The sequence below is a fragment of the Nocardioides sp. genome, from assembly GCF_044226305.1.
Lineage (GTDB): Bacteria > Actinomycetota > Actinomycetes > Propionibacteriales > Nocardioidaceae > Nocardioides.
Window position 1 is genome coordinate 111,906 of the sequence record NZ_JBGAHF010000010.1, and the last position, 55,403, is coordinate 167,308.

The window sequence follows — 55,403 nt, forward strand, 5'->3', positions numbered from 1 at the left end:
GCCGCCGTTGGCGAGCGACTGCATCATCTTCCGTGCCTCGAAGAACCGGTCGACGAGCTGGTTGACGTCGGAGACCTGGCGGCCCGAACCGCGGGCGATCCGAGCCCGCCGGGAGCCGTCGATCACCTTCGGGTTGGCCCGCTCGGCCGGCGTCATGGACTGGATGATCGCCTGGATCCGGTCGATCTCGCGCTCGTCGAAGTTCTCGAGCTGCTCGCGGAACTGCCCCATCCCGGGCAGCATCCCCATGATCTTCGACATCGAGCCGAGCTTGCGGACCTGCTGCATCTGCTCGAGGAAGTCGTCGAGGGTGAAGTCACCGGTCTGCAGCTTGCCGGCCGCCTTCGCCGCCTGCTCGGCGTCGAACGCCTTCTCGGCCTGCTCGATGAGCGTCATCACGTCGCCCATGTCGAGGATGCGCGAGGCCATCCGGTCGGGGTGGAAGAGGTCGAAGTCGGTCAGCTTCTCGCCGTTGGAGGCGAACATGACCGGCTTGCCGGTGATCGAGGCGATCGACAGCGCGGCACCACCGCGGGCGTCGCCGTCGAGCTTGGTGAGGACCACGCCGTCGTACCCGACGCCGTCGAGGAACGCCTGCGCGGTCGTGACCGCGTCCTGGCCGATCATGGCGTCGACGACGAAGAGCACCTCGTCGGGCGACACGGCGTCGCGGATGTCCGCGGCCTGCTGCATCATCTCCGCGTCGACGCCGAGGCGGCCGGCGGTGTCGACGATGACGGTGTCGTGGAGGGTGCGCTTGGCCTCCTCGATCGACTGCCGCGCGACCGCGACCGGGTCGCCGACGCCGTTGCCGGGCTCGGGCGCGAAGACGGTGACGCCGGCACGCTCGCCGTTGACCTGGAGCTGGTTGACCGCGTTGGGGCGCTGGAGGTCGGCGGCGACGAGCATCGGGCTCCGGCCCTGCTCCTTGAGCCACAGCGCGAGCTTCGCGGCCAGCGTCGTCTTGCCGGCGCCCTGGAGGCCCGCGAGCATGATGACCGTGGGGCCGGTCTTGGCGTAGCGCAGCCGGCGGGTCTCGCCGCCGAGGATGGTGACGAGCTCCTCGTTGACGATCTTGACGACCTGCTGGGCGGGGTTCAGCGCCTGGCTGACCTCCTCGCCCCGGGCCCGCTCCTTGACCGCGGCGACGAACTCCTTGACGACGGGCAGCGCGACGTCGGCCTCGAGCAGCGCGATGCGGATCTCGCGTGCGGTGGCGTCGATGTCGGCCTCGGAGAGCCGACCCTTGCCCCGGAGGTTCTTGAAGGTGTCGGCGAGCCGGTCGGAGAGTGTCGCGAACAAAGAGAGTCCCTCAGCAGTCGTACGGTGCGTCACCCCAGCCTAACGGGGCGCCGGTGCCGGACCCGAAAGCGCGGCACGCACCGCGTGCGCCGCGTCGGCGGCCCGGGTCTCGCTGAGCGCCCCGGCCGAGGCCTCCTGGAGGTAGAACACGTCGACCGCCTGCGGCCCGAGGGTGTCGACGTGCGCCGAGCGCACGGCGACGTCCAGGGCCGCCAGCGCCGCGCAGACCTGGTAGACCACGCCCGGGCGGTCGGCGGTCCGCACCTCGAGGACGGTCGCCTGATCCGAGGCCTCCGGGCGTACGGCGACCGCCGGCTCGAGCGCGGCCGGTCCCCCGCCGCCCAGCCGCCGGGCCACGTCGACCCGGCCCTCGACGAGCGCGTCGTACCGCTGCCGCAGCACGCCCGCCTCCAGGTCAGGGGTGGCCACCTCCCACACCGAGACGCCGTACTGGTCCTGCGCCCACACCCGGGCCGCCCGCACCGGGACCCGGACCAGGGCGAACGTCGCGGCGAGGTCGGCGAGCAGGCCGACCCGGTCCGGCGCGACCACGGTCACCCGGGAGCCGTCGACCGCGGGTTCCACCTCGATCGACACCGCGCCGCCACGGACCGCCGCCGGCACCTCGAGGTCCTCGGTGACGATCGGCGGCAGCGAGGCCCCGGAGTCCAGGGCGGCCCGGGTGCGGCGGGCCAGGTCACGGATCAGCCCGGAGCGCCAGGAGGACCAGGCCTTCGGCGCCGTGGCCCGGGCGTCGGCCTCGGTGAGGGCCAGCAGCAGGTCGAGGGCCTCGACGCTGCACAGCCGGGAGACGAGCTGGTCGACCGTGGCCGGGTCGTCGGGGTCGCGGGTGGTCGCGGTCTCGGCCAGCAGGAGGTGCCAGCGCACCAGGCGCGCGACCAGGTCGACGGCGTCGGGCGCGAACCCGAGCCGCTCGGCGATCCGGCGGGCGATCGGCTCCCCCGCCACGCTGTGCTCGGTCAGGCTGCCCTTGCCGATGTCGTGCAGGAGCGCGGCGACCATCAGCACGTCCGGCCGCGCGACCTGGCGGATCAGCGCCGACGCCTCGACGCAGGTCTCGACGACGTGCCGGTCGACGGTGAAGCGGTGGATCGCGGACGCGTGCGGGAGCAGCCGGATCCGCTCCCACTCGGGCAGGATGCCGGGCAGCGCGCCGGTCTCCTCGAGGGTCTCCCAGACCCCGAGCAGGCCCCGGCCCGAGGCGAGCAGCCGCACCAGGAGCTGGCGGGCCTCGGTCGGCCACGGGGTCGGCAGCGGCGCGGTCTCCCGGGCGAGGCGGGCGGCGGTGGGGGGCGCCAGGACGGCGTCGTGCTCGGCCGCGGCGGTCGCCGCTCGCAGCAGCAGCAGCGGGTCCTCGGCCGGGCGCGCGGTCCGGTCGAGGACGACCTCGCCCGCCGACAGCGCCACCCCGGGCGCGAGCGGGGTCATCGGCGGGCGGCGCGGGCCGCGCTTGGAGACCGGCTCGGCGAGCACGGCGTCGACGCGCCGCCAGGTCAGGTGCGAGATGTGGGCGATCCGCCGGCCGAGCTCGCGCACGTGCACCTGCGCGGCACGGGCGTCGGCCAGGTCCAGGCGGCGCGCGACCTCGGTCCACAGCTCGGGGGCCACCCGGTCGGTGGCCCGGCCGGCGGCCTCCTGGACGGCGTCGCGGACGTCGAGCAGCGCGACCCGGCTGCGCTCGAGCTCGACGTGCGGGACGTCGACCAGCCAGGTCGCCACCAGCGCCTTGAGGACGGTCGCGTCACGCACGCCGCCCTCGGCCTCCTTCAGGTCCGGCACCGACAGGTGCGCGAGCTCGCCCACCCGCTCGTGCCGCGCCCGCACCAGGTCGCGCAACGCAGGCAACCGGTCCCGGGAGCTGCGCCGCCAGTGCGCGAGCATCGTGGTCCGCAACCGCAGCGTGAGGTTGGGGTCGCCGGCGAGGTGCCGGACGTCGAGCAGCCCGAGCGCGACCTTGAGGTCGCCGTCGGCGGCCACCAGCATCTCGGGCATCGTGCGCACCGAGTGGTCGATCTTGGTGCCCGAGTCCCACAGCGGGTACCAGACCTGCCGGCCGACCTCGGAGACGTCGACACCCTCGTCCGAGACCAGCACGAGGTCGAGGTCCGAGCACGGTGCGAGCTCGGAGCGGCCGTAGCCGCCCACCGCCACCAGCGCCGCCCCGGCGTCCGGGCCGCCGCTGTCGCCGTAGGCCTGCACGCAGAGCGCGTCGGCCTCGGCGGTACGACGGGCGCGGTCGGACGCGGTCACGAGAGGCTCGTGCGGGGTCCTCGCGGGGTGCTCAGAGCGCGCCCTCGTCCCGCTCGCCGGTCCGCACCCGCACCGCCGACTCGACGGGCGTGACCCAGACCTTGCCGTCACCGATCTGGCCGGTGGCGGCGGACCCGACGATCGCCGCCACGAGGGCGTCGGCCTCGGCGTCGTCGGCCACGACGATCTCCAGGCGCAGCTTCGGCACCAGCGTGACGTCGTACTCCGCTCCGCGGTAGACCTCCTTGTGGCCCTTCTGCCGCCCGTAGCCGCTGACCTCGCTGACGGTCATCCCGGTCACGCCGGCGGCCTCGAGGGCCGCGCGGGCGTCCTCCCACTTGTGCGGCTTGATGACCGCGGTGACGAGCTTCATGCACTTCTCCTCGACTGGTGGCTCACGCTCCCGGAGGCGCGGCTCGGTGTCCGATCATGCCCGACGCGCGCCGTGGCCCGGCCCCTGCGCGAGGAGCCGGGCCACGAGCGGTCCACGGCGGCTGCCTACGGCAGCCCGGTCACAGCGCGGCGTCGTCGCGGTCGCCGGTGCGGACCCGCACGACCGTGTCGACCGGGCTCACCCAGACCTTGCCGTCGCCGATCCGGCCGGTCTGGGCGGTCTTCATGACGATCCCGACCACGTCGTCGGCGTCGTCGTCGCCGACGACGATCTCGATGCGGATCTTCGGCACGAGCGCGATGTCGTACTCCGCGCCCCGGTAGACCTCCGTGTGGCCCTTCTGGCGGCCGTAGCCGCTGACCTCGCTGACCGTCATGCCGGTCACGCCGAAGGTCTCCAGCGCCTCGCGGACGTCCTCCCACTTGTGCGGCTTGATGACCGCGGTCACGAGCTTCATGCGTTGACTCCCTCCGTGACGGTGCTCTTGGCGAGGACCGATGACGACGAGGACGAGCTGCCCAGACCGGTGTGCAGGTCGTAGGCCGTCTCACCGTGCTGGTCGAAGTCGATGCCCTCGACCTCGGCGTCCTCCTTGATGCGCCACCCGAGGGTGTACTTGATCGCCAGCGCGATCAGCAGGGTGAAGGCGCCGGACCACGCGACGGCGATGAGGGCCGCCATGGTCTGGTCGTAGAGCGAGTCGAAGCCGCCTCCGTAGAAGAGGCCGTCGATGCCGCCGGGGGCGCTCGCCGTGGAGAACAGGCCGATCAGGATCGTGCCGAGCAGACCACCGACGAGGTGGACGCCGACGACGTCGAGCGAGTCGTCCATGCCGACCTTGAACTTGAGGCCGACCGCCCAGGCGCAGCCGATGCCGGCGATGGCACCGATCGCGATGGCGCCGGTCAGGTTGACCGCACCGCACGCGGGGGTGATCGCGACCAGGCCGGCGACGACGCCCGACGCGGCGCCCAGCGAGGTGGCCTTGCCGTGCAGGAGCCGCTCCATCAGCAGCCAGCCGAGCATCGCGGCACAGGTGGCGATGGTGGTGTTGAGGAAGGTGACACCGGTCTCCGAACCGAACTGGATGATGTCCGACTTCTCGCTCTCGCCGGTGAGCACGATCGAGCCCACGTTGAAGCCGTACCAGCCGAACCACAGGAGGCCGGCACCGATCATGGTGAGCGTCAGGTTGTGCGGCCGCATCGGCTCCTTGCCGAAGCCGATCCGCTTGCCGATCACCAGGGCCAGCACCAGGCCGGCCATACCGGCGTTGATGTGCACGACCGTTCCACCGGCGTAGTCCTGGGCGTGGAAGTGCTCGGAGATGAAGCCGCCACCCCAGACCATGTGGCCGATCGGGAAGTAGGACAGGGTGACCCAGATGGGCAGGAAGACCACCCAGGCCGACATCTTGACGCGGTCGGCGATCGCACCCGAGATCAGCGCCGCCGTGATGACCGCGAACGTCAGCTGGAAGACGACGAAGATGTAGCTGTCCGACGTGACGTCCTTCAGGCCCCACAACGAGAAGGGGTTCGCGAACACGCCCCCGACGTCGTCGGGACCGAACGTCATCGACCAGCCCCACAACACGTACACGATGCCGACGACGCCCAACGCAAGGTAGGACATCATCATCATGTTCAGCACCGACTTCGAGCGGCTCATGCCGCCGTAGAACAGTGCCAGTGCGGGCGTCGTCATCATCAGGACGAGGGCTGTCGCCACCAACATGAAGGCGTAGTAGCCGTCCACTGAACCTCCAGGGATCACATCTCGGGAGGGCCACGTCGGCGGCGACTGCGCTGTCTACCCCGGGGTCGGCCCCATTGCGGAACAGACTCCGGGTGCGAGGTTTCAAGCCCCGCCGCCACGTGTTGCGGCGGTGCAACGAGTTCCCGGCGAGTGTTACTTCCGTGTTACGGCCGGGGTCCGGCCACGCTCACCGAGCGGCGGCCGGCCGGGGGCTCAGCCCAGGAGCGCGTCGACGAAGGCGCCGGCGTCGAACGGCGCCAGGTCGTCGGCGCCCTCGCCGAGGCCGACCAGCTTCACCGGGACGCCGAGCTCGCGCTGGACCTGGACGACGATGCCACCCTTGGCCGAGCCGTCGAGCTTGGTGAGGACGATGCCGGTGACGTTGACGACCTCGCTGAAGACGCGGGCCTGGATCAGCCCGTTCTGACCGGTGGTGGCGTCGAGGACGAGCAGCACCTCGGTGACCGGCACCTGCTTCTCGATGACGCGCTTGACCTTGCCGAGCTCGTCCATCAGGCCGGCCTTGTTCTGGAGCCGGCCGGCGGTGTCGACGATGACGGTGTCGGCGCCGGTGTCGATGCCCTCCTTCACCGCCTCGAACGCCACGCTCGCCGGGTCGGTGCCCTCGGGGCCGCGGACGACGTCGACGCCGACCCGCTCCCCCCAGGTGGCCAGCTGCTCGACCGCGGCCGCACGGAAGGTGTCGGCCGCACCGAGGACGACCGAGCGGTCCTCGGCGACCAGGATGCGCGAGATCTTGCCGACGGTCGTGGTCTTGCCCGAGCCGTTCACGCCGACCACGAGCACCACGCCCGGGTGCCCGTCGGAGCCGCTCACCTGGAGCCGGCGGTCCATGTCCGGCCCGACCAGCGTCAGGAGCTCCTCGCGCAGCACGGCGCGGGCGTCGACCGGTCCGCCCTCGACCCGCAGCCGGGTGCGCAGCCGCTCGACCAGCTCCTGCGTGGGAGCGACGCCGACGTCGGCGGTGAGCAGCGTGTCCTCGATCGACTCCCAGGTGTCCTCGTCCAGCCGGTCGCGGGAGAGCAGGGCGAGCAGGCCCCGCCCGAGGGCACCCTGCGAGCCGGCGAGCCGCTGGCGCAGGCGCACCAGGCGGGACGCCGTGCCCTCCGGACGCTCGAGGACGGGGGCCTCGGGAGCCGCGGGCTCGACGGTCGCCGGCGGCGCGCCGGCCTCGACCGGCGGCTGCTCGACCTCCTCCGGAGGCCGGGTGATCACTCCGGTGCGGCTCTCCGGCAGCGGTGCCGGCTTGCGCCGGCGGCTCACCAGCAGCCCCGCGACGCTCGCCACCAGGGCGACCGCCACGAGGGCGATGACAAGGATCAGGACGGCCACGGAATCCATGGCCTCATCCAATCATCGAGGTGCTCAGCGGCGTGGCTCGGAGTCGTCGTACTCCAGCTCCATGAGCGGCGCCGCCTCGGCGGCGCGCGTCATCGCCTCCCCCAGCCAGGGCGCGGCCGGGACCTCCTCACCGCGGTGCGGGTAGGCGACGTAGACGACCACCAGGCCGGCGACGACGAGGACGACGAGCATGCTGACGACGATGAAGAGCACTGCACCTCCGGGAGGACGGGACGGGCTGCCACCGTCCCACGTACCCGTTGCCGGGATGTCTCAGCCACGCAGCAGGGGTGTGACTGCGTCGCGGATCACATCGGGCATCGGCGTGACGGCGCGGGCCGGACCGGTGTTGTCGACGTACACGTGCACGAACCGGCCCTCCGCGGCCGCCTCGTCACCCTCACCCTGGAAGAGCCCGACGCGGTAGACGACCGAGGACGTGCCGACCTTGTCGGCGACCACGCCCACGTCGACCGGGTCGGGGTAGCCGACCTCGGCGAAGTAGCGGCAGCCGACCTCCGCGACGACGCCGATCGCGTCCAGGGCCCGGATGTCGACCCCGGTCGCGGCCGCGAGGTGGTTGTTGACCACGGTGTCGATGATCTCGAAGTAGCGGGCGTTGTTCATGTGCCCGTAGACGTCGATGTCGGCCCAGCGGGTGGTGACCCGCTCCCAGTGGACATACTGGTCACGCGTCGGCCGGTCAGCGGGCACTACGCGGACTCCGCATCCCGCAGCCGTTGGCTGATGACCGCGGAGACGCCGTCACCGCGCATGGTCACGCCGTAGAGCGCGTCGCCGACCTCCATGGTCCGCTTCTGGTGGGTGATGACGAGCAGCTGGGAGCTCTCGCGCAGCTCCTCGTAGATCTCCAGCAGCCGCCCGAGGTTGGTGTCGTCGAGCGCCGCCTCGACCTCGTCGAGGATGTAGAACGGCGAGGGACGCGCCTTGAACAGCGCGACGAGGAACGCGACCGCGACCAGCGAGCGCTCGCCGCCGGAGAGCAGCGAGAGCCGCTTGACCTTCTTGCCCGGCGGACGCGCCTCCACCTCCACCCCGGTCGCGAGCATGTCGTCGGGGTCGGTCAGCACCAGCCGGCCCTCACCGCCCGGGAAGAGCCGGGAGAAGGTCGCGTCGAACGCCTTGCTCACGTCGGCGTAGGCCTCGGTGAACACCTCCTCGACGCGCTGGTCGACCTCACGGACGATGTCGAGCAGGTCCTTGCGGGTCTTGCGCAGGTCCTCGAGCTGCTCGGTGAGGAACTTGTGCCGCTCCTCCATCGCCGAGTACTCCTCGAGCGCCAGCGGGTTGACCCGGCCGAGCTCGCGGAGCGCCCGCTCGGCGGTGCGCAGCCGCTTCTGCTGCTCCTCGCGCCGGAACGGGACCGGCTCGGGCACGTCCTCGCCCTCCGGGACCTCCCCGGAGAACGGCACCAGCTGGTCGGGCCCGTAGTCGGTGACGAGGCTGTCGCCGTCGATGCCGAGCTCCTCGAGCGCCCGCTCCTCGAGCTGCTCGATCCGCATCCGCTGCTGGGTGCGGGCCAGCTCGTCGCGGTGCACCGAGCTGACCAGCTCGTCGTGCTCCTGGACGAGCTGTCGCAGCCGGCTGCGGACCTCGCGCAGCTCCTGCTCGCGGCCGCTGCGCGACTGCTCGACCGCGGTCCGCGCCTCGGCGGCGCGGTGGATCGACACCTCGAGCCGGGCGAGCACGAAGGACACCGCGGCGCCCACCGCCTCGGCCGCCTTGCCCTCGCGCAGCAGCCGGGCCCGGCGCTCGGCGGCCCGCGCCCGGGCCTCGCGCTCGGAGGTGGCGGCACGCAGCAGCGCGTCGGCACGCCCGTGCAGCGCGCGGGCCCGCTCCTCGCAGGTCCGCAGCGCCAGGCGGGCGTCGGTCTCGGCCTGCCGGGCGGTCCGTGCCTCGTCGAGGAGGCGCTCGCGCACGCTGGTGTCGGGCTCCTCCTCCGGCGACTCCTCGGCGGCGGCCAGCCGGGCCTCGAGGTCGGCGAGCCCGGCGAGGGCCTGGGCCTGGGCCTCCTCGGCCTGGGCGATCGCCTGGGCGAGCCGCTCGGCCTCGCCGCGGGCCGCCCGGGCCTGCGAGCCGTACTGCCCGAGCTCCTCGGCGACCGCGGCGAGCGTGGCGTCGGACTCGTGCAGGCGGGCCAGCGCGACGTCGACGCGCTGGTGCGCCTCCAGCCGCTCGGCCTCGAGCCGCGACATGTCGAAGCCGAGGCGCTCGGAGGACGCGATCGCCTCGGCCAGGCGCTCCGCGGCCTCGTCGACGGCCGCCTGGACCTCGATCAGGCTCGGCTGGCTGGTGGACCCGCCGGCGGCGTAGTGCAGACCGAGCACGTCGCCCTCGCGGGTGACGGCGGTGACGTCGGGACGGGAGCGGACCAGCGCCTGTGCGTCGTCCATCCCATCGACGACCGCCACCCGGTCGAGCAGCCGGGTCAGCGCCGGGCGCAGCAGGTCGGGGCACTCGACCACGTCGACGGCGTACGTCGCCGAGCCCGGCAGGTCCGGCCAGCCGCGGCCGGGTCCGGACCCGGTGTCCGGAGCACCGCCGAGGACCAGGCCGGCGCGTCCGAGGTCGTCGCCCTTGAGGTGGTCGATGGCGCGGACGGCGGCGTCGGCGTCGGTGACGACGACCGCGTCGGCGGCGGCACCCAGCGCCTGCGCGACCGCGGTCTCGTAGCCGCTGCGCACCGACAGCAGCGCGGCCACCGAGCCGAGCAGGCCGGAGACGGTGTCGGACGCGGCGAGCAGGGCGCCGGCGCCGTCCTTGCGGTTGAGCCCCATCTCGAGGGCGTCCTTGCGGGCCGCCAGGCCCGTGCGGTCGTGGTCGGCTCGCAGGGCCTCGTCGCGGAGCTTGGCCAGCCGCTCCTCGACGTCGTCGAGCGCGGCGGTCGCGGCCTCGTGCTCCGCGTCCAGGCCCTCCTCGCCGGCGTCCAGGCCGGCGACCTTCGTCTCCAGGGCGGTGAAGTCGCGCTGGGCGCGCTCGGCGCGGGCCAGCGCGTCCTCGCGGGCCAGGCGGAGCCGGCCCACCTCGTCGTCGGCGGCGGCCGCCCGCGACTTCAGCGCGTTGACCTGGCCGGTCAGCCGGGCCAGGCCCTCGCGGCGGTCGGCCGCGGCGCGCTGCATCCCGGCGACCCGGCGGTCCTCCTCGGCGGCGGCGTCCTCGGCGGCCCGGCGCGCGGTGACCGCGCCCTCGAGCGCGGCCCGGCTGGCGTCGACCTCGGCGGCGATCCGCTGCTCCTGCTCGCGGACCTGGGCGGCCTCGGCCTCCAGCTGCTCCGGGTCGCGGCCCGAGCGGGCCTCCTCGACGTCGGTGCCGGCGGCGTTGCGGACTCGCTCGGCGGCGAGCGAGGCCGTGCCCCGCAGCCGCTCGCGCAGCCCGGAGAGGGCGTACCAGGTCTCCTGGGCGCGGGCCAGCGCCGGCAGGTCCTCCCGGAGGGCCTCCTCCAGGGTCGCCTCGGCCTGCCGGGCCCGGGCGGTCTCGGCCTCGACCTCCTCGCGCCGGCTCACCAGGACGGACTCGTCGGCCATCTCCTGCTCCAGCGCGGTACGGGCGACGACGAGCTCGTCGGCCATCAGCCGGGCCCGGGCGTCGCGCACGTCGGCCTGGACGGTGGCCGCCCGCCGGGCGACCTCCGCCTGCCGGCCCAGCGGCTTGAGCTGGCGCCGGATCTCGACCAGCAGGTCGTTGAGCCGGGTCAGGTTGCCGTCGGTCGCGTCGAGCTTGCGGAGCGCCTTCTCCTTGCGCTTGCGGTGCTTGAGGACGCCGGCGGCCTCCTCGATGAAGCCGCGCCGGTCCTCGGGCGTGGCGTGCAGGATCGTGTCGAGCTGGCCCTGCCCGACGATCACGTGCATCTCGCGGCCGATGCCGGAGTCGGAGAGCAGCTCCTGGACGTCGAGCAGGCGGCAGGCGCTGCCGTTGATGGCGTACTCCGAGCCGCCGCTGCGGAACATCGTGCGGCTGATCGTCACCTCGGCGTACTCGATCGGGAGCGCGCCGTCGGAGTTGTCGATCGTCAGCACGACCTCGGCGCGACCCAGCGGGGGCCGTCCCGAGGTGCCGGCGAAGATGACGTCCTCCATCTTGCCGCCGCGCAGCGACTTCGCGCCCTGCTCACCCATCACCCAGGCGAGGGCGTCGACGACGTTCGACTTGCCCGACCCGTTGGGACCCACGATGCAGGTGATGCCGGGCTCGAGCTGGAGCGTCGTCGAGGAGGCGAAGGACTTGAACCCCTTGAGCGTCAGGCTCTTCAGGTACAACGTGAGGCTCCCGGCTGGTCGGTACGGCGGTCTCGTTCACCGCTGAGGACGAACGCTGCATCATCGCAGCAGGCCTTGGGGGAAGCTCAGCGAGCCACACGATACCCGGAGGGGCCCCCGGAGCCCGGCATCCCCGGCGCGCCGCGTCGGGTCAGGCGGGAGCGGGGGCGTCGGCCTCGTCGGTGTGGGCGATGTGGCCGAGCTGGCCCCAGATCAGGAGCACGAAGAGCGCCGAGCCCGCGAAGGCGAACCAGAACGGCGCGGTGATCCCCCAGTGCTGGGCGAGCACCCCACCGATCGCGGAGCCGATCACCAGGCCGCCGAACGTCCCCACCAGGTTCACGCTGCCGACCCGCCCCTGCAGCTCGGTCGGCACCGCGCGCTGGCGGACCGTCATCGAGGTGGTGCCCCAGATGAAGGCGTGGGCGCCGAAGACGAAGAAGATGGCCATCGCGACCCACGCGGTGCGCGTCAGCGCGAGGGCGAGGTGGGTGAGGGTCTCGACGATCAGCCCGATCCGCATGATGTCCCCGAGGCTGACCCGCCGGGTGATCCAGCCGTAGGACAGGGTGCCGACCAGCCCGCCGAGCGCCGAGATGGTCGTGAGCAGGCCGAAGCCGACCGCGCCGAGCCCGAGGCGTTGGGTGGCGTAGAGGACGAGCACCGACCAGGCGGCGCCGAAGGTGATGTTGAAGACGAAGATCGTCAGCACCAGCGTGCGTACGGCGGCGTGGTGGAGGACCCAGCGGAAGGCCTCGACGACCTCGTGGCGCAGCCGGGTCCCGGCGACCCGCTCGCGCCGGTGCGGCGGCAGCACCACCCGCGAGACGAGGACCGCGCCGAGGGCGACCAGGCACGCCTGGGCCCCGAACGGCACCGCGTGGCCGAGCGCGAACAGCGCCGCCCCGATCGGCGGGCCGGCGAGCTGGTTGACGGTGATGAACCCGGTGACGAGCCGGGAGTTCGCGAGCGCGAGGTCGTCGCGGTGCACCAGCATCGGCATCAGGGTCGCCGAGGTGTTGTCGGCGAACACCTCGGCCGTGCCGAGCAGGAACATCGCCAGCAGCACCAGCCCGATCGCCGCGAACCCGGTGGCCACCGCGACCGTCAGCAGCACCAGGACGCAGGCCCGGAGCAGGTCGACCGTGACGACGATCCGACGCCGGTCGAGGCGGTCGGAGAGGGCGCCGGCGAGCAGGCCGAAGACCAGCGGCGGGAGCCACTGGAGCAGCGCGCCGAGCGCGACCACGAACGGGTCGTGCGTCATCGAGGCGATCAGCAGCGGGCCGGCCGCGATCGCGATCCCGTCACCGAGGTTGGAGACCCAGGAGGAGGAGACGAGCCAGCGGAACCCGGTGCCGAAGCGTCGCGGCGCGACGATCTCGACCAGGCTGCCGACCGGCCCGGTGGGTGAGCTGCTCACGGGGCGCAGAGCCTAGTTCCCCGGGGCGCCGCGGGCGACCCGGTTTGTCGAGCACCCCGTCAGGCGGGCTGCATCTCCTGCATCGTTGCGGTCTCGAGGTCGAGGAGGGTGGCGGCCTGGGCGGCGGCCAGCTGGTCGTTCTCCTCGGAGAGGCGCAGCACCAGCGCCTCGAGCTCTCCCACGCGCGCGCGCAGCCGGGCGTTCTCGGCTGTGAGTCGGGCGGGGGTCCGCAGGTCGCTGTTCATGTATCCGATCAGCGCCTTGGCCATGGATGGACCTTCCGGGTCGTGAGGGGGTCGAGCGGTGTGTCACCCGCGATGGCGGGCCGTCTTCAAGAGTCCCACCGCGGGGCGTGCGGGTCAATCCGGGACGGGCAAAGCCTGCGCCCTCGGTCGCCGCCGACGGGGCGGCGGCTGGCAGGCCGGGCAGAAGTAGGACGACCGGTTCATGAACGCCACCCGGCGCACCGGCGTCCCGCACCGCTCGCACGGCTCGCCCTCGCGGCCGTAGGCGTGCAGCGACCGGTCGAAGTAGCCCGACTCGCCGTTGACGTTGACGTAGAGCGCGTCGAACGACGTGCCGCCCTCCCCCAGCGCCGCGAGCATCACGTCGCGGGCGTGCCCGAGGAGCTCGCGCACCTGGGCGGCGGTCAACCGGTCCCCGGGCCGCTCGCCGTGGAGGAGGGCCCGCCACAGGGCCTCGTCGGCGTAGATGTTGCCGACGCCCGAGACGAGGTTCTGGTCGAGCAGCTGGCGCTTGATGCCCGAGCTGCGCCGGCGTACCCGGGTGACGAAGGCGTCGTCGTCGAACTCCGGGTCGAGCGGGTCGCGCGCGATGTGGGCGATCTCCGGCGGCAGCTCCGCGCCACCGGCGGAGACCGAGAGCCCGCCGAACATCCGCTGGTCGACGAAGCGCAGCTCGCGCCCCTCGTCGGCGCCGGCGAGCGCCAGGCGGACCCGCAGGTGCCGCTCGTCGGGAGCCTCGGGGGGCTGGACGAGGATCTGGCCGCTCATCCCGAGGTGGCCGAGCAGGGCGTCGCCGTTGTCGAGCGGCAGCCAGAGGTACTTCCCGCGCCGGCGGGCGGCCTCGATCCGCCGCCCGGTCAGCGCGGCGGCGAAGCCCGCCGGTCCGCGGACGTCGCGGCGCACGGGGCGCGGGTGCAGGACGTCGACGCGGGTGATCGTGGCGCCCAGGACGTGCCGCTCCAGGCCGGCCCGGACGACCTCGACCTCGGGCAGCTCGGGCAAGCGGCTAGCCCTGGGAGGCGGACTGGGACGAGGAGTGCGACGAGGAGTGGGTCACGGAGTGCGCGGCGGCGTCGACCGCCGGGTCCTCGACACCGAGGTCGGCGGCGATCTCGCCGTACGCCGTCTCCGCGGCGGCCTGCTCGGCCTCCTTCTTCGACCGGCCCACGCCGTTGCCGTAGAGGCCGTCGCCGACGCGGACCTGGGCGGTGAAGGTCTTCATGTGGTCGGGGCCCTCGTCCTCGATGACGTACTCGGGCACGCCGAGGCCGTGCTCGGCGGAGAGCTCCTGGAGCGAGGTCTTCCAGTCCAGGCCGGCGCCGAGGGCGGACGCGGCCTCGATGAGCGGGTCGAAGAGCCGGTGCACGACGTCCGCGGAGGCCAGGAAGCCGCCGCTGAGGTGGATCGCGCCGATCACGGCCTCGACGGTGTCGGAGAGGATCGACGCCTTGTGCCGGCCGCCGGTGGACTCCTCGCCGCGGCCGAGCTTGACGTGGTCGCCGACCCCGATGCCGCGGCCGACCTCGGCCAGCGCCCGGGCGTTCACGACGGCGGCGCGCAGCTTGGCCAGCCGTCCCTCGGAGAGGTCGGGGTGGGTGCGGTACAGCGTCTCGGTGACGACCACCCCGAGGACGGAGTCGCCGAGGAACTCCAGCCGTTCGTTGGTGGGCAGGCCACCGTTCTCGTAGGCGTAGGAGCGGTGGGTGAGGGCGCGCTCGAGCAGCTCGGGGTCCAAGACGGGGTCCCCGAGCGCCGTGCGCAGCTCCGCGTAGTTGGTCAGCGGACCGGTCCGGTCACAGGACCTGACGACGGTCGGCGCGCGCGCCGTACTGACCGCACTCGCCGCACGCACGGTGCGGGAGGTGCTTGGCACCGCAGGCGGGGTTCGCGCAGGTCACCAGCGTCGGCGCGACGGCCTTCCAGGCCGAGCGACGGTGACGGGTGTTGCTGCGCGACATCTTCCGCTTCGGGACAGCCACTGTGATCTCCTCTACGAGGACCGGGTTACTCCGGCCGGTTGGTGCTTCGGTCTTGGTCCTGCTGGTCCTGCGCGAGGGCCGCGAGGCCCGCCCAGCGGGGGTCGATCGGTTCGGCGTGGGCGTGGTCCGGGTCGTCGCGGAGCCGGGCCCCGCACTCGGGGCACAGTCCGGGACAGTCGTCCTCGCACACGGGCTGGAACGGTAGTGCGAGCACCACCGCGTCCCGCAGCAGCGGCTCGAGGTCGAGCAGGTCGTCCTCGAGCATGCTGACCTCGTCGTCCTCCTCGGAGTCGTGGTCCTGGTCGTCGTACACGAACAGCTCCTGGAGCTCGACCTCGATCTCGTCGGTGATCGGCTCCAGGCACCGCACGCACTCGCCGGTGAGCGCGGCCGAGGCCGCACCGGTGACCAGTACCCCCTCCATGACCGCTTCCAGCCGCAGGTCGAGGTCGACCGGCGAGCCTTCCGGGACGCGGAGGACTTCGATGCCCAGATCTGCGGGTGCCGGTACCGTCCGCGTCACCTGACGCTGGGACCCCGGGCGGCGGCCGAGCTCGCGGGTGTCGAGCACGAGCGGCGCTCTCGGGTCCAGGCTGCTCAGGGTTCTACTTCCGGGTTGAGGCACCAACAGATCGTCGTGAATCGTACCTGCCAGGCGTCCGCTCGGGCAAAACGCTCAGCTGCGGGCCAGTCGCTCCTGCAGGTGGGCGTGCACCAGCGGGGGCACCAGGCCGGACACGTCGCCGCCGAGCGAGGCGACCTCCTTGACCAGGCTGGACGACACGTAGCCGAGCGAGGCGTTGGTCGGCACGAAGACCGTCTCGACCCCCGTCAGGTGCGAGTTCATCTGCGCCATCGGCAGCTCGTACTCGTAGTCGTTGCCGCCGCGGAGGCCCTTGACGATCGCCTGCGCGTCGATCTCGCGGCAGAAGTCGACGATCAGGCCGGTGAACCCCATCACGGTCACGTTGGGCAGGTCCGCGCACAGCGCGCGGAGCATGTCCAGGCGCTCCTCGGGGTCGAACAGCCGCGACTTCGAGGGGTTGGTGCCGGTGGCCACCACCAGCTCGTCGAAGATCGCCGCCGCGCGGCGGATGATGTCGAGATGACCGTTGGTCACCGGGTCGAACGATCCGGGGCACACGGCGCGGGTCATGGCCGGAGGCTACCGCTCCCGTGCGTGTGCTCGGCGTACCAGAGGGTCGTCTCGCCGTAGCGCTTCTCCCGGTCGCGCACGATCCCGGCCGGCCAGGCGGGCTCGGGACTGCGCGAGGAGCGCTCGACGACCACCAGGGCACCGGGCACCAGCCAGCCCTCGGCCGCGAGCAGGGCGACGTCCTCCGCGACCGCGGCGTCGTCCAGGGGGTAGGGCGGGTCGAGGAAGACCACGTCGTACGGCGCGGACGGTGGCCGCGCCAGCGTGCCGGCGACCGACGCGCAGACCACGTCGGCCTTGGCGAACCCGATCGTCCGGGCGTTCTCGGAGATCAGCGCCGCGGTGCGCCGGTCGGACTCGACCAGCGTGACGACGCCGGCCCCGCGCGACCACGCCTCCAGCCCGACCGCCCCCGAGCCGGCGTACAGGTCGAGGAACCGCAGGCCGTGCAGCGACCCGCACCATGACTCGACGGCCGAGAACAGCGCCTCGCGCACCCGGTCGCTCGTCGGCCGGGTGGCCGCCCCGCGGGGCGTGCTGATGCGGCGGCCGCCGGCCGAGCCCCCGATGATCCGCATCACGGGGCGCTCACGACTTCTCCAGGAAGTCGGCCTGGACGGACTCCTCGAGGCGCGCCACCGCGACGGCCAGCTCGGGGACGCGGGCGAGACCGGGGTCGGCGTCCAGGAGCGCGTTGGCGGCCTCCCGGGCCTCGGTGATGGTCTTCTCGTCGCGCAGCACCCGGAGGTTCTGCAGCCCCGAGCGGAAGCCCGACTGGGACTTCCCGAGGACGTCGCCCTCCCGGCGCTGCTCGAGGTCGACGCGGCTCAGCTCGAAGCCGTCCGTGGTCGACGCCACCGCGTCGAGGCGCTCGCGGGCCGGGGTCCCGGCCTCGGCCCGCGAGACCAGGAGGCACAGGCCCGGGAAGCCACCCCGGCCGACCCGCCCGCGGAGCTGGTGGAGCTGGGAGACGCCGAACCGGTCCGCGTCGAGGAGGACCATCGCGGTCGCGTTGGCGACGTCGACGCCCACCTCGATGACGGTCGTCGCGACGAGCACGTCGACGTCGCCCGCGGCGAAGGCCCGCATCACCCGGTCCTTGTCGTCGGGCGCCATCCGCCCGTGCAGGACGTCCACCCGCAGGCCCGCCAGCGGGCCCTCCGACAGCTGGGGGGCGACGTCCTCGACGGCCGCCAGGCCGCCGTCCGGCCGTTCCGCGGGTACGGCGTTGCCGTCCTCGTCCAGGTCGAGCTGGTCGGTCTCGCCCTGCTCGGGCTCGTCGCCGGTGATGCGGGGGCACACGACGTAGACCTGGTGGCCCTTGCCGACCTCCTCGCGGACCCGCTGCCACACCCGCTCGAACCAGCCGGGGTGCTCGGCGAGGGCGACCACGGTCGTCTGGATGGGCGCGCGACCGGCCGGGAGCTCGGTCAGCGTGGACGTCTCGAGGTCGCCGAAGACCGTCATCGCGACGGTCCGCGGGATCGGGGTCGCGGTCATCACGAGCACGTGCGGCGGCGTACCGGCCTTGTCGGTGAGCGCGGCCCGCTGCTCGACGCCGAAGCGGTGCTGCTCGTCCACGACGACCAGGCCGAGGTCGGCGAAGAGGACCTTCTCCTCGAGCAGGGCGTGGGTGCCCACGACGATGCCGGCCTCGCCGGTCGCGATCCGCGACATGGGGGCGGTGCGCTGGGCCTTGGTCATCGACCCGGTGAGCAGCTCGACGCCGGTGGCCTCGGCGGCGCCGCCGAGCATGCCGGCGGCGGCCAGGTCGCCGAGCAGCGCGACGATCGAGCGGTGGTGCTGCTGGGCGAGCACCTCGGTCGGCGCGAGCAGCGCGGCCTGGCCGCCGGAGTCGACCACCCTCAGCATCGCGCGCAGCGCGACGAGGGTCTTGCCGGACCCGACCTCGCCCTGGAGGAGGCGGTTCATCGGGTGCGGCTGGGCGAGGTCGTGCTCGATCTCGGCGCCGACCTCGCGCTGGCCCGCGGTGAGCTCGAAGGGCAGCCGCGCGTCGAACGCCGCCAGCAGCCCGCCGCCCCCGGCGCGGGCCTGCGCCCCCTGGGCCCGCAGCGCCCGGCGCCGCCGGGCGAGGACCAGCTGGGTGACCAGCGCCTCCTCGAACCGGAACCGGCGCTGGGCGCGGGCGATCTGGGACCGGTCGCGCGGCGTGTGGACCCACTCGAGCGCGGTCCGGACGTCCTCGAGGTCGTAGGTGGTGCGCACGTCGTCAGGGACCGGGTCGGGGAACTCGTCGAGCACGGTCAGCGCGAACGCCACGGCCCGCTGGATGTCCCAGCTGTCGACGTCCTTGGTGAGCGGGTAGATCGGGTAGTACTCGTGGATCGCGTCGAGCGAGAGCTGGGCCGCGTCCTCGCCGGGGTCCCCGAAGAGCACCATCTGGGGGTTCGTCAGCTGCCACTGCCCGCGGAACGAGCTGACCTTGCCGACGAAGACCCCGCGCCGGCCTGGCGCCAGGCGCCGGGCGTTCCACTGCGCGACCCGCTCGGCCTTGGCGAAGAAGGTCATCGTCAGCCGCGGCCCGTCGGCCTCCAGCACCGTCTCGACGCGGAACGCCGGCCGGCCGTTGCGCCGGTCGCGGTAGGTCTTGATCTCCGAGCCGACGATCCGGCCCGACAGCGTGAGCACCTGGCCCTCGCGCAGCTCCTCGACCCGGGTCAGCTCCCCGGTCTTGACGTAACGGCGCGGGAAGTGGTGCAGGAGGTCGTCGACGGTACGCAGCCCCAGCCGCTCCTCGATGGCCTTGCGCTTCTTGCTGCTGTCACCGAGGACGGCGACCACGGGCGAGTCGAGCCCGATCACCTGGGTCCCCTCACGGCACGCCCCCTCACTCGACGGACACCAGGAGCGGGTAGCGCTCCTGTCCCCCGTCGTACACCACGACGTCGACAACGGGGTGGTGCTCCCGGACGTACCCCGCGCAGCGGGTCGCCAGTGCCCCCTCCGGGTCGTCGGCCCCGGCGACGACGGTGACCAGCTCGCCGCCGCCCGCGAGCAGCCGGTCGAGGATGTCCGTCGCGACGGCGTACAGGTCCGAGCCGACGAGCACGAAGTCGCCCGCGACGACGCCGAGCACGTCGCCGGGCTCGCACGGTCCGGCCATCGTCATCGCCTGCTTGGCGGCCACCGTGACCGCGCCCTGGCGGGCGTGCCGGGCGGTCGCGGTCATCTCGAGCACGTCCTGGTCGAAGGCCCGGCCGGGCTCGTGCACCGCGACGGCAGCCAGCCCGGTGACCTGGGCCTCGGTCGGGATCACCGCGACCCGCACGGTGCCCTCGGAGTCGGCCTCGGCGGTCCGGGCGGCGATCTGGGCGACCCGCACCGTGTCCTGGTCGTTCGGCAGCACGATCACCTCCGCGGCACCGCAGGCGGTGATCGCCTGCAGCAGCTGGCCGGTCGACGGCCGCTGCCCCGGCCCTCCCGGTACGACGACGGCGCCGGCCTCCTCGAAGAGGCCGGCCAGGCCCGGGCCGGCGGCGACCGCGATGACGCGCCGGCCCGTGCGGGCCGGAGCGCGGTTCCGCACCGCCGCGAGCTGCTCGGCGAAGTGGGTGACGCGGACCCGGTGCGGGCGGCCGGCGGCGATGCCCGCCTCGATGGCCGCGCCGACGTCGTCGACGTGGACGTGGACGTTCCAGAGGCCCTCGCCGCCGACGACGACCAGGGAGTCGCCGAGGTCGGAGAGCGTGTCGCGCAGGCGGGGCACCGCGTCGTCCGCGGCGTCGAGGAGGTACATCACCTCGTAGGCGGGGCCGTCGGGGTCGAGGTCGGCGGCGGCGACCTCCGGCGGGGACGGCACCGGGATCCGGTGCCGGGGGCGCGCGTCGGTCACGGAGATGGGGTGCCGTCCGGTGAGCACGGTGTCGGCGGCGTCGAGGATCACGTTGATCCCCCGGCCGCCGGCGTCGACCACGCCCGCGTGGCGGAGGACGGCGAGCTGGTCGGGGGTGCGGGCCAGCGCCTCACGGGCCGCGGCGGCGGCCGCCGAGAACACGTCGCGGGCCCGCGTGCCGGGGTCCTTCGCCGCCGCACCGGCGGCCTCCGCAGCGGCCCGGGACACGGTGAGCATGGTCCCCTCGACGGGGATCCCGACCGCCGCGTAGCTGGCGTCGGACGCCAGCCGGAGCGCGTCGGCCATCACGTGGGCGTTGCGCTCCTCGGGGTCGGCCTGGGCGATCCGCCGGGCCACGGCGCCGAGCATCTCGCTCAGGATCACCCCCGAGTTGCCCCGGGCGCCGAGCAACGCACCGCGGGAGAACGCCGCGAGGGCCTCCTGGAGGTCGCTGTCGGGGTCGCCGCCGGTGGCCTCGCGCACCGCGTCGCGGGCGGCGGAGACCGTGAGGTACATGTTCGTGCCCGTGTCGCCGTCCGGCACCGGGTAGACGTTGAGGGCGTCGATCTCCTCGCGCGCCTCGGCCAGCGCGTCCACGGCCACGTCGACGAACCGCAGGACGACCGCGAGCGTGATGCGGCCACCGCGAGGAGTTTCCATCGCTGTCCTCGATCGGGGAGACTGGTCGGGGAGATGAGTGCCACAGGCTAGAGCACGTCCGGCGTCCGCGGCGCCTGCTGCTCGGGTCCCGCACGATTTCCGCCCGGCCGGGGTGGTCGGATACGCTGGTGCGGTTGCCCGCGTCCGCGCTGGGCCCACACTCGTCAAGCAAATCCCGATCGTCTTAGGAGTCCACGGTGGCTGCCGTCTGCGACATCTGCGCCAAGAAGCCCGGCTTCGGCAACAACCGGCCGTGGTCGCGCAAGATCACGAAGCGTCGCTTCGACCCCAACATCCAGCGCGTCCGCGCGACCGTCAACGGCACGCCGAAGCGCCTCAACGTCTGCACCGGCTGCATCAAGGCCGGCAAGGTCACCCGCTGACCCGACGTACCTCGCACGTCCGCGAGCCCCGACCGATCCGGTCGGGGCTCGCGCCATTTCGGCGAGTCGCGCTAGAAGTGGGTCCAGCCGGTCGGGCCGTCGTACGCCGCCCCGTCGACGGTGACGCCCTCGCCGGTCCCGACCTCGCCGATGACGGCCCAGCCGGCCGGGACCGAGGCGACGTCCTCGAACGTGGCGAGCAGCGCGTGGTCGTCGCCCCCGCCGAGCACGAACTGCAGCGGGTCGGCGTTGAGGGCGGCCCCGACCGCGTGCAGCGGCTCCGGGACCTCGAACGCCGCCGCGTGCACGTCGATCGCGACGCCGGAGCCGGCGGCGATGTGGCCCGCGTCGGCGAGCAGCCCGTCGGAGACGTCGATCATCGCCGTCGCCCCCGCCTCGGCGGCGACGGGGCCGGCGGCGTACGGCGGCTCGGGCCGGCGGTAGGCCTCGACCAGCACCCGGGGCGACCGGAAGCCGCGGCCCAGCACGGCGAGCCCACCGGCGGCCCAGCCCTGCCGGCCGGTCATGGCCAGCACGTCGCCCGGCCGGGCGCCCGAGCGCAGGACCGGGGCCTCGGTGCAGGCACCGAGCACGGTCACCGCGATCACCACCTGGTCGGCGCGGGTCAGGTCACCGCCGACGACGGACGCCCCGACGAGGTCGCACTCCGCCACGAACCCGCGGGCGAGGTCGAGCGCCCACTGGGCCGGCAGGTCCCCCGGCGCCGCGAGACCGATGGTCAGGAAGGTCGCCCGCCCACCCATGGCGTTGACGTCGGAGAGGTTCTGGGCCGCGGCCCGGTGCCCGACGTCCTCCGCACTCGCCCACTCGCGGCGGAAGTGCCGCCCCTCGACGACCAGGTCGGTCGAGACCACGACGTGGCCGGTCCGGACCCGCAGCACGGCCGCGTCGTCGCCCGGACCCACGAGGACCTCCTCGCCCTGCGGGAACAGGCCGATCAGCTCGGCGATCAGTCCGAACTCGCCGACGTCGGCGAGGGTGGCGTCTGGTGGGATCGGCATGCACCCATCCCACCAGACCGGTGCGTCCCGGTCGCGGGCGACCGGCCTACCGGCGGGCGGTGACCGCACGGTAGGTTGACGCACGGCAAGGCCCCCCGTGGGCCCGTTGACGAGACGAGGAGAGCTCGATGGTCGTCCAGGCGTACATCCTGATCCAGACCGATGTCGGCAAGGCCGCCGAGGTCGCCGCCGCCATCGCCCAGGTCAAGGGCGTGACCCTGGCCGAGGACGTCACCGGCCCCTACGACGTCATCGTCCGCGCCGAGGCACGCAACGTCGACGAGCTCGGCAAGCTGGTGGTGTCGAAGGTGCAGAACCTCGACGGCATCACCCGCACCCTGACCTGCCCGGTCGTGCACATCTGAGGGTGCCCAGCGCTGCACGTCGACGACGCCCCGTGTCCCTCCGGACGCGGGGCGTCGTCGCGTCGGCGCTCGTCCTCCTGGCCACCGGCTGCGGGGGTCCCGACCCGGTGCGGATCGACGCACCCGACCTGTCGTCCGAGGACGCCGCGGCCTGCCGCGACCTGGTCGCCGCCCTGCCCGACTCGCTGGCCGGGCAGGACCGCGTCGACGTCACCGGCGACACGGCGTACGGCGCCGCGTGGGGCGACCCCGCCATCGTGCTGACCTGCGGGGTGGGCGCACCGGCCGGCTTCACCGACAGCTCCACCTGCGTGCAGGTGGGCGGCACCGGCTGGTTCGTCCCCGACGACGTGCTGCTGTCGGACGACGACGGCCTCGACGTCACCACGACGGAGCTGAACCACCGGCCGCGGGTGGAGCTGTTCGTGCCCGGTGGCTACCGCCCCGAGGGGTTCACGAACTCGATCGGCGCGATCGGCCCGCTCGTCGAGCAGCACCTCCGGAGGACCGGACGCTGCCACTGAGCTCCGGTCGAGCGGTCAGCGCAGGCCGGTGTCGCGGCGCAGCGCGAGCTGCAGCAGCCGGTCGACGAGGGCCGGGTAGTCGACACCGGTGGCAGCCCACATGCGGGGGTACATCGAGGTCGGGGTGAAGCCCGGCATCGTGTTGATCTCGTTGACCACGACCCGACCGTCGGGCAGCACGAAGAAGTCGACCCGGGCCAGTCCCTCGCAGTCCACCGCCTCGAACGCCCGCACCGACATGTCCTGGATCTGCGCCGTCACCGCCTCGTCGAGGTCGGCGGGGACGTCGAGCTCGGTGTGCTCCTCGGGCAGGTACTTCGCGGCGAAGTCGTAGAACTCGTGCTCGCCGGAGATCCGGATCTCCGCGGGCAGGCTGGTCTCCGGGGTGCCGTCGAGCGCCTGGAGCACGCCGCACTCGACCTCGCGGGCGTCGGCGGCGTAGGCCTCGAGCAGCACCTTCGGGTCGTAGCGCATCGCCTCCTCGAGCGCCCCGTCGAGCTCGGACGCGTCGTGGACCTTGGAGATGCCGATGCTGGAGCCGCCGCGGGCCGGCTTGGCGAACAAGGGGTAGCCGAGCTCGGCCGCGCGCTCGCGGCAGGCGACCTGGTCCTGGGCCCACTGCCGCGCGGTCACGGTGGTCGAGGGCAGCACCGGGAGCCCGGCGGCGGCCAGCACCACCTTCATGTAGGCCTTGTCCATGCTCACGGCCGACGCGAGCACGCCGGCGCCGACGTAGCGGACCCCGGCCATCTCGAACATGCCCTGGATGGTCCCGTCCTCGCCCCACGGACCGTGGAGCAGCGGGAAGACGACGTCGACCTCGCCGAGGGTGTGGGGCGGCTGCGCGGGCTCGGTGACGACCAGGTCGGTCGAGGACGCCTCCGGCGCCAGCGCGATGCTCGCGCGGTCGCCGTCGACCTCGGGCAGCCGGTCCGGCGCCTCGATGCGCAGCCGGTCCGGATCGCCGGACTCCAGCACCCACCGGCCGTCGGTCGCGATGCCGATCGGCACCACGTCGTAGGCGTCCCGGTCGATGGCGGCCAGCACGCTGCCGGCCGTCACGCAGGAGATCGCGTGCTCGCTGGACTTGCCGCCGAAGACCACGGCGACTCGGGGCTTGCGGTGTCCCTCGCGGGGTCCTGGTGTGGTCGGGCTCATCGCCGCCGACCCTATCGGGAGACGGCCGGTGCCCCCGACCCGGCGCGTCGGCCTAGGGTCGTGCCCATGACCGACGACCCCCGGCCCGACGACTTCCGGACCGACGGCCCCCGGACCGACGGCCCCCGGACCGACGGCTGGCGGCCGGCCACGGTCGCGGTCACCGCCGGCCGGCCCCCGCACGAGCCCGACCGCCCGCTGAGCACGCCGATCACGATGGCGTCGACGTACGTCGCCGGCGGCGAGCTGGAGTACGGCCGCTACGCCAACCCGACGTGGACCGCCTTCGAGGAGGCCCTCGGCGCGCTCGAGGGCGGTCGGGCCCTCGCGTTCTCCTCGGGGATGGCGGCCGTGACCACGGTGCTCGACCTGGTCGGCCAGGACGCCCTCGTCGTGGCTCCTGCGCACTCCTACACCGGGACCCTCCTCCAGCTCGGCGACCTCGAGGGCCGGGGGCGCATCCGGACCCGGCTGGTCGACATCACCGACACGGAGGCCGTCGTCGCCGCGTGCGCCGACGCCGCCCTCGTCTGGTTCGAGTCACCCACGAACCCCGCCCTCGAGGTCGCCGACGTCGAGCGGATCGCCGCCGCCGCCCACGAGGCCGGCGCGTACGTCGTCGTCGACAACACCTTCGCCACTCCCCTGCTCCAGCGGCCGCTGAGCATGGGCGCCGACGTCGTCGTCCACTCGGTCACGAAGTTCCTGGCCGGTCACAGCGACGTGCTGATGGGAGCGGTCGTCACGGCCGACGACCAGCTGCACGGCGTGCTCAAGGGACGCCGGGACCTGCTGGGCGCGACGCCCGGGACGCTCGAGGCCTTCCTCGCCCTCCGGGGCCTGCGCACCCTGCACCTGCGGGTCGAGCGCTCCCAGGCGAACGCCACGGAGCTGGCGTCCCGGCTCGCGGAGCACCCCGCGATCTCCGAGGTCCGCTACCCGGGGTTCGGCGGGGTCGTGTCGGTCGTGCTCGCCCAGGGCGCACTGGCGGCCGACCTGCTGGTCCACAAGACCCGGCTGTGGGTGCACGCGACGTCGCTGGGCGGGGTCGAGTCGACCTTCGAGCGCCGCCGCCGCTGGAAGGCCGAGCCCGCCACCATCCCCGAGGGCCTGGTGCGGCTCTCGGTCGGCATCGAGGACGTCGAGGACCTCTGGGACGACCTCGGACGGGCGCTCGACGACCTGACCTGACGGGCGAAGCCGGGCGCCGGCCTAGTAGATCTCGGCCTTGGTGTCGCGGGCGATGAAGGCGTCCATCATCTCCTGGGCGGTCATCCGACCGGCGACGACGGCGTCGACGTGGTGGGCGATCGGGGCGTCGATGCCGGTGCGCTGCGCGAGGGCGAGCAGGGACGAGCACGACTTCGCGCCCTCGGCCACCTGTCGGGTGGTGGCGACGATCTCCTCGGTGGTCATCCCGTTGCCGAGCTTCTCGCCGAACGTCCGGTTCCGCGACAGCGGCGAGGAGCAGGTCGCGACCAGGTCGCCCAGGCCCGCGAGCCCCATCAGGGTCAGCGGGTTCGCGCCGAGCGCGGTCGCCAGCCGGGCGGTCTCGGCGAGCCCGCGGGTGATGACCGAGGCCGTCGTGTTGTCACCGAAGCCGAGCCCGACGGCCATGCCGACCGACAGCGCCACGACGTTCTTGTAGGCGCCGCCCAGCTCGCAGCCGAGGACGTCCGGACTGGTGTAGGGCCGGAACGCCGGCGAGTGGCAGCGCGCCTGCAGCCGGCGGGCCACCTCCTCCTCGGCGCACGCGACCACGGAGGCCGCCGGCTCGCGGCGGGCGATCTCCTTGGCCAGGTTGGGCCCGCTGACCACCGCGACCCGGTCGGGACCGGCCCCGGTGATCTCGCTGATCACCTGGCTCATCCGCTCGAGGGTGCCGAGCTCGACCCCTTTCATCAGCGAGACGAGCACGGCCGACGGATCGAGGTACGGCGCCCACTCGACCAGGTTCGAGCGCAGCGTCTGCGACGGCGTCGCGAGGACGACGACGTCGGCGTCGTGGGCGGCCTTCTCGACGTCGTGCGTCGCGACGACCGCCGGCGGCAGCTCGATCCCGGGGAGGTACTCGGTGTTCTCGCGCTGCTCGTTGATCGTCGCCGCGACCTCCTCGCGTCGCGCCCAGATCGTCACGTCGTTGCCGGCGTCGGCGAGCACGATGGAGAAGGCGGTCCCCCAGGACCCGGCGCCGAAGACCGCGACCTTGCCGTGCCGGCCGGTCACGCCGTGGCCCCGGGACGGTTCGGGTTGCCGGTCTGGCGGACCCCGGCCTTCTTCATGTCGAACCGTTCCTCCGGCGCGGTGCCGCCCCGCACCTCCTCGACCAGCGCGGTGATCGCCGCCATGATCCGGGCGGTCGCCTCGTTGATGACGGTGGCCGTGCGCGGCTTGCCGATCAGGTCGGCGAGGTCCACGGGGTCCCCGACCCGCATCTGCACCAGCTTGCGCGGGAACAGGTCGGGCTTCTTGGCGTACGGCGCCAGCAGCTCCTGCGCACCCCACTGCCCGACGGGGATCACCGGGCAGCCGGTCTCGAGCGCGATCCGCGCGGCGCCGGACTTGCCGGTCATCGGCCAGCCGCCGGGGTCACGGGTGATCGTGCCCTCGGGGTAGACGACCACGCACTTGCCCTCGCGGACGGCGGCGACCGCGGCGTCGAACGCCCCGGCCGCGTTCTTGCTCAGCCGCTCGACCGGGATCTGGCCCGCCGACCGGAAGAACGCGTTGGCGGCCTTGTTCTTGAACAGCCCCGACTTGGCCAGGTAGTGCGGCAGCCGGCCGTGGTCGTAGACGAGGTGCGCCGCGGTCAGCGGGTCGACGTGGGAGACGTGGTTGAGCACGAGGATGCAGCCACCGGTCGCCGGGATCTTCTCACCACCGACCCACTCGTGACGCGTCGTCGCGAGCAGCGCGGCCCGGACGATCGGCTCCGCGATGATCCACGCCCAGCTCCGCTTCTCCTGCATCTTGCGAACGACCACGTGCGCAGGCTACTCGGTCGGCGACCTGACAGGATCGGGTTCGATGACCGTGTCCCCCGCCCCGTCCCGCTACGTCGTCCTGGTCCCCGTGAAGCCGCCCGCGGTCGGCAAGTCACGGCTGCGCACCCCCGCCGGCGCGGACCGGGCCGCGCTCGCGGAGGCGTTCGCCCTGGACACCGTGGCGGCGTGCCGCGCGGCCGCGTCCGTGGCCGAGGTGCTCGTGCTGACGGACGACGCGTCGTTCTCGGCACGGCTCGTCCGGCTCGGCACCGCCGCCATCCCGGACGGCGTCTCGGGCGACCTCAACGGCACCCTGCGACAGGGGGCGGCCGAGGCGCACCGGCGGTGGCCCGACCTGCGACCGGTCGCCCTCTGCGCCGACCTCCCGGCCCTGCGACCCGAGGACCTCGACGCCGTCCTGGCGCAGACCGGCCCGCACCCGGCGTTCGTGCCGGACGCCGCCGGCATCGGGACCACCCTCTACGTCGGGTCCTACGACGAGTTCGACCCACGTTTCGGTCCGGGGTCCCGCCAGTCCCACCTCGACGCGGGCGCCCGGGAGATCGAGGACGCCCCACCCTCGGTGCGCCGCGACGTCGACGACCTCGACGACCTGCGGGACGCGGTGGCCCTCGGCGTCGGGCCACGCACCGCCGCCCTCACCTGACCCGGGCGGGCACTCCACCGGGCGCACGCGAACGACGACGGGCCGCCACCCGCGAGGGTGGCGGCCCGTCTCCGTGGTCGGTGCTGCTAGGCCTTCTTGGCGGTCTTCTTCGCCGGAGCCTTCTTGGCCGGAGCCTTCTTCGCCGGCGCCTTCTTGGCCGTGGTGGTCTTCTTGGCCGGAGCCTTCTTGGCCGCGGGCGCCTTCTTCGCCGGGGCCTTCTTGGCGGGAGCCTTCTTGGCTGCCGGAGCCTTCTTCGCCGGAGCCTTCTTCGCCGGAGCCTTCTTCGCCGGTGCCTTCTTGGCCGCGGTCTTCGCGGTCGTGGTCTTCTTCGCCGGCGTCGACTTCGCCGCCGTCTTCTTGGCCGGAGCAGCCTTCTTGGCCGGCGCCGCCTTCTTCGCCGCCGCGGCCGCCTTCTTCGCCGGCGCCGTGGCCTTCTTCGCGGCCGCCGTCCCGGAGGCGAGCGTCAGCTTCGGCAGCTTCTTCGCACCGGACACGACGTTCTTCAGCTCGGCGCCGGCCGTGAACTTCGGCACCGCCGTCTTCTTGGCTCGCATGCTCTCGCCGGTACGCGGGTTGCGCACCGTCCGTGCAGGACGGACCCGCTTCTCGAACGCACCGAAGCCCGTGATCGCGACCTTCTCGCCCTTGGCAACCTCGCGAGTGATCGTGTCGAGCACGGACTCGAGGGCGTGCGCGGCAGCCTTCCTGTTCCCCTCGAAGCGCGCCGAGAGCGCATCGATGAACTCTGACTTGTTCACTGTCTTCCCTTCCAATGAACGACCAGTGGTCGAGCCCGTGCTCGACTATCTGCTTGGCACGCTAGGTATTCGTGGCTCAGGTCACAATCACCTGCTCCGCGTTTCTTCGGGTGAATTTCGGGTCATTTCCAGGGTCCGATCGGCCGAGAAGCCGTCAGCAGAGCCGTTTTCGGATGATTTCGGGGATCGGCGGAATCGCTTCCCGGAAATGCGAGAAGGGCGAATCCCCAAGCATGCTTGGAGATTCGCCCTTCCATCGGCGAGGTCTCAGCCGGCGTGGATCGTGACCGGCTTCCAGCTGGGACGGGTCGCCTCGTAGGCCGCGATGTCGTCGGCGTGGCCGAGGGTGATCCCGATGTCGTCCAGACCTTCGAGCAGCCGCCACCGCGTGTAGTCGTCGATGTCGAAGGAGTCCTCGACGGCGTCAGGACCCTCGCCGGCACGCACGGTGCGGGACTCGAGGTCGACGGTGACGGTGACTCCGGGGGTCTCGTCGAGCAGGTCCCACAGCTGCTGCACGACCTTCTCGTCGACCTGTGCCGCCAGCAGTCCGGCCTTGCCGGAGTTGCCCCGGAAGATGTCGCCGAAGCGCGGGGAGATCACGACACGGAACCCGTAGTTCTGCAGGGCCCAGACCGCGTGCTCCCGCGACGACCCGGTGCCGAAGTCCGGGCCGGCGACGAGCACCGAGCCGCCGGCGTACGCCTCGTTGTTGAGGACGAAGGACGGGTCGTTGCGCCAGGCCGCGAACAGGCCGTCCTCGAAGCCCGTGCGGGTGACCCGCTTGAGGTACTCGGCCGGGATGATCTGGTCGGTGTCGACGTTGCTGCGACGCAGCGGCACACCGACACCGGTGTGGGTGCTGAACTTCTCCATGTCAGTTGCTCCCTGCATCGGTGACGGTCGAGACGGGCTCGAGGTCGGCGGGCGAGGACAGCGTCCCGCGCACCGCGGTCGCCGCGGCGACCGGGACGGAGACGAGGTGCGTGCGACCGCCCTTGCCCTGGCGGCCCTCGAAGTTGCGGTTGGAGGTCGAGGCGCTCCGCTCGCCCGGTGCGAGCGTGTCCGGGTTCATGCCCAGGCACATCGAGCAGCCCGCCCCGCGCCACTCGGCGCCGGCCTCCTTGAAGACCACGTCGAGGCCTTCCTCCTCCGCCTGCAGGCGCACCCTGGCAGACCCGGGGACGACGAGGAGCCGGGTGCTGGAGTCGACCGTGCGGCCCTTGATCACCTCGGCGGCGGCCCGCAGGTCCTCGATGCGACCGTTGGTGCACGAGCCGATGAAGACGGTGTCGACCGCGATCTCACGCATCGGCGTGCCGGCCTCGAGGCACATGTACTGCAGCGCTCGCTCGGCCGCGACCCGGTCGGACGCGTCGTCGTACTGCTCGGGGAAGGGGACGCTGCCGCCGAGCGGCACACCCTGGCCGGGGTTGGTGCCCCAGGTGACGAACGGCGTCATCTCGGACGCGTCCAGGACGATCTCCTTGTCGAACTCGGCGTCGTCGTCGGTGCGCAGGCTGGTCCAGTGCTCGACGGCGGCGTCCCAGTCGGCACCCTTCGGCGCCTCGGGGCGGCCCTCGATGTAGTCGAAGGTCTTCTGGTCCGGCGCGATCATCCCGGCCTTGGCGCCCCACTCGATGCTCATGTTGCAGACCGTCATCCGGCCCTCCATCGAGAGCTCCTCGATGGCCGGTCCGCGGTACTCCACGATGTAGCCCTGGCCGCCGCCGGTTCCGGTGTGCGCGATCAGCGTGAGCACGAAGTCCTTGGCGGTGACGCCGGCCGGCAGGCTGCCGTTGACCGTGACGGCCATCGTCTTGGGCTTCGCCTGCATCAGCGTCTGGGTGGCGAGCACGTGCTCGACCTCGGAGGTGCCGATGCCGAACGCGATCGCGCCGAAGGCGCCGTGGGTGCTGGTGTGGCTGTCCCCGCAGACGATCGTCATGCCGGGCTGGGTCAGGCCCAGCTGCGGGCCGACGACGTGGACGATGCCCTGGTCGGCGTCGCCCAGCGGGTGCAGACGTACGCCGAACTCCTCGGCGTTGCGCCGCAGCGTCTCGACCTGCGTGCGCGAGACCGGGTCGGCGATCGGCTTGTCCCAGTCCAGGGTGGGGACGTTGTGGTCCTCGGTCGCGATGGTCAGGTCGGGACGGCGCACCGGCCGCCCGGCGAGGCGCAGGCCGTCGAAGGCCTGCGGCGACGTCACCTCGTGGATCAGGTGGAGGTCGATGTAGAGGAGGTCGGGCTCCCCCGACGTGGACCGGACGACGTGCTCGTCCCACACCTTCTCGGCCAGGGTCTTGCCCATGACGCTCTCTCCCTCTCGCTGCGCGGGTGCTGACGGTCACTCAGCCTACCGCTTGCATCCCATTCTCTGAGACGGCAGTATTGCCATATGGACAACACCAGCGGTGTCGGCGTCCTCGACAAGGCCGCCCTCGTGCTCACCGCCCTCGAGTCGGGACCGGCCACCCTCGCCGGCCTGGTCGCCGGCACCGGCCTCGCCCGCCCGACCGCCCACCGTCTCGCCGTCGCCCTCGAGCACCACCGCCTCGTCGCCCGCGACATGCAGGGCCGGTTCGTGCTCGGCCCCCGGCTCGCCGAGCTCTCGGCCGCCGCCGGCGAGGACCGGCTGCTCGCCACGGCCGGCCCGGTGCTGGCGCGGCTGCGCGACATCACCGGCGAGTCCGCCCAGCTGTGGCGCCGGCAGGGCGAGCACCGCGTCTGCGTGGCCGCCGCCGAGCGCCCCTCGGGGTTGCGCGACACCATCCCGGTCGGCTCGCAGCTGACCATGCGCGCCGGCTCGGCGGCCCAGGTCCTGCTCGCCTGGGAGGACCCGGAGCGGATGCACCGCGGCCTCCAGAACGCCGCGTTCTCGGCCGCCGCGCTGTCCGGCATCCGCCGGCGCGGCTGGGCGCAGTCGGTCGGCGAGCGCGAGCAGGGCGTCGCGTCCGTCTCCGCCCCGGTCCGCTCCCCCGGCGGCAAGGTGATCGCCGCGGTGTCGGTGTCCGGTCCGCTGGAGCGGCTGTCCCGCCAGCCCGGCAAGATGCACGCGCCCGCGGTCCTGGCCGCCGCCGAGCGGCTCAGCGAGTCGCTGCGCCGCGCGGCTGCTGCGGACTGACCGCTCCCACGAGGGCGCTCAGACGGTATGACTGATCGGCTGCCTGTGGCCGATTGCGGGCCGGGGCCTCACCACGCAGATTCGTGGGTTACCGAGCAGAGTCCCCTGCTCGGCCTATCCGACATGCGTGGGAGGCCCCGATGTTTCAAGAGCGTACGAGCGTCGGTCTGGATGTGCACGCCAGATCGATCGTTGCTGCCGGTATCGACGCGGTGACCGGCGAGCTTCATCGACGTCGCCTGGTCCCACAACCTGACGTTGTTCTGGACTGGCTCAAGGATCTGCCCGGCCCGGTCGCGGTGTCCTATGAGGCCGGCCCGACCGGGTACGAGCTGTACCGCCGCCTGACCGCGGCCGGCTACCGGTGCGTGATCGCAGCACCATCCAGACTGGTTCGCCCAAGCAGCGACCGGGTCAAGACCGATGCTCGGGATGCGATGCTCCTGGCGCGACTTCTGCGCATGGATGAGCTCGTCGCCGTCCGGGTTCCCACACCCGAGCAGGAGTCCGCTCGTGACCTGGTCCGTGCTCGCGAGGACACCCGCGCAGAGCTGATGGCCGCGCGGCACCGAGTCTCCAAGCTGCTGCTGCGCCACGGTCACCTGTACTCGGGCGGAGCGACCTGGACCGGGAAGCACCACCACTGGCTGGGCACGATCTCCTTCCCAAGCCGCGGCACCCAGGCCGCCTACGAAGCCGCGCGCGAAGAGCTCGACTTCGCGCTGGCCCGACGCAACCGACTCGAGTCGGCCATCATCGAGGTGGCCAACGACTCCGAGTTCTCCTCGACCACCCGCAACCTGGCCTGCCTGCGTGGGATCTCCACCCTGACCGCGTTTGCACTGGCCGTCGAGATCGGCGACTGGGATCGCTTCACCGGCTCCAGCATCGGCGCCTACCTGGGCCTGGTCCCCAGCGAGTACTCCAGCGGAGAGTCACGCCGCCAAGGCGGCATCACCAAGTCCGGCAACACCCACGTCCGCCGCCTGCTGATCGAGTCCGCCTGGCACCACAAGGCCGTCTACCGCGTCGGCACTGTCCTCCAACAGCGGTGGGACCAAGCACCCCCGGCCGCCCGGACGCGCGCGCACCTGGGAAACCAGCGACTCCACCGCCGCTGGAAGAACTTCAGCGCCCGATCCAAGCCCCACAACGTGGCCAATGTCGCGATCGCTCGCGAACTCGCCGGATGGTGCTGGTCGCTGGCCACTCTCGAGACCTAACACCACCACCCTGACCTGCCTCGGGTTCCTGCTTGATGCCCTCACGCGCGCCGGAGAGAACCAGCGACTGTTCTGTGAGCCACCGATCACGTCGATGACGCTCGTGCTCAGACAAGCCGTTTCCTCCCGCCGAACGCCGCCCTGCGGTACCAACCCGCGAATATCAGAATCGACACGCGTCGCACACGCCGACCGGCACCAAGCACCCCGAGACAGCGGAGCGCCGCCAGACCCCGAGGTCCGGCGGCGCTCCAACCTGCCCCTTGACACGGGGCGCGTACATATCAGAAGAGCGCGTCCTGCTCGAGCTCGAGCAGGAGCTGCTTGCGCTCGAGCCCCCCGGCGTACCCGGTGAGGGTGCCGTTCGCGCCGATGACGCGGTGGCACGGGACGACGATCGGGATCGGGTTCCGGCCGTTGGCGAGGCCCACCGCTCGCGAGGCGGCGTTGGTCATGCCCAGGCGGTGGGCGATCTCGCCGTACGACGCGGTCTCGCCCCAGCCGACGCCGAGCAGCTCGGTCCACACCCGCTGCTGGAACGCGGTGCCCTCGGGGGCGAGCGGGAGGTCGAACTCCTTGAGGTCGCGAGCGAAGTAGGCGTCGAGCTGACGCACGGCCTCGACGAGCAGCGGGTGGTCGTCGTCGCGGTCGCCGCGAGGGCGCCCGTCCGCGTCGCGGAACGGCGTGAACTCGATCGCGGTGATCGCCCCCGCGTTCTCGACGACCCGCAGCGGGCCGATCGGGGACTCCATCACGGTCCACATGTCAGTTCTCCTTGCTGTCGAGCCCGGTGCCGAGCTGGTCGTCGACGGGTGCCGTCGGGGGCATCAGGGTGTTCCAGAGGTGCATCAGCGCGTACGAGCGCCACGGCCGCCAGCCGTCCTGCTCCGCGAGGACCGCGGTCGGGTCCGCGCCGAGCCCGACCAGGGCGTTGCGCACCCCGAGGTCGGTGGGGAGGAAGACGTCGGGGTCCGCCAGCGCGCGCAGCGCGACGTAGTCGGCGGTCCAGGGGCCGATGCCGGGGAGCGCCAGCAGCGCGTCCCGCACGGCGTGGCGGTCGGGCCCGCGGTCGAGGGAGACAGTGCCGTCGGCCAGCGCCCCGGCCAGCCCCACCAGCGCGCGACCGCGCGACCGCGGCATCGGGAGCGTCGTGGGGTCGACCTCGGCGAGGGTCGCCGCGTCGGGGAACAGGTGCGTCAGCCCGGGGATCGCGCTCGACACCGCGCGTCCGTGCTCGGCGACGATGCGGCCCGCGACGGTGCACGCCCCGACCACGCTCACCTGTTGACCGATGACGGCCCGCACCGCGGTCTCGTCGCCGTCGACCTGGCCGGGCACGCGCAGCCCCGGGTGCCGCCGCGCGAGAGGTCCGACCAGCGGGTCGCCGGTGAAGTGCTGGGCGACGGCCAGCGGGTCGCAGTCGGCGTCGAGCAGCCGCCGCGTGCGCTCGACGGCCGCGGTCGTGTCCCGCAGGTCGGCGAGCTCGAAGGTCGCGCTGACGAACGCCGCCTGCGGGGTGTGCGGCAGGTCGGTCAGCTCGACGCGGACGGTGCCCGGGCCGTGCGGGAGGTCGAGCGTCCGCGCGTACCAGCCGGGTCCGGCCACCTCGACGCCCGGCACCAGGTGGTAGGCGAGGAAGTCCAGGAGCGCCCGGCCGGCGAACGGCGTGCGGACGCCGAGCCGCATCGTGACCGTGCCGGTCGTCGACCGGCGGCCGCGACGGCCCCGCAGCTCGGTGGGCGAGGACGCGTAGACCTCACGGATGGTGTCGTTGAACTGCCGGATGCTCGAGAAGCCGGAGGCGAAGGCGATGTCGGCGAAGGACAGGTCGGTCGTCTCGACGAGCACCCGCGCGGTCTGGGCGCGCCGGGCACGGGCGAGCGCGAGCGGTCCCGCGCCGAGCTCGGTGGTGAGGATCCGGGACAGGTGTCGCGGGGTGTAGCCGACCCGGCGGGCCAGCCCGTCGACGCCCTCGCGGTCGACGACCCCGTCGGCGATCAGGCGCATCGCGCGGCCGGCCGCGGTGGCCGCGACGTCCCAGTCGGGACTGCCCGGCGTCGCGTCCGGGAGGCAGCGCTTGCACGCGCGGTAGCCCGCGCCCTGCGCGGAGGCGGCGCTCGGGTGGAAGGTCACGTTCCGGTACGCCGGGGTCCGCGCCGGGCAGGACGGCCGGCAGTAGATCCCGGTCGTGCGCACGGCGGTGTAGAAGACGCCGTCGAAGCGCCGGTCGCGGGACTTCACCGCGCGGTAGCAGGACTCCCGGTCGAGCCGGTCGTCGAGCCTCGAGGTGCTGGTCATGGACCCATCCTGACCTGCGGCGCCGACGTGCTCTGGCGGGAATCGGACACGGTGGGAGCCTAGCCCTCGCCGATCCCGCCGAGCGGCGAGGTACCGGGCCGTAGGGTGGGCCCAGACTGGGCGAACCTGGGGAGGGAACCGCCGTGCCCGACAGCGAGAAGGGCCACCGCCTGGCGGTGCTGCGCGTCATCATCGTCGCGGAGCTCGTCGTCGCCCTCCTCACCGGCGCGACCGTGGTCTTCGCCTACCAGCACGTCGACAAGAAGATCGCCACCGGCGAGCCGATCCACCACCACGCGAAGCGGCCGAAGCCGGCCCTGCCCACCTCGGAGATGAACATCCTCCTGATGGGCACCGACTCGCGCGACTGCGCGGGGTGCGGCATCGACAAGGAGGCCGGCGAGGGCGGCTCGGACACGACGATCCTGCTCCACATCGCCGACGGGCGCCGTTCGGCCTACGGCATCTCGATCCCCCGCGACACCCTCGTCGACCGGCCGCAGTGCCGCAACGGCGACAAGGTGGTGCCCGGCGAGCAGGACGCGACCTGGAACGTGGCCTACTCCGTGGGCGGCCCCGAGTGCACGGTCGAGCAGGTCGAGGCGGTCACGCACGTGTTCATCGACTCCTACATCACGGTCAACTTCGGCGGGTTCAAGGAGATGGTCGACGCCATCAACGGGGTCGAGGTCTGCATCCCCGAGGTCGTCGACGACCCGGTCGCGCACATCCACTTCGACGCCGGGACGCAGACGCTGGACGGCGACCGGGCCCTGCAGTACGTGCGCGAGCGGCACTCGACGGCGAACTCCGACCTGGGCCGGATGAAACGGCAGCAGGCGTTCATCGCCTCGATGATCGGCAAGGTGAAGTCAGCCGGCACCCTCACCCGGCCCGACCGCCTGTACAAGTTCGCCTCCAGCCTCGCCGACTCCATCGAGACCAGCCCCGACATCGCCAGCGCCGGCAAGCTGGTCCAGCTCGCGCTGTCGCTGCGGTACGCGGACCTGCAGCACGTCACGTTCGTCACCGCACCCACCACCGACTTCCCGGTCGGCGACCCGAACTGGGGGCGGCTCCAGTTCGCCCCGGCCGCCGCCGACCTGTGGGCGCGCACCAAGAACGACGAGCCGCTCGGTCCGTTCGCCAAGGGCGCCGTCACCGCGAAGCACCCGCACGGCGGCAAGGGCTCCGCCGCCGAGAACGGCCTGTGCGCCTGACCCTGGGCCGGCAGTTCACCCAGAGCGGGCGACCCCGCCCCGTTGCACCGCTGGCATCCTGACCGGGCCCGCCCCAGGCCTCGCGCCGAGCCAGACCGGAGTCCCGCATGTCGAGCGACAGCACCGACCGTCACGTCCTGCCGATCCCCGACGAGCCGTACGCCGGCACGCCGCCGCTGGACGCGAAGGACCCGGCGGCGACGTTCCCGCCGATCGAGCAGCTGCGGCCACCGGCGGGCGCGCCGAACGTGCTCGTCGTGCTGCTCGACGACGTCGGCTTCGCCGCCTCGAGCGCCTTCGGGGGCCCGTGCCGGACCCCGACGGCGGAGCGGCTGGCGGCCGGGGGGCTGAAGTACAACCGGTTCCACACCACGGCGCTGTGCGCGCCGACCCGGGCGGCCCTGCTGAGCGGCCGCAACCACCACACGGTCGGGATGGGCGTCATCACCGAGCTCGCCACGTCGGCGCCGGGGTACAGCTCGGTCCGCCCGAACACCTGCGCCCCGCTGGCGGAGACCCTGCGGCTCAACGGCTACGCGACCGCGCAGTTCGGCAAGTGCCACGAGGTCCCCGTCTGGCAGACCAGCCCGGTCGGGCCGTTCGACGCCTGGCCCACCGGCGGCGGCGGCTTCGAGCACTTCTACGGCTTCCTCGGCGGCGAGACCAACCAGTACTACCCGGCGATCTACGAGGGCACCACCCCGGTGGAGCCCGACCGGACCCCGGAGGAGGGCTACCACTTCACCGAGGACATGACGGACCGGGCGATCGGCTGGGTCCGGCAGCAGAAGTCGCTGAGCCCGGACAAGCCGTTCTTCGTCTACTACGCGCCGGGGGCCACGCACGCGCCTCACCACGTGCCGACCGAGTGGTCCGACCGCTACCGCGGCCGGTTCGACCAGGGCTGGGACGTGCTCCGCGAGGAGATCCTCGCGCGGCAGAAGGAGCTCGGCGTGGTGCCGCCCGACACCGTGCTGAGCGCGCGGCACGCGGAGATCCCCGCCTGGGAGGACATGCCCGACCAGATGAAGCCGGTGCTGGCCCGGCAGATGGAGGTGTACGCCGGCTTCCTGGAGCACACCGACCACCACCTCGGCCGCCTGGTCGACGCCATCGAGGACCTCGGCGTCCTCGAGGACACGCTGATCTACTACATCATCGGCGACAACGGCGCGTCCGCCGAGGGGACGATCAACGGCTCGTTCAACGAGATGTTCATCTTCAACGGCACCGACGCCCTGGAGACCCCCGAGCTCGTGGCCGCCCGCATCGACGAGCTCGGCACGCCGACCGCCTACAACCACTACGCGGTGGGCTGGGCGCACGCGATGGACACGCCCTACCAGTGGACCAAGCAGGTCGCCTCGCACTGGGGCGGCACCCGCAACGGCACGATCGTGCACTGGCCGCGCGGCATCGCGGCGGCGGGCGAGGTGCGCCAGCAGTTCCACCACGTCATCGACGTGGCGCCGACCGTCCTCGACGCCGCCGGGCTGCCCCAGCCGACGACGGTGAACGGGGTCGAGCAGCTGCCGATGGCGGGGGTGAGCATGGCGTACTCCTTCGACGACCCAGCCGCGGACGAGCGCCGCAGGACGCAGTACTTCGAGATGTTCTGCAACCGCGGGATCTACCACGAGGGCTGGACCGCCGTGACCCGGCACAGCAACCCCTGGGTCATGGGGCCGCTCCCGTCCTTCGAGGAGGACGTCTGGGAGCTCTACGACACGACCACGGACTGGAGCCAGTCACGTGACCTCGCCGCCGAGATGCCGGAGAAGCTGGCGGAGCTCCAGGAGCTCTGGCTCAGCGAGGCCCGCAAGTACGACGTGCTGCCGCTCGACGACCGGCGCATCGAGCGCTTCGACGCCACCCTCGCCGGTCGGCCCGTGCTGGTCCGGGGCAACCGCCAGATCCTGTTCAGCGGCATGGGCCGGCTCACCGAGTCCTCGGTGCTCAACGTCAAGAACAAGTCGCACGCCGTGACCGCCGAGATCGAGGTGCCGGCCTCCGGGGCCGAAGGCGTCATCATGGCGCAGGGGGGCGCCTTCGCCGGCTGGAGCCTCTACCTCCTCGACGGACGCCCGCGCTACTGCTACAACCTGCTCGGCATCCAGCGCTTCGTCGTCGGCGGCGACACCCCGGTGCCGGAGGGCACCCACCAGGTGCGGATGGAGTTCGGGTACGACGGCGGCGGGCTCGCCAAGGGTGGCACGGTGCGCCTCTTCGTCGACGGCGCGCCGGTCGGCGAGGGCCGGGTCGAGGCGACGGTGCCGCTGGTGTTCTCCTCGGACGAGACGGCCGACGTGGGCCGGGACACCGCCTCCCCCGTCAGCACCGACTACACGCCGGAGTCGAGCGTCTTCACCGGGCGGGTCAGCTGGGTGCAGATCGACCTCGGCGACGACGCCGAGGACGCCGACCACCTGATCACCCCGGAGGAGCGGCTCCGGGTCGCGATGGCCCGGCAGTAGCCCCGCCCGCGAACGGGTCGGGCCGGCAGATCAGGTCGGCGACGATCCCGGTCCAGCCGGTCTGGTGGGTGGCGCCGAGCCCGGAGCCGTCGTCGCCGTGGAAGTACTCGAAGAACGTGATGTTGTCGCGCCACCGGGGGTCCTCCTGGAGCCGGTCGACCCGCCCGTGGCACGGCCGTCGCCCGTCCGCGCCGCGGAGGAACAACGAGATCACCCGTTGCCGAAGATCCTCCGCACAGGCGCCGAGGTCCGCCGTCTCCCCGCTCCCGGTGGGGTACTCGAGCTCGAACGCCCGACCCGGCCCGAACGAGTGCGCGTAGCGCTGCAGGTTGCGCACGAGCAGGTAGTTCACCGGCATCCACACCGGCCCCCGCCAGTTGGAGTTGCCTCCGAACATGCCCGTGGACGACTCACCGGGCTCGTAGTCGACCGAGACGGACGACCCGGCCAGCTCCACCCACAGCGGGTGCTCCTGGTGGTGCTTCGAGAGCGCCCGCAGGCCGTGCGGCGACAGGAACTCGTCCTCGTCGAACACCCGCGCCAGCACCCGGCGACCCTGGCCCGGCGGCACCACGCCGATCGCGAGGGTGTCGGTGCCGGGCACCTGGAAGACGCGCCCTCCGGCCGGTCCGGCACCGGTCCGGCCGAGGAACCCGGCGAACCTCTTCCGCAGGCTCCCCAGGGCCTCGACCAGCTCCGGGCTCAGCGCCACGGAGCCCATGAGGGGCAGCACTCCGACGATCGAGCGCACCTTGATCGGTGTCGTGGACCCGTCGGCAGCGTGGAAGAGGTCGTAGAAGAACCCGTCCTCCTCGTCCCAGAGCCCCTGGGAGTGCATGGCGTCGACGATGAGCACGAAGTGCTCGATGAACTTCACCTCGATGTCGGTCCAGGCGTCGTCCTCGGCCGCCAGGATCCGGGCCATCTCCAGCATCGTGAGCGAGTAGAAGGCCATCCAGCTCGTGGCGTCGGCCTGCTCGAGCCGGCCGACCCCCGGTGGCAGGTTCGAGCGGTCGATGGCGCTGATGTTGTCCAGGCCGAGGAAGCCACCGGCGAACAGGTGGTCGCCGTCGGGGTCCATCCGGTTGACCCACCAGGTGAAGTTCATCAGCAGCTTCGGCATCAGGCGGGCGAGGAAGTCCGTGTCGCGACGGCCGTCGATGTCCCAGACGTGGAGGGCGGCCCACGCGTGCACCGGCGGGTTGACGTCACCGAAGTCCCACTCGTAGGCGGGCAGCGCGCCGTTGGGGTTCTGGAACCACTCGCGGCACATGGCCAGCAGCTGGTACTTCGCGAAGGCCGGGTCCAGGTGAGCGAGCGCGACCGTGTGGAAGGCCAGGTCCCAGGCCGCGAACCACGGGTACTCCCAGGGGTCGGGCATCGAGAGGATGTCGCGGGCATCGACGTTGAGCCAGCCGGCGTTCCGGCCGCGGCGCCGCTCGGGTGGGGGTGCCGGCTGGGTGGGGTCGCCGTCGAGCCAGCGCCGCACGTCGTAGCAGTAGAACTGCTTGCCCCAGATCATCCCGGCGAACGCCTGCCGCGCGACCAGGCGCGCGTCGTCGTCGACCGACGCCGGGACCACCTCGCCGTAGAACTCGTCGGCCTCGCTCCGGCGCCGGGCCAGCACCTCGTCGAACGGGTCGCCGAACGCCGGCGCGGCCGAGGGCGGGCGCAGCCGGGCCCGGACCACCTGGGTCGCGCCGGGCGCCACGGTGAGGCGGTACCACCCGGCGGCCTTGGTGCCGGTGCGGTCCGGGTTCACGGTCGCCGCCCCCGCGACCACCCGGTCGTTGATCCCGTCCTTCGGGTACGCCGGGGAGTCCTCCGACCCGTAGAGCCGGCCGAGGTTGGTGTCGTTGTCGCAGAACAGCAGGTCGGGGACCTCCCCGTCGGGATCCGCGTCGAGCTCCCACACCAGGTCGCCGAACCGCGGGTGTTCCACGCCGACCGTGCGCGGACCGGTGGCCTCGAGCGTGGGCCGCGCGGCGCCGACGTCCCAGGACCAGGTGTTGCGGAACCACAGGTGCGGCAGCACGTGGAGGGTCGCGGTCTCGGGGCCGGCGTTGGTGACCCGGACCTCCATCAGCAGGTCGTGGGGGTCGTCCTTGGCGTGGGTCACCTCGACGACCCAGTAGCGGTCGTCGTCGAAGGCGCCGGTGTCCAGCAGCTCGTACTCGGGACTGCTCTGGTCGCGGCGCCCGTTCTCGGCGACGAGGTCGGCGTAGGGGAACTCACTCTGCGGGTAGTGGTAGCGCCACTGCAGCCAGGCGTGGCTGGGCAGGGCGTCGACGAACCACCAGTACTCCTTGACGTCCTCGCCGTGGTTGCCCTGCGGCCCGGTCAGGCCGAACATCCGCTCCTTGAGGATCGGGTCGCGACCGTTCCACAGCGCCAGCGCCAGGCAGAGCTGCTGTCCCACGTCGCTGACGCCGGCCATGCCGTCCTCGCCCCAGCGGTAGGCCCGGGAGCGCGCGTGGTCGTGGGGGAAGTAGTCCCACGCCTCGCCGTCGGCGCTGTAGTCCTCGCGCACGGTCCCCCAGGCCCGCTCCGAGAGGTAGGGGCCCCACTGGTACCACGGGGTCGCGTCCTCCAGGCCGTCCTCGGGGTGGCCGAACGACTCGACCCGCTGACGCTCCGCACCCGGCATCGATCTGCTCCCTCGTCGCCCCTGTGCCGACGGTGCACGCGCTCGCGACCACCTCCGCCGACCCTCGCGAGGAGCATGGCACCCGGGACCGGTCCGTAGGTCCTGCTGCGAGGATCCCGAGACGAAATGCACGAAGGCCCGGTCCGTGAGGACCGGGCCTTCGTCTCTGTACCCCCGACCGGATTCGAACCGGCGCTACCGCCTTGAGAGGGCGGCGTGCTAGGCCGCTACACAACGGGGGCCTTCGGTGCTCTGCGAGCAACCCGCGAAACTTTATCGGAGGTGCCCGCTCGCACAAAATCGCCGCTTAACTGGACCAGAACCAGTCGTGTTGCCAATTACACCATATCCCAATGGCAGCGCCATCTGGCTCGTCCCCGAGCCGGGACCAAACCTTACACGCGAGGTCTGGAGCCTTCCAAAACGCCTGGTCCGACGGGGGTCGTCGTGGTGCTCCGCAGCCCCCTCCGACGGGTCGCCAGCAGCACCAGCGCGAGGTAGGTCAGGGACTGGGTGAGCGTCACGGGGATCGTCCACCAGCTCCCGCCGACCGGGTTCAGGGTGCTGGCCATGTCGCCGAACGCGAGCGCCAGCCCGAAGGCCAGCCAGTTGTTCAGCACGTGCATCGCGATGCCGGCCTCGAGGCCGCCGGTGAGGACGACGAGCAGCCCGGCGACCAGGCCGAAGGCGAACCGGTCGAAGAAGACCGGGGGGCTCTGGGACCCGTGCGCGGCGGCGAAGAGCAGCGCCGGGAAGAGGACCGCGGCGACCGGCCGGCCGAACCAGGAGCCGAAGAGGTTGCCGAAGGACTGGGTGAGGTAGCCGCGGAAGGCGTACTCCTCCCCCGCCGCCTGCAGCGGGGTCAGCAGCACGACGACCACCAGGAAGTCGCGCGTCGTCGAGGTGAAGTCGTTGAGGTGCCCGCTCACCTCCGCGCTGTCGGCCGTCGACGGCACCAGCGAGGAGACCAGCAGGGTCGCGACCAGCGAGACGAGGGAGAGCCCGAAGCAGACCAGGAACCAGCGCCACCGGATCCGGGGCAGGACGGACGCCAGCCACCCCGGGCGCAGCCCGTGCAGCACCCGGGTGAGCAGCCAGGTCACGGGGATCGCCGCGGCGAGCGCGAGGTTGAGGTAGGCCAGGCCCAGCGGCGTCGGGTCGTCGAGCTCGACCAGGCGGCTCATGCTGTCGCCGACGTCCCGGCCGGCGACCGCGAACCCGAGGGCGAACGGTACCTGCAGGAGCACCGGGACGATCAGGAGGAACGACGCGGCGAGCGCGAGCACCCCGACGACCGGCCGCCAGGCACCGGGCCGGCCGCCGCGCTGGATCTCCGGGTAGGTGAACCCCGGTGGTCGGTCCGGCGTGCCTGCCTGCCGGTCGGCGGTCGGACCCATGTCAGGCGAGCGCGGCCTGCAGCCGCCCGAGGCTGCGCTCCCGGCCGAGCAGCTCCATGGACTCGAAGAGCGGCGGCGAGACGCGGCGCCCGGTCACGGCGACCCGTACCGGGCCGAACGCGTTGCGCGGCTTCAGCCCGAGCTCGTCGACCAGCCGGGCCTGGAGCGCGTCCTGGATCGCGGCGGTCGACCAGGAGGACAGGCCGGCCAGGGCGTCGTACGACGCCTGCACGACCGCCTTGCCGTCCTCGGTCAGGAGCTTGGCGGCGTCCGCCTCGTCGAGGGCGAACGCGTCGTCGTCGACGAACAGGAAGCCGAGCATGTCGACGGCCTCGGTGAGCTTGTTGATGCGCTCGGCGACCAGGGGCATGGCCTGCTCCAGCAGCTGTGCGTCGGCGTCGCCGACCGGGTCGCCGACGACGCCCGCCGACTTGAGGTACGGCAGCACCCGGTCGGTCATCTCCTCGACCGACAGCTGGTGCATGTGGGCGGCGTTGATCGCCTCCGCCTTCTTGAGGTCGAAGCGGGCCGGGTTGGGGTTGACGTCCCGGATGTCGAACGCCGCGACCATCTCGTCGAGGCTGAAGACGTCACGGTCGGCCGCGATCGCCCAGCCCAGCAGCGCGAGGTAGTTGAGCAGGCCCTCCGGCAGGAAGCCCTGGTCGCGGTAGGCGAGCGCGTGCGCCTCCGGGTCGCGCTTCGAGAGCTTCTTGTTGCCCTGGCCCATCACGTAGGGCAGGTGGCCGAACTCGGGCGTGCCCTGGGCGATGCCGAGCTCGGTCAGCGCGGCGTACAGCGCGATCTGGCGGGGCGTGCTGGAGAGCAGGTCCTCCCCGCGCAGCACGTGGGTGACCTCCATCAGGGCGTCGTCGACCGGGTTGACCAGCGTGTAGAGCGGGTCGCCGTTGGCGCGGCAGAGCGCGTAGTCGGGCACGTGCTGGGTCTCGAAGGTGATGTCGCCGCGGACCAGGTCGTTCCAGGTGATCGAGCCGTCGGGCATCCGGAACCGCACGACCGGGCGCCGGCCCTCGGTCTCGAAGGCCGCCCGCTGCTCGGCCGACAGGTCGCGGCAGAAGCCGTCGTACCCCATCACCTTGGAGCCGGAGGCCTTGCGCCGGGCGTCGACCTCCTCGTTGGTGCAGAAGCAGTCGTAGGTGTAGGAGGAGTCGCGCAGCCGGGCGAGCGCGTCGGCGTAGATCTCGCCGCGCTCGCTCTGCTTGTACGGACCGTGCGGTCCGCCGACCTCGATCCCCTCGTCCCAGGTCAGGCCGAGCCAGCGCCACAGGTCGAGGATCGCGTCGTAGGACTCCTGGGTGCTGCGCTCCTTGTCGGTGTCCTCCATCCGGAAGACGATCGAGCCCCCGTGGTGGCGCGCGAACGCCCAGTTGTAGAGCGCCGTGCGGACCAGGCCGACGTGCGGCGAACCGGTCGGGGACGGGCAGAAGCGGACGCGGACGGGTCGGTCGGTCACCGCTGTGCCACCTTGTTCGTGAGAGTGCCGATACCGGCGATCGAGACCTCGACCTCGTCGCCGACCTGCATGGGTCCGACACCCTCGGGGGTGCCGGTGAGGATGACGTCGCCGGGCAGCAGCGTCATCACGCTCGTGATGTGGGCGATCAGCGTCGGGATGTCGAAGATCAGGTCCCGGGTGCTGCCGTCCTGCTTGATGTCGCCGTTGAGGTAGGTCTGGACGCTGCGACCGACCTCGAAGTCGTGCGGGTCCACGTCGGTCTCGATCCAGGGACCGAGCGGGCAGAAGGAGTCGAAGCCCTTGGCGCGCGTCCACTGCCCGTCGCTCTTCTGCAGGTCCCGCGCCGTGACGTCGTTCGCGACCGTGTAGCCGTGGATGACGTCGGTCGCCTGCTCCCGCGGCACGTCCCGGCAGATCCGGCCGATGACGACGGCCAGCTCGCCCTCGAAGTGGAGGTCGCTGGTCTGCGGCGGGTAGAAGATCGGGTCGCCGGGGCCGACGACGCTCGTGTTCGGCTTGAGGAACATCAGCGGCTCCTTCGGCGGCTCCCCGCCCATCTCCGCCGCGTGCGCCGCGTAGTTCTTGCCGATCGCGACCACCTTGCTGCGCGGCAGCACCGGCGCGAGCAGCCGGACGTCGGCGAGCCGGTGCTGCTCCTCGAGCAGCTTGACCCCGACGTACAGCGGGTCACCGGCGAGTGCGACGACGACGCTGTCCGGGTCCGGCTGGCCGTGCTCGTCGACCTCGCCGGTCACGATGCCGTAGAGCGGGTCGTCTCCGGTGGTGAATCTCGCGATGCGCACCCACCGAGCCTAGCGAGCAGGCCGCGGTCAGCTCCCCCCGAGGTGGATGGTGTCGACCAGCTGGTCGGCGATCTGGGCCGAGGTCCAGGGGAACCGCACCCACTGCTCCTGCGAGAACAGCTCCGTCTGGTCGTCCGACCACGGCGACGTGGGGTCCTCGTACTGGCTGTAGGTGAGGATCGTCCGCGCCGTGATGCCGGTCTTCCCGGTGAACGCGATCGCCTGGATGTGCGACGAGCCGTAGGTCACCGGGTCGAGCACGGGATCGGCCCCACCCTTGGTGACGTTGGCGTCACCCGACAGGTCACCGAGGCCGCCACCGAGCGGCCAGCCCGCCGACCCCCGGTCGCCGGAGACGTGCATGTCGCCGTAGGTGTCGGTCAGGTCGAACCTGGCGGTGACGGTCTCGATCGCGGCCTTCATCGTGTCGACGACGGCCTGGCCGGTCGACAACGTGTTCGGCGTGGTGAGCGGGTGGTCGGCGTCGAACGGCACGGTCCACAGGCTCACCTTGTTCGCGGAGGCCAGGCGGACGAACTCCTCGAAGATCGCCGCGCCCGCGGACGACGTCGGGTCGGACCGACCGTCCCAGTCGTGCAGGACCTGGCAGGCCTTCGTGAGGCCGGTGGCGTCGCAGACCTGGTCGAGGCGTCCGCCGACGCGCGCCACCTCGGCGGCGTACACACGGTTGGCGTACTCGTGGGAGGCCAGCGTCGCCGGACTCTCCTTGCCCTGCTTGAGCTGGTCGACGACGTAGGCCTGGACCATCTTGGTGCGCATGGTGCGCTGGCAGCTCTCGCAGCCGATGATGCGCGAGAAGCCGGTCAGCCGGATCGTGTTGCTCGGCGTCCAGTAGCTGTCGTTGGCGTTCATCACCCAGTTGCGGGTGATGACCGACGGCAGGTGCGACGGGCCGAAGATGCCGGGCCGCTCCGCGTCCTTGTCGGTGCCCCACTTGCACGACGTCGCTGCGCGCGTCCCGTCCAGCCCGGGGATGCCGGCGAGGCCGAACAGCAGCCGCCCGGTGTCGGTCATGCACTTGTCCGCCAGCTTGTTCGTGACGTTGGGCACGACCGAGTGGTCCGCGTACAGCACGTTGCCCGCACGGTCCGCGGCGGTGGTGTTGACCCACGGGATCCCGCCGCCCGCGTCCTGCCGCCGGAGCAGGTCGCGCACGGAGGTGGCCATGTTCATCGACAGGAACGTGTCGAAGGTCCGCAGGTGCTCGGCGTTGGCGTCCCTGATGGCCCAGAAGCTGTCCGCGGTCCAGGACATGTAGAAGCTCGGGGCGTTGATGACGTACCCCTGCGGTGTGCGGTAGAGGGTCTTCGTGACCGTCTGCACGCCGTCGTCGGTCAGCACCTGGACGTCGACGTCGCGCTTGTCGAGCTCGGCCGTGCCGCCGCCGGCGGTCTCGTAGCTGGTCGGGGTGCCGGCCGTCGTGTACTGGTAGGGCGTGAACCGCCGCGCGGTCGAGACGGTGTGGCTCCACGCCACGTCCTTGTTGAAGCCGATGTTGATCGCCGGGAACCCGGTGAGCGCACCGCCGGCGACGTCGAGCTTGCCCGGAACGGTCAGGTGCATCTGGGTGAAGCGGTAGCGACCCAGCCAGGGGAAGTGCGGGTTGCCGAGGATCATGCCTCGGCCGGTCGTGGTGTCGTTGCCGCCGACGGCGGTGGCGTTCGACCCGAATCCGTCCGGCTGCTCCCACGCCGCTCGCACCTGCGCCCGCGTCGGCCGGGGTGCCGGGCGGGACGCCGCCGACGGCGGCGTCGCCTCGGTGATGGCGGGCAGGAACTGGGTGGTCGAGGAGATCAGCTGGGCGAGGTAGAAGGCGTACCAGACGTCGGTCGTGGTGATGTCCGGCTTGATCCAGGTCTGGTCCGCGCAGGCGGGGTCGGTGATGGTGTTCGTGCTCAGCCAGTCGTTGATGCCGGCGGTCTCGGCGACCACCATCGCCTTGGCGCGGGCGCTCGGGCCCCGGACCGGGTCGTCGAGCAGCTTCTCGACCACGTGCCGGTTACGCAGGTCGGTGACGAGCGTGTCCCACTCGAGGTTCGTCCCGGAGCCGCCGACGTTGTCCGCGTAGCTCCCGTCCGGTCCGAGGTAGAGCGACCGCTGCCCGCGGGCGGTGAGCAGCATGTCCATCATGTTGCAGGTCGACTCGGCGGTGGTGATCCACCCGGCGCCGTACGCGACGCCGGGGAAGGAGTCCGCCTTGATGTGCGGGATCCCGTGCTCGGTGATCCGGATCGTCGCGTCGTACGGCGAGGTCCGCGCCTGGGGCGACGGTGCCGCAGGCGCGGCCGAGGCCGTGCCCAGGGCGGCCGTGGCCGGGGCGACGAGGAGCACGCTCGCGAGGGCGAAGCCGAGGAGGCGGTTGTGACGACGGTCATACGGAAGACGCACGACGGAAAACTATCGGTTCGTCGCCCGGGTCGCTCGGTAACTACCCTTTTGCCGTGGATGCGCTGGACCGGGAGACGTGGGAGCCGCGCGCCCGGGCCCATGCCGACCGGGTGGACGCCTATGTCGAGCCGCACCTCGCGCGGCACCGGGCGGGCCTGAAGCACCCGGTCCACGACTTCCTCTTCACCTACTACTCCCAGCGCCCGGCGCAGCTGCGCCGGTGGCACCCGGGGTACGGCGTCCGGCTGGCCGACGCGCCGGAGTACGACGGCCTCAAGGGCTACGAGGACGGCGCGGTCACCGCGGCGCACGTCGGGACCCAGCGGCCGCTCCTGGTCGCGCTCCGGCGGCTGCTGGCCGCGACCGCTGCCCGGCCCGCCAACTTCGGCTGCTTCGGCATGCACGAGTGGGCGATGGTCTACCGCCTCCCGGAGCAGCAGGTCCGGCACGCCGCCTGGCCGCTGCGGCTCGGGCCGGCCGGGAACGACGCGGTCGTCGAGTCGCACCGGATCGCCTGCTCGCACTTCGACGCCTTCCGGTTCTTCGCCCCCGCAGCCGTGCCGCTGAACTCGCTGTCCCCCACCGCGCAGGACCGCCCCGACTTCGAGCAGCCCGCCTGCCTGCACGCGGGCATGGACCTCTACAAGCACGCCTTCCGGCTCAGCCCGATGGTCTCCTCGGACCTGGTGGCCGACTGCTTCGAGCTTGCGTGGGACATCCGGGTCCTCGACATGCGCGCGGCGCCGTACGACCTCGCCGAGCTCGGCCTGGACCCGGTGCGGATCGAGACCGCGGCCGGCAAGGCGGAGTACGCCGAGGCGCAGCGCGGCTTCGCCGAACGGGGTGCGCCCCTGCGGGCCCGGCTCGTCGAGGAGTGCGACCGGCTGCTGGCCGCGGCCGACGCCGCAGCCGACCCGGAGGTCGAGCTCGTCGAGACCCCGTGAGCAGTGGGGTCGGCGGGCGCCGCCTCAGGACGCCTGCGGCTGGGAGGCCTGCTGGTCGTCGAGGCGCAACCGGATGACGGTCCCACCGCCTGGCGGCACGTCGAGCTCCAGGCTGCCGCCCAGGCGGACGGCCCTCTCGGTCATGGTCTCGAGGCCGAAGTGGCCGCTCGGCCGGTCCGCGGTGCCGATGCCCCGGCCGTCGTCCTCGACCTCGATTACGAGCGGACAGGTGTCGACCCGGACGACGATCCGCGTCGCCTCGGCGTGCTCGAGGGCGTTGCGGAGGGCTTCGCGCACGATCGCAGCCACATCGGGGCCGGCGCCCGGGGGCAGCTCGGGGAGCCGGGACGGTGCCTCGAGCACGACCGGGACGGCAGGTGACAGGGTCTGCCGGCGCACCGTGTCGATGGTGGTCGCCAGGACGAGCGACAGGTTGGAGGGGGCGAGCTCGCGGCGCCCGGCGACCAGGGCGCGCAGCTCACCGGACGCTCGTTCGAGGAGGTCGACGACCTGGGTCAGGTCCTCTGCGACGGCCCGGTGGTCGCAGCCGCCCGGCACGGCGAGCCGCTGGCCGGCCGCGACGGCACGCGCGTTCGCGCCGAAGAGGATCTGCAGGACCGAGTCGTGCAGGTCGCGGGAGAGCCGTTGCCGTTCGACCAGCGCGGCCCGCTCACGGTCGGTCGCGAGGTTCAGCTCGACGAGTGCCGCGCGCTCCTCCAGGGCCGCTGCGTGCTGGGCGCGGAGCCGGCTGGCGCGGCCCAGGGCGTAGGCGACCGCCACGAAGATGGGGGTCTTGACCATGATCTCGGCCATCTCCGGTCGCCCCGAGAGCGGCCCCGAGGCGGCCAGCGCCACGCCGCTGAACACGCTCGCCCGCACGCTCGCCGGACGGTCCGCCTGGACGGCGACCTCGTAGACCGCGAACGCGACCGCCAGCCCACCGACGTCCGAGAGCCAGACGGGGGCGATCATCTGAGCGGTGGCCAGCCCCGTCGTGGTCAGCAGGACCGGGAGCGGCCACCGGCGCCGCAGCAGCAGCAACGAGCCCATCACCAGCGCGAACGCCATGATCAGCCCCGGTGACGTCGGGGTCCCCTCCTCGGCGGCCTCGGCGGCACCGGCGAGGACCAGGATCAGGCTCGGGACGCAGAGCGTCGTCCAGGTGCCGGCTCGTGCCAGGAACGGATGCGATCTCCTCACGATGTCTCCGCGATTCAGCGCCGCGTCCTCTGGCCCCGTCTGCGGCAGATCCGACACCATGGTGCCCTACGTGGAAGCCGAGTGGAGGGTGACGTGGGACCGACCCACCCGGACGAGGACGAGCCGGACATCGCCGTCTTCGTGGTCGACGACCACGCCGTGGTGCGGGACGGGATCACGGCAGTGCTCGAGGCACGCGACGGCTTCGTGGTCCGCGGCGAGGCGGCCTCGCTCGAGGAGGCCATCGCCCGGCTGAGGACCCTGGCGGGCTCGGACACGCTGCCGGACGTGCTCGTCACCGACGTCGCCATGCCGGGCGGCGACGGGGTGGAGCTGACCAGGCAGGTGCGACAGCTCTGGCCCGGGGTGCAGGTCGTGGCCCTGACCGGGCTCCTCGAGGACGACGCCGTCGCCGGCGTCCTCAGGGCCGGCGCGGTCGGCTACGTCCACAAGGACGCCGGCATCACCGCGGTGATCGACGCCGTCGTGGCAGCCCACCGGGGCGAGATGGTGGTGGATCCTCGGGCCACGCGCATCCTGGCGGCGTCGCTGTCGCCGCAGCCGCGCGCCGTCGACGTGCTCACCCCCCGGGAGCGGGAGGTGGTCGAGCTGGTCGCGGAAGGACTGTCCAACCAGGAGATCGCCCGTCGCCTGGTCACCTCGGAGCGCACCGCCCGGACCCATGTGAGCAACGTGCTGGCCAAGGTCGGGCTCAGCAGCCGCACCCAGCTCGCGCTGTGGGCGGTGCGGGAGGGACTCGTCCCGCACGCCTGACCGACCGGGATGCCGCCCGTCGCCGGCGGGTGCACCTACGTCATCTGTCGCGTCCCGGCGGCCGACGGATGACGCAGGACGATGCCGTCAGACGCCCGAGGTGCCGCGCCACCGCCGCCGCGATCGTGGAGACGACGACCCGTCCACGACCAAGGAGTCCTCCATGAAGAACGCACCCGCCACCCCCCACCGCGACACGCACCTCTCCGACACACCTGACCCGGCCCGGTCCACCCAGGTGCTCCGCGTGAAGGGTTACCCCGTCGACGCGGCGCTGGCAGCGGCCGCCGGCGTCCTGTTCGTCCTCGGGGCCGTGAACCCGTGGGGCTACGTCTTCGGCGCCGACAGCACGCTCGGTGCCACCGACCTGGGCGCGAGGAACTGGATGATCGCGATGATCGTCGGCGGCCTGGCCCTGACCGTCCTCGCTCTCGCCTGGCGGAACCGGGCGTTCATCGCGCTCCTCCCGGTCGCGGCCGTCGCCCTCACCGGCGTGCTCATCGGCACCAGCCGCGTGAGCACGGTGGCGACCGAGCTCTACCAGGAGTGCATGACCGGCAGCGCCGGCGGTCGCGGCGTCACCATCGTCGCCTACGGCCTCCTGCTGGCCACGGTGGCGCTGGTGGCGGGGACGTGGCGGACCATCGCCGAGGCACGCCGATGACGTCCCGCCGGCCGTAGCCATCCAGTGGTCGGGTGCAGGGAGCGCGGGCCGCGGGCTTCGACGCCAACCCTCCACGGGCCCGGTTCGGGCGGTGGAGAACGCCCGTCGATCGTGACCCGATCGTGACCGAATCCCCTGTGCACACAGGGGATTCTCGGGCCTGACTGTCGGTGGTCGATGCTGGAATGGGTGCCATGACAGCGATGGCCACACCGAGGCACCGGGTCACCGCCGCGACCGCCCAGATGCGGTCGGTGGCCGACTCGGTGGCCGACGCGTCGGTGTGGTCCCTCGACGCCGACGAGGCGCACACGACGCTGGTCGAGCTGACCCGCCTCGAAGCCCAAGTTGCCGCCCTGAAGCTCCGCGTCGCCGCGCACGCCGAGTCGGTCGACACCCGCGACGCCACCGCCGCCTGGGCGCACGCGACCCGGCAGACCCCCCGGACCGCGAAGGGACTGGTGAAGCTGGCCCAGGCGCTGGAGGCGCACCCGGTGACCGCGGACGCCCTCGCCGCCGGTCACCTGAACCTGGACCAGGCGCGGGTGGTCGTGCACGCCGTCGACGACCTCCCCGACTCCATCGGCCCCGAGCTGATCGCGCAGGCCGAGGACCACCTGGTCGGGCTCGCCCGCGACCACCACGCCGGGGCGCTGCGGATCCTGGGCCGCCGGCTCCTCGAGGTGATCGCCCCCGACCTGGCCGACGCCCACGAAGCCGCCCTGCTCGAACGCGAGGAGGCCGACGCGCTCGCCGCGTGCCGGCTCAAGGCCCGGTTCGACGACCACGGACGCCTGGTCGGGTCCTTCGTCCTCCCGCACCTGCACGGCGCCATGCTCCTCAAGGCCGTCACCGCGTTCGCCGCCCCGAACCACCGCGCCGCCACCGACGGAGCCGAGGCCGCCAAGCAGACCGCCGGCCGGCCCACGCCGGAGCGGCTCGGCAGGGCGTTCTGCGAGCTCCTCGAACGCCTCCCCGCCACGAGCCTGCCGAAGGCCGGTGGCACCAACGCCACCGTCGTGGTCACCCTCTCCTACGAGACCCTGGTCGGGCAGCTCGAGACCGCCGGGGTCATCCTCGACACCGGCCACCGGATCTCACCCGGCGAAGCCCGCCGGCTCGCCTGCCAGGCCGGGATCATCCCCGCCGTGCTCGGCACCCGCTCCGAGGTCCTCGACCTCGGCCACAGAACCCGGCTGTTCACCCCCGCCCAGCACCTCGCCCTCGCGCTGCGCGACAAGCACTGCACCGAACCCGGCTGCGACGCACCACCCTGGCGCTGCCACGCCCACCACGACCAGGAATGGTCACGAGGCGGACCCACCGACCTCGCCAACGGACGACTCCTCTGCCCCCGACACCACCACCTCCACCACCGCCACCAGCCCACGAAGCCCGGCTACCACCCACGGACGTGAGCCGACCCGACACCAGTCAGGTGCGACGGCTCCGGATGACGTCGACCAGCACCGGTCCCAGGGATCCATGTGCGAGGGGAGGCAGCTCGGCCGGGCGGAACCACCGGATCTCGTCGTGTTCCTCGGGCGCGATGTTCGTCGGCGCTCCCTGCCAGTCGACGACCAGCCAGGCGCTGAAGCGCACCGAGTCTGCTCCGCGTCCCGCCTCCAGCCGGCACAGGTGCGACGCCGAGTCCGTCGCGATCGCCACGCCCAGCTCCTCCTGCATCTCCCTCGCGAGCGCGGTCAGCTTCGACTCACCGGGCTCGACGTGACCGCCGGGCAGGTCCCACACGTCCGGATACGCACGCCGGTACGGGCTCCGGTGCACGAGCAGCACCCGCCCCTCACGGACCAGCGCCCCGGCGACGACCTCGTGCACGAGGTGATGCAAGCAGGGACGACCGACACCCGGGACGTGCGGAGGGCTCGTCAGCCGAGGACGTTCGACCCTGCTGCGGACGGACCGGCCGTCCTACCGTGGCGCCATGAGCAGGCCCGTACCCCAGTGCCCGATCCGGCCGGGTGAGGCGTGCCTGCTGTGCGAGTCCGGCGCCACCGGCCCGGAGGACTGCGGGCTGGTCTGGCTGGTCATGCACGACCCCGACCTGCGCGACCGGCTGGCCGAGCTGCGCCTCGAGCGGATCCGGGAGCAGCAGCAAACCGGTCGCGGTCCCGCGGCCCGGCGCGCTTGACTCTGGTCCATGACCTCGAGGATCACCGAGACCTCCGTCGACTGTGCCGACCCCGCGGGCCTCGCCGACTTCTGGTGCGCCGCCCTGGGCTACGTCGTCGTCCACGCTGACGACGAGCTGGTCGAGATCGGGCCGCCCGGGCGCGACGACACCGAGCTGCTCACGACCATCCGGCAGGCGCCGGTCGCGGGAACCCTCGTCTTCGCCCGGGTCCCGGAGGCGAAGACCGTCAAGAACCGCCTGCACCTCGACCTGTCCCCCATCGACTGCTCCCAGGCGGCCGAGGTCGAGCGGCTCGAGGCACTCGGCGCCCGGCGCGTCGACGTCGGCCAGGGCGACGTGGGCTGGGTGGTGATGGCGGACCCGGAGGGCAACGAGTTCTGCGTGCTGCGCAGCCTGGCGCCCGGCGAGTTCAGCCTGTGAGGCCGGCGTCCCCGCGGCTAGGTTGAGCCCATGCGACGTCTCGGAGCGATCGTCCTCGCCCTGCTGCTCGCGGCCTCGCTCGCCGGGCCGGCGGGCGCGAAGGACCCGCGCTGGGTCTTCTACACCAAGGACAGGACCCACTACACCTCGCCGTGGTTCAAGGGCGCCCACCGGATCATGGTCCCGTTCGGTTGCACCCGGGCGCCGTACTACTCCCCCGACCCGCGGTGCGAGCACGACCACGGGTTCCACCACGGCCTCGACGTCGCCATGCCGTGCGGGACGCCGCTCTACGCCGCGGTCCGGGTCCGTGTCATGCCGAACGACTCGCTGGGGCCGGCGTACGGCGACAACCCGGTGCTGCTGCGCAACCGCAAGAAGCACTTCGACCTGGTGATCGGGCACACGCGAAAGGTCTACGTGCAGGAGGGCGACATGGTCGCCAAGGGCACGATGTTCGCCCGTGCCAACGACCGGGGCGCCCCCGACGGGTGCCACCTCCACTTCGAGCAGCGCGCCGTCGGCGGTGACCTGGCGAGCGCGGTGTGGCCCCGGCCGCTGCTGCGGCTCACGCCCCCGGACGCGTCGTGACCGACGAGCAGCAGGTGCTCCGGACGTTCTTCGACGACGACGGCAGCCTGCGCACCATCCCGACCCGGCACGCCAAGCGGCTCGTCGTCCTCGACCGGCTGGCGCAGGAGTTCGAGCCCGGCGAGCGCTACGCCGAGGCCGAGGTGAACCTCGTGCTGCACCGCTTCCACCCCGACCACGCGGCCCTGCGGCGCTACCTCGTCGAGAACGGGTTCCTCGCCCGCGAGGCGGGCGTCTACTGGCGCAGCGGCGGGACCGTCGATGTCTGAGCCCGCGCCCCAGCAGCTGCGGGACCTCGACTGGTACGGCGAGGACCTCGGTGCCGTCGCCTACGCCGACGTCACGTTCACCGACGTCGACCTGAGCGAGGTCGTGACGCGCGGCGCGACCTTCGAGCGCTGCACCTTCCACACCTGCCGGTTCAACGCCTCGACCCACGTGGCGTCGGCGTTCGTCGGCTGCGACTTCCGCCGGTGCAGCTTCTTCGACGCGATGCTGGACGGCTGCAAGCTCACCGGCTCGCAGTTCTCCGAGTGCACGCTGCGGCCGCTCGCCGTGCGGGGCGGGGTCTGGCGCAGGGTCGGCCTGCGCGGCGCCGTGCTCAGCCGGCTGGAGCTGGACGGGCTCGACCTGCGCGACGCCGACCTCTCGATGGCCGACCTGAGCGGCACCTCGCTGCGGGGCGCGAACCTCGGTGGTGCCACCCTCCGCGAGGCCGACCTCTCCGGCGCGGACCTCCGCGGCGCCGACCTGTCCGGCGTGGACCTCTCGAGCGCGCGGCTGCGGGACACCCGCCTCGACCTGGTCGGCGCCGTGCTGCTCGCCGAGCAGCACGGCGCCGTCGTCGACCCGACCTGACCTGACCGGGAGGGTCAGCCGGCGGCCTGCTTCACGAGCGCCTCGATCGCCTTCGCCTCGCCGGCGCCGATGTCGGTGATGGCGTACGACGTCGGCCACAGGTGCCCGTCGTCGAGCTGCGCCGCGTCCTCGAAGCCGAGCGTGCAGTAGCGCGAGCCGAACTTCTCCGACGGCTTGAAGAAGACCA

At 72.6% G+C, this 55,403-nt stretch carries 53 protein-coding genes and 1 tRNA gene (1 of these 54 only partly in view); 18 read left to right on the plus strand and 36 right to left on the minus strand.

Translation table 11 applies throughout. The annotated features are described in order from the left end of the window. From ffh to ACILQ5_RS12750, 19 genes are all read right to left on the minus strand, one after another. Positions 1-1,302, minus strand: the 5' portion of a protein-coding gene (ffh, locus tag ACILQ5_RS12660) for a signal recognition particle protein (RefSeq protein WP_395658360.1). 261 nt of this gene lie to the left of the window's left edge; the window shows 1,302 of its 1,563 coding nt (coding positions 1-1,302); it begins with the start codon at positions 1,300-1,302; the stop codon falls past the left edge of the window. 39 nt (positions 1,303-1,341) lie between these two features. Further along, the gene (locus tag ACILQ5_RS12665) at positions 1,342-3,573 is read right to left on the minus strand and encodes a [protein-PII] uridylyltransferase (protein WP_395658361.1); all 2,232 of its coding nucleotides are present in this window, start codon (positions 3,571-3,573) and stop codon (positions 1,342-1,344) included. 31 nt (positions 3,574-3,604) lie between these two features. Further along, positions 3,605-3,946 carry a P-II family nitrogen regulator gene (locus ACILQ5_RS12670; RefSeq protein ID WP_395658362.1) on the minus strand — a complete coding sequence of 114 codons (342 nt, stop codon included), beginning with the start codon at positions 3,944-3,946 and terminating at the stop codon, positions 3,605-3,607. 139 nt (positions 3,947-4,085) lie between these two features. Further along, the gene (locus ACILQ5_RS12675; RefSeq protein ID WP_395658363.1) at positions 4,086-4,424 is read right to left on the minus strand and encodes a P-II family nitrogen regulator; all 339 of its coding nucleotides are present in this window, start codon (positions 4,422-4,424) and stop codon (positions 4,086-4,088) included. After that, positions 4,421-5,704 (minus strand): ammonium transporter, encoded by a 1,284-nt coding sequence (locus ACILQ5_RS12680; RefSeq protein ID WP_395658364.1) that lies wholly within the window; start codon positions 5,702-5,704, stop codon positions 4,421-4,423. Before ACILQ5_RS12680 ends, ACILQ5_RS12675 begins: the two co-directional genes overlap by 4 nt. 234 nt (positions 5,705-5,938) lie before the next feature. Continuing rightward, positions 5,939-7,087 carry a signal recognition particle-docking protein FtsY gene (gene ftsY, locus ACILQ5_RS12685; protein WP_395658365.1) on the minus strand — a complete coding sequence of 383 codons (1,149 nt, stop codon included), beginning with the start codon at positions 7,085-7,087 and terminating at the stop codon, positions 5,939-5,941. Positions 7,088-7,111: 24 nt separating this feature from the next. Beyond that, entirely contained in the window at positions 7,112-7,279 is a 168-nt protein-coding gene (locus tag ACILQ5_RS12690) for a hypothetical protein (protein WP_395658366.1), read from the minus strand. 81 nt (positions 7,280-7,360) lie between these two features. Next, a complete protein-coding gene (locus ACILQ5_RS12695) occupies positions 7,361-7,801 on the minus strand; it encodes an acyl-CoA thioesterase (protein WP_395658367.1) in 441 nt (146 codons plus the stop codon). Beyond that, positions 7,801-11,364, minus strand: a complete 3,564-nt coding sequence (smc, locus tag ACILQ5_RS12700) for a chromosome segregation protein SMC (protein ID WP_395658368.1) — start codon at positions 11,362-11,364, stop codon at positions 7,801-7,803. Before smc ends, ACILQ5_RS12695 begins: the two co-directional genes overlap by 1 nt. A gap of 151 nt (positions 11,365-11,515) precedes the next feature. Further along, on the minus strand, positions 11,516-12,787 hold the full coding sequence (locus ACILQ5_RS12705) for an MFS transporter (RefSeq protein WP_395658369.1): 1,272 nt from the start codon (positions 12,785-12,787) through the stop codon (positions 11,516-11,518). A 59-nt stretch (positions 12,788-12,846) separates the two neighbouring features. Continuing rightward, a complete protein-coding gene (locus tag ACILQ5_RS12710) occupies positions 12,847-13,056 on the minus strand; it encodes a hypothetical protein (RefSeq protein WP_395658370.1) in 210 nt (69 codons plus the stop codon). Between the two features lie 90 nt (positions 13,057-13,146). Next, a complete protein-coding gene (gene mutM / locus ACILQ5_RS12715; RefSeq protein ID WP_395658371.1) occupies positions 13,147-14,034 on the minus strand; it encodes a bifunctional DNA-formamidopyrimidine glycosylase/DNA-(apurinic or apyrimidinic site) lyase in 888 nt (295 codons plus the stop codon). Positions 14,035-14,038: 4 nt separating this feature from the next. Next, positions 14,039-14,767, minus strand: coding sequence for a ribonuclease III (gene rnc / locus ACILQ5_RS12720; RefSeq protein WP_395658372.1), 729 nt, complete (start codon positions 14,765-14,767; stop codon positions 14,039-14,041). Between the two features lie 58 nt (positions 14,768-14,825). Then, positions 14,826-15,011 carry a 50S ribosomal protein L32 gene (gene rpmF / locus ACILQ5_RS12725; RefSeq protein ID WP_081790257.1) on the minus strand — a complete coding sequence of 62 codons (186 nt, stop codon included), beginning with the start codon at positions 15,009-15,011 and terminating at the stop codon, positions 14,826-14,828. A 25-nt stretch (positions 15,012-15,036) separates the two neighbouring features. Then, a complete protein-coding gene (locus ACILQ5_RS12730) occupies positions 15,037-15,435 on the minus strand; it encodes a YceD family protein (RefSeq protein ID WP_395658373.1) in 399 nt (132 codons plus the stop codon). Between the two features lie 252 nt (positions 15,436-15,687). Beyond that, positions 15,688-16,167, minus strand: a complete 480-nt coding sequence (coaD, locus tag ACILQ5_RS12735; protein ID WP_395658374.1) for a pantetheine-phosphate adenylyltransferase — start codon at positions 16,165-16,167, stop codon at positions 15,688-15,690. Continuing rightward, entirely contained in the window at positions 16,164-16,748 is a 585-nt protein-coding gene (gene rsmD / locus ACILQ5_RS12740; RefSeq protein WP_395658375.1) for a 16S rRNA (guanine(966)-N(2))-methyltransferase RsmD, read from the minus strand. Before rsmD ends, coaD begins: the two co-directional genes overlap by 4 nt. A 7-nt stretch (positions 16,749-16,755) precedes the next feature. Beyond that, complete coding sequence (locus ACILQ5_RS12745; RefSeq protein ID WP_395658376.1) at positions 16,756-18,990, minus strand: ATP-dependent DNA helicase RecG; 2,235 nt, start codon at positions 18,988-18,990, stop codon at positions 16,756-16,758. A 25-nt stretch (positions 18,991-19,015) separates the two neighbouring features. Then, the gene (locus ACILQ5_RS12750) at positions 19,016-20,680 is read right to left on the minus strand and encodes a DAK2 domain-containing protein (protein WP_395658377.1); all 1,665 of its coding nucleotides are present in this window, start codon (positions 20,678-20,680) and stop codon (positions 19,016-19,018) included. Between the two features lie 197 nt (positions 20,681-20,877). Between ACILQ5_RS12750 and rpmB the strand changes: the two genes are divergently transcribed. Beyond that, positions 20,878-21,063: a 50S ribosomal protein L28 gene (gene rpmB / locus ACILQ5_RS12755; protein WP_121252236.1), complete on the plus strand. Its 186-nt coding sequence runs from the start codon at positions 20,878-20,880 to the stop codon at positions 21,061-21,063. 71 nt (positions 21,064-21,134) lie between these two features. On the opposite strand, the gene ACILQ5_RS12760 is transcribed toward rpmB, so the two are convergent. After that, the gene (locus ACILQ5_RS12760; RefSeq protein WP_395658378.1) at positions 21,135-22,085 is read right to left on the minus strand and encodes a thiamine-phosphate kinase; all 951 of its coding nucleotides are present in this window, start codon (positions 22,083-22,085) and stop codon (positions 21,135-21,137) included. A 128-nt stretch (positions 22,086-22,213) separates the two neighbouring features. Here ACILQ5_RS12760 and ACILQ5_RS12765 point away from each other — a divergent pair, with 128 nt between their 5' ends. Both ACILQ5_RS12765 and ACILQ5_RS12770 read left to right on the plus strand, forming a co-directional pair. After that, entirely contained in the window at positions 22,214-22,450 is a 237-nt protein-coding gene (locus ACILQ5_RS12765) for an Lrp/AsnC ligand binding domain-containing protein (RefSeq protein ID WP_028636164.1), read from the plus strand. Between the two features lie 32 nt (positions 22,451-22,482). Next, positions 22,483-22,974 (plus strand): DUF3515 domain-containing protein, encoded by a 492-nt coding sequence (locus ACILQ5_RS12770; protein WP_395658379.1) that lies wholly within the window; start codon positions 22,483-22,485, stop codon positions 22,972-22,974. A 15-nt stretch (positions 22,975-22,989) separates the two neighbouring features. Here the strand turns inward: ACILQ5_RS12770 and ACILQ5_RS12775 are convergent, their stop codons facing one another. Further along, positions 22,990-24,132 carry a D-alanine--D-alanine ligase family protein gene (locus ACILQ5_RS12775; RefSeq protein ID WP_395658380.1) on the minus strand — a complete coding sequence of 381 codons (1,143 nt, stop codon included), beginning with the start codon at positions 24,130-24,132 and terminating at the stop codon, positions 22,990-22,992. A gap of 66 nt (positions 24,133-24,198) precedes the next feature. Here ACILQ5_RS12775 and ACILQ5_RS12780 point away from each other — a divergent pair, with 66 nt between their 5' ends. Then, complete coding sequence (locus ACILQ5_RS12780) at positions 24,199-25,323, plus strand: trans-sulfuration enzyme family protein (protein WP_395658381.1); 1,125 nt, start codon at positions 24,199-24,201, stop codon at positions 25,321-25,323. Between the two features lie 21 nt (positions 25,324-25,344). Here ACILQ5_RS12780 and ACILQ5_RS12785 read toward each other — a convergent pair whose 3' ends face one another. Beyond that, complete coding sequence (locus ACILQ5_RS12785) at positions 25,345-26,358, minus strand: NAD(P)H-dependent glycerol-3-phosphate dehydrogenase (protein ID WP_395658382.1); 1,014 nt, start codon at positions 26,356-26,358, stop codon at positions 25,345-25,347. Continuing rightward, on the minus strand, positions 26,355-27,116 hold the full coding sequence (locus tag ACILQ5_RS12790; protein WP_395658383.1) for a lysophospholipid acyltransferase family protein: 762 nt from the start codon (positions 27,114-27,116) through the stop codon (positions 26,355-26,357). The genes ACILQ5_RS12785 and ACILQ5_RS12790 overlap by 4 nt, the downstream gene beginning before the upstream one ends. Before the next feature lie 43 nt (positions 27,117-27,159). On the opposite strand from ACILQ5_RS12790, the gene cofC reads away from it, so the two are divergent. Beyond that, positions 27,160-27,783 (plus strand): 2-phospho-L-lactate guanylyltransferase, encoded by a 624-nt coding sequence (cofC, locus tag ACILQ5_RS12795; RefSeq protein ID WP_395658384.1) that lies wholly within the window; start codon positions 27,160-27,162, stop codon positions 27,781-27,783. An 86-nt stretch (positions 27,784-27,869) separates the two neighbouring features. On the opposite strand, the gene ACILQ5_RS12800 is transcribed toward cofC, so the two are convergent. From ACILQ5_RS12800 to leuC, 3 genes are all read right to left on the minus strand, one after another. Beyond that, complete coding sequence (locus tag ACILQ5_RS12800; protein WP_395658385.1) at positions 27,870-28,541, minus strand: HU family DNA-binding protein; 672 nt, start codon at positions 28,539-28,541, stop codon at positions 27,870-27,872. A 267-nt stretch (positions 28,542-28,808) separates the two neighbouring features. Further along, on the minus strand, positions 28,809-29,417 hold the full coding sequence (gene leuD, locus ACILQ5_RS12805; RefSeq protein ID WP_395658386.1) for a 3-isopropylmalate dehydratase small subunit: 609 nt from the start codon (positions 29,415-29,417) through the stop codon (positions 28,809-28,811). 1 nt (position 29,418) lies between these two features. Beyond that, on the minus strand, positions 29,419-30,852 hold the full coding sequence (gene leuC, locus ACILQ5_RS12810; protein WP_395658387.1) for a 3-isopropylmalate dehydratase large subunit: 1,434 nt from the start codon (positions 30,850-30,852) through the stop codon (positions 29,419-29,421). Positions 30,853-30,939: 87 nt separating this feature from the next. Between leuC and ACILQ5_RS12815 the strand changes: the two genes are divergently transcribed. Next, positions 30,940-31,665 (plus strand): IclR family transcriptional regulator, encoded by a 726-nt coding sequence (locus ACILQ5_RS12815; protein WP_395658388.1) that lies wholly within the window; start codon positions 30,940-30,942, stop codon positions 31,663-31,665. Between the two features lie 140 nt (positions 31,666-31,805). Beyond that, on the plus strand, positions 31,806-32,888 hold the full coding sequence (locus ACILQ5_RS12820; RefSeq protein ID WP_395658389.1) for an IS110 family transposase: 1,083 nt from the start codon (positions 31,806-31,808) through the stop codon (positions 32,886-32,888). 284 nt (positions 32,889-33,172) lie between these two features. Here the strand turns inward: ACILQ5_RS12820 and ACILQ5_RS12825 are convergent, their stop codons facing one another. Continuing rightward, positions 33,173-33,652, minus strand: coding sequence for a methylated-DNA--[protein]-cysteine S-methyltransferase (locus ACILQ5_RS12825; protein ID WP_395658390.1), 480 nt, complete (start codon positions 33,650-33,652; stop codon positions 33,173-33,175). Position 33,653: 1 nt separating this feature from the next. Then, positions 33,654-35,186, minus strand: a complete 1,533-nt coding sequence (locus tag ACILQ5_RS12830; RefSeq protein WP_395658391.1) for an AlkA N-terminal domain-containing protein — start codon at positions 35,184-35,186, stop codon at positions 33,654-33,656. A gap of 143 nt (positions 35,187-35,329) precedes the next feature. Here ACILQ5_RS12830 and ACILQ5_RS12835 point away from each other — a divergent pair, with 143 nt between their 5' ends. Together ACILQ5_RS12835 and ACILQ5_RS12840 are read left to right on the plus strand one after the other, a co-directional pair. Beyond that, a complete protein-coding gene (locus ACILQ5_RS12835; RefSeq protein ID WP_395658392.1) occupies positions 35,330-36,406 on the plus strand; it encodes an LCP family protein in 1,077 nt (358 codons plus the stop codon). Positions 36,407-36,513: 107 nt separating this feature from the next. Continuing rightward, positions 36,514-38,880, plus strand: coding sequence for an arylsulfatase (locus ACILQ5_RS12840; protein WP_395658393.1), 2,367 nt, complete (start codon positions 36,514-36,516; stop codon positions 38,878-38,880). Here ACILQ5_RS12840 and ACILQ5_RS12845 read toward each other — a convergent pair. The 6 genes from ACILQ5_RS12845 to ACILQ5_RS12870 all read right to left on the minus strand — a co-directional run bounded on the left by ACILQ5_RS12845 (position 38,837) and on the right by ACILQ5_RS12870 (position 47,610). Beyond that, entirely contained in the window at positions 38,837-41,527 is a 2,691-nt protein-coding gene (locus ACILQ5_RS12845) for an MGH1-like glycoside hydrolase domain-containing protein (protein WP_395658394.1), read from the minus strand. The two genes, ACILQ5_RS12840 and ACILQ5_RS12845, sit on opposite strands and share 44 nt — an antisense overlap. 169 nt (positions 41,528-41,696) lie before the next feature. Beyond that, a tRNA-Glu gene (locus ACILQ5_RS12850) sits at positions 41,697-41,769 on the minus strand. A 153-nt stretch (positions 41,770-41,922) separates the two neighbouring features. Further along, complete coding sequence (locus ACILQ5_RS12855; RefSeq protein ID WP_395658395.1) at positions 41,923-42,924, minus strand: lysostaphin resistance A-like protein; 1,002 nt, start codon at positions 42,922-42,924, stop codon at positions 41,923-41,925. Between the two features lies 1 nt (position 42,925). After that, complete coding sequence (gene gltX / locus ACILQ5_RS12860; RefSeq protein ID WP_395658396.1) at positions 42,926-44,395, minus strand: glutamate--tRNA ligase; 1,470 nt, start codon at positions 44,393-44,395, stop codon at positions 42,926-42,928. Further along, positions 44,392-45,201: a fumarylacetoacetate hydrolase family protein gene (locus ACILQ5_RS12865; protein ID WP_395658397.1), complete on the minus strand. Its 810-nt coding sequence runs from the start codon at positions 45,199-45,201 to the stop codon at positions 44,392-44,394. The genes gltX and ACILQ5_RS12865 overlap by 4 nt, the downstream gene beginning before the upstream one ends. Positions 45,202-45,228: 27 nt before the next feature. After that, on the minus strand, positions 45,229-47,610 hold the full coding sequence (locus tag ACILQ5_RS12870; protein ID WP_395658398.1) for a penicillin acylase family protein: 2,382 nt from the start codon (positions 47,608-47,610) through the stop codon (positions 45,229-45,231). 53 nt (positions 47,611-47,663) lie between these two features. Between ACILQ5_RS12870 and ACILQ5_RS12875 the strand changes: the two genes are divergently transcribed. Further along, entirely contained in the window at positions 47,664-48,554 is an 891-nt protein-coding gene (locus ACILQ5_RS12875) for a 3-methyladenine DNA glycosylase (protein ID WP_395658399.1), read from the plus strand. A 24-nt stretch (positions 48,555-48,578) separates the two neighbouring features. On the opposite strand, the gene ACILQ5_RS12880 is transcribed toward ACILQ5_RS12875, so the two are convergent. After that, positions 48,579-49,754 carry a sensor histidine kinase gene (locus tag ACILQ5_RS12880; protein WP_395658400.1) on the minus strand — a complete coding sequence of 392 codons (1,176 nt, stop codon included), beginning with the start codon at positions 49,752-49,754 and terminating at the stop codon, positions 48,579-48,581. Between the two features lie 93 nt (positions 49,755-49,847). Here ACILQ5_RS12880 and ACILQ5_RS12885 point away from each other — a divergent pair, with 93 nt between their 5' ends. The 3 genes from ACILQ5_RS12885 (at position 49,848) to ACILQ5_RS12895 (ending at position 52,610) form a co-directional block, all read left to right on the plus strand. After that, positions 49,848-50,528, plus strand: coding sequence for a response regulator (locus ACILQ5_RS12885; protein WP_395658401.1), 681 nt, complete (start codon positions 49,848-49,850; stop codon positions 50,526-50,528). Positions 50,529-50,691: 163 nt separating this feature from the next. Continuing rightward, complete coding sequence (locus ACILQ5_RS12890; RefSeq protein ID WP_395658402.1) at positions 50,692-51,192, plus strand: hypothetical protein; 501 nt, start codon at positions 50,692-50,694, stop codon at positions 51,190-51,192. Between the two features lie 203 nt (positions 51,193-51,395). Then, positions 51,396-52,610, plus strand: coding sequence for a DUF222 domain-containing protein (locus ACILQ5_RS12895; RefSeq protein WP_395658403.1), 1,215 nt, complete (start codon positions 51,396-51,398; stop codon positions 52,608-52,610). A 16-nt stretch (positions 52,611-52,626) separates the two neighbouring features. Here the strand turns inward: ACILQ5_RS12895 and ACILQ5_RS12900 are convergent, their stop codons facing one another. Further along, a complete protein-coding gene (locus tag ACILQ5_RS12900) occupies positions 52,627-53,031 on the minus strand; it encodes an NUDIX domain-containing protein (protein ID WP_395658404.1) in 405 nt (134 codons plus the stop codon). A gap of 106 nt (positions 53,032-53,137) precedes the next feature. Between ACILQ5_RS12900 and ACILQ5_RS12905 the strand changes: the two genes are divergently transcribed. From ACILQ5_RS12905 to ACILQ5_RS12925, 5 genes are read left to right on the plus strand one after another with little or no spacing between them, the layout of a single operon-like run. Further along, a complete protein-coding gene (locus tag ACILQ5_RS12905; protein WP_395658405.1) occupies positions 53,138-53,344 on the plus strand; it encodes a DUF6767 domain-containing protein in 207 nt (68 codons plus the stop codon). A 9-nt stretch (positions 53,345-53,353) separates the two neighbouring features. Beyond that, a complete protein-coding gene (locus ACILQ5_RS12910; protein WP_395658406.1) occupies positions 53,354-53,767 on the plus strand; it encodes a VOC family protein in 414 nt (137 codons plus the stop codon). 30 nt (positions 53,768-53,797) lie between these two features. Further along, positions 53,798-54,358 (plus strand): M23 family metallopeptidase, encoded by a 561-nt coding sequence (locus ACILQ5_RS12915; protein ID WP_395658407.1) that lies wholly within the window; start codon positions 53,798-53,800, stop codon positions 54,356-54,358. Then, positions 54,355-54,627, plus strand: coding sequence for a DUF2087 domain-containing protein (locus tag ACILQ5_RS12920; RefSeq protein WP_395658408.1), 273 nt, complete (start codon positions 54,355-54,357; stop codon positions 54,625-54,627). Before ACILQ5_RS12915 ends, ACILQ5_RS12920 begins: the two co-directional genes overlap by 4 nt. After that, entirely contained in the window at positions 54,620-55,216 is a 597-nt protein-coding gene (locus ACILQ5_RS12925) for a pentapeptide repeat-containing protein (RefSeq protein ID WP_395658409.1), read from the plus strand. Before ACILQ5_RS12920 ends, ACILQ5_RS12925 begins: the two co-directional genes overlap by 8 nt. Positions 55,217-55,403: the final 187 nt, after the last annotated feature.

Excerpts from the sequence above, each read along its gene's own strand:
- ACILQ5_RS12815 (WP_395658388.1), top strand. The coding sequence starts at position 30,940 with ATGGACAACACCAGCGGTGTCGGCGTCCTCGACAAGGCCGCCCTCGTG.
- ACILQ5_RS12675 (WP_395658363.1), bottom strand. The coding sequence starts at position 4,424 with ATGAAGCTCGTGACCGCGGTCATCAAGCCGCACAAGTGGGAGGACGTC.
- ACILQ5_RS12830 (WP_395658391.1), bottom strand. The coding sequence starts at position 35,186 with ATGACCAGCACCTCGAGGCTCGACGACCGGCTCGACCGGGAGTCCTGC.
- cofC (WP_395658384.1), top strand. The coding sequence starts at position 27,160 with ATGACCGTGTCCCCCGCCCCGTCCCGCTACGTCGTCCTGGTCCCCGTG.
- ACILQ5_RS12845 (WP_395658394.1), bottom strand. The coding sequence starts at position 41,527 with ATGCCGGGTGCGGAGCGTCAGCGGGTCGAGTCGTTCGGCCACCCCGAG.
- ACILQ5_RS12730 (WP_395658373.1), bottom strand. The coding sequence starts at position 15,435 with ATGGAGGGGGTACTGGTCACCGGTGCGGCCTCGGCCGCGCTCACCGGC.
- ACILQ5_RS12915 (WP_395658407.1), top strand. The coding sequence starts at position 53,798 with ATGCGACGTCTCGGAGCGATCGTCCTCGCCCTGCTGCTCGCGGCCTCG.
- ACILQ5_RS12680 (WP_395658364.1), bottom strand. The coding sequence starts at position 5,704 with ATGTTGGTGGCGACAGCCCTCGTCCTGATGATGACGACGCCCGCACTG.
- ACILQ5_RS12825 (WP_395658390.1), bottom strand. The coding sequence starts at position 33,652 with ATGTGGACCGTGATGGAGTCCCCGATCGGCCCGCTGCGGGTCGTCGAG.
- ACILQ5_RS12760 (WP_395658378.1), bottom strand. The coding sequence starts at position 22,085 with ATGCCGATCCCACCAGACGCCACCCTCGCCGACGTCGGCGAGTTCGGA.
- ACILQ5_RS12890 (WP_395658402.1), top strand. The coding sequence starts at position 50,692 with ATGAAGAACGCACCCGCCACCCCCCACCGCGACACGCACCTCTCCGAC.
- ftsY (WP_395658365.1), bottom strand. The coding sequence starts at position 7,087 with ATGGATTCCGTGGCCGTCCTGATCCTTGTCATCGCCCTCGTGGCGGTC.
- ACILQ5_RS12765 (WP_028636164.1), top strand. The coding sequence starts at position 22,214 with ATGGTCGTCCAGGCGTACATCCTGATCCAGACCGATGTCGGCAAGGCC.
- ACILQ5_RS12910 (WP_395658406.1), top strand. The coding sequence starts at position 53,354 with ATGACCTCGAGGATCACCGAGACCTCCGTCGACTGTGCCGACCCCGCG.
- ACILQ5_RS12670 (WP_395658362.1), bottom strand. The coding sequence starts at position 3,946 with ATGAAGCTCGTCACCGCGGTCATCAAGCCGCACAAGTGGGAGGACGCC.
- ACILQ5_RS12775 (WP_395658380.1), bottom strand. The coding sequence starts at position 24,132 with ATGAGCCCGACCACACCAGGACCCCGCGAGGGACACCGCAAGCCCCGA.
- ACILQ5_RS12840 (WP_395658393.1), top strand. The coding sequence starts at position 36,514 with ATGTCGAGCGACAGCACCGACCGTCACGTCCTGCCGATCCCCGACGAG.
- coaD (WP_395658374.1), bottom strand. The coding sequence starts at position 16,167 with ATGACCCGCGCCGTGTGCCCCGGATCGTTCGACCCGGTGACCAACGGT.
- ACILQ5_RS12780 (WP_395658381.1), top strand. The coding sequence starts at position 24,199 with ATGACCGACGACCCCCGGCCCGACGACTTCCGGACCGACGGCCCCCGG.
- ACILQ5_RS12820 (WP_395658389.1), top strand. The coding sequence starts at position 31,806 with ATGTTTCAAGAGCGTACGAGCGTCGGTCTGGATGTGCACGCCAGATCG.
- ACILQ5_RS12710 (WP_395658370.1), bottom strand. The coding sequence starts at position 13,056 with ATGGCCAAGGCGCTGATCGGATACATGAACAGCGACCTGCGGACCCCC.
- leuD (WP_395658386.1), bottom strand. The coding sequence starts at position 29,417 with ATGGAGAAGTTCAGCACCCACACCGGTGTCGGTGTGCCGCTGCGTCGC.
- ACILQ5_RS12750 (WP_395658377.1), bottom strand. The coding sequence starts at position 20,680 with ATGGAAACTCCTCGCGGTGGCCGCATCACGCTCGCGGTCGTCCTGCGG.
- ACILQ5_RS12895 (WP_395658403.1), top strand. The coding sequence starts at position 51,396 with ATGGCCACACCGAGGCACCGGGTCACCGCCGCGACCGCCCAGATGCGG.
- ACILQ5_RS12690 (WP_395658366.1), bottom strand. The coding sequence starts at position 7,279 with ATGCTCGTCGTCCTCGTCGTCGCCGGCCTGGTGGTCGTCTACGTCGCC.
- leuC (WP_395658387.1), bottom strand. The coding sequence starts at position 30,852 with ATGGGCAAGACCCTGGCCGAGAAGGTGTGGGACGAGCACGTCGTCCGG.
- ACILQ5_RS12905 (WP_395658405.1), top strand. The coding sequence starts at position 53,138 with ATGAGCAGGCCCGTACCCCAGTGCCCGATCCGGCCGGGTGAGGCGTGC.
- ACILQ5_RS12925 (WP_395658409.1), top strand. The coding sequence starts at position 54,620 with ATGTCTGAGCCCGCGCCCCAGCAGCTGCGGGACCTCGACTGGTACGGC.
- ACILQ5_RS12855 (WP_395658395.1), bottom strand. The coding sequence starts at position 42,924 with ATGGGTCCGACCGCCGACCGGCAGGCAGGCACGCCGGACCGACCACCG.